A 57,671-nucleotide genomic window follows, 5' to 3' on the forward strand; every position below is an offset into this window, starting at 1 on the left:
TTGGCAACGCTGCAAAAGCTGCAAGAGCAGTTTGCGGCAGAGTTAGCCACACTGCGAGGACGAGTGGATGCACTCGAAGCACGCACCACGACCTTAGAGAAGCAGCAGTTCTCAACCACGACGAAACTGCAAGGGGAAGCAATCTTCTCGATCTCTGGTGCTCAGGGCGATCAAGTCGCTGTTTCCAGCTTTACAGGCACTGGCGCTCCCACAGCGACAACGCCCGAAGTTGCTGACAATACCACCTTCAGCAATCGGGTTCGTCTGAGCCTGTTGACCAGCTTTACCGGAAAAGACACCTTATTAACTCGTTTGCAAGGTCGCAACATTCCGAACTTTGGAGGCGCAACCGTAACCGGCACGAACATGGCACGTCTGTCTTATGAAGGCGGCGGCCCTTCCGGCAACCAGGTTGGAATCGATAAATTGTTCTACCGCTTCCCGATCGGCAATGGTGGACAAATCACGCTCGACGCATTCGGCGGTGAATTCTACAACAACATGCCGAACTTCAACCCCTTGCTGGCAAGCGACGGACAAGGATCGATCTCCCGCTTTGGTCGATTCAACCCGGTCTACCGTGCTGCTGCTGGCGGTACAGGGGTAACGCTCAACTACCCGTTGGGCAACGCGCTCACCGTCTCTCTCGGCTACCTGGCTAGCAACGCCAACAACCCAGGCGATCGATTTGGCTTGTTCAATGGCTCAAATGCTGCGATCGCTCAGTTAGGCTTCAAACCTGCTAGCAATATCGACCTAGGCTTAACCTATGTCCGCTCCTACACCAACTTTGCCGCTGGAGATGCTGGTTCGATCAACGTCTCTCAGGGTGTAGTGGGTGCAACCGGAAGCGCCTTGGCAAATGCTCCGTTTGGCGCGGTGGCAACTAGCGCGAATAACTTCGGCATTCAAGGTGCATTCCGCATCACGCCAAACTTCACGCTGGCGGCTTGGGGTGGATACACTCAAGCTTTCAGAGAAAGCCCACTTCCCTCGGCTACCGGTCGTCGTGCTGAGGCTTGGAACTGGGCAGTTTCTCTGGCATTCCCAGACTTGGGCGGTAAAGGCAACCTCGCAGGTGTCATCTTTGGCGTTCCGCCGAGAGCTTCATCGCTGAACGTTGCTGGTCGCAACGACCGCGATGTATCCTACCACCTGGAAGGATTGTATCGCCTCCGCCTCAATCAGAATCTCTCAATCACACCGGGCATCATCGTGATTCTCAATCCCGAACATAATGACGCGAACCGCACTGTTTATGTCGGTACGATTCGGACGACCTTCACGTTCTAATCGGATTCCAGCTTGAGTAATCACGCGGCGTATTATCGTCCGCAAAGCCCCGCAACTTGCGGGGCTTTTTTATTACATTTAGAAAACCTGCAAAACCCTAGTGTTAAACCGGAGTATACTAGAAAGAGCCTGTTAACCTGATCCCAGAGTGTACCCGTGGAGATTTCCTGTAAGAGTGAGTATGCGCTACTTGCGCTGATTGAGCTATCTGTCGCTTATGACAGCGGCGAACCTCTGCAAATTCGACAGATTTCCGCCCAGCAAAATATTCCTGATCGCTATCTCGAACAACTGCTGGCAACCCTGCGACGCGGCGGAATTGTGCGATCGCAGCGGGGCGCAAAAGGCGGATACCTACTCGCGCGGGAACCGTGGAAAATTACGCTCTTTGAAGTGTTAGCTTGTCTTGAAGGCTTTGATAGCCAACCGATCGACCAGGAAACCGCACTCAAATCCGGCAAAACGCTAGAAGGATCGATCGTGTGCGAGATCTGGCAAGAGGCGAACGATGCGGCAAACGCAGTGTTTCAGAAATACACGCTGAAGGATTTGCGTGAGCGCCGGGATTCTCGCCGCCAGCTCGATTTCATGTATTACATTTGATCTGCTGTTGTCGATCGGATGATTGGATTGTCCCGCTCCTGCTCTCTTCGTTTGTTATCCGAACTTTTCACCCCCCTGTCTTACTTGTCTTATGCGTATTGCTCAGAATATCACTGCTTTAATTGGACACACGCCCCTGGTTCAACTCAATCGCATTCCTCAAGCCGAAGGATGCGTCGCTCGAATTGTGGTAAAACTCGAAGGTATGAATCCCTCTGCCTCGGTCAAGGATCGAATTGGCATCAGCATGATTCAAGCGGCTGAGCGTGAGGGCTTGATCTCACCTGGAAAAACGGTTTTAGTTGAGCCAACCTCTGGAAACACTGGAATTGCTCTAGCGATGGCAGCAGCGGCGAAGGGATATCGGTTAATCCTAACCATGCCAGAAACCATGAGTTCGGAACGTCGATCGATGCTGAGAGCTTACGGAGCCGAATTAGAACTGACTCCGGGAATTGAAGGAATGGCAGGCTGTATTCAGCGAGCGCAGCATATTGTGGATACGACTCCTCATGCGTATATGCTGCAACAGTTTCGTAATCCCGCCAATCCCCAAGTTCACCGAGAAACGACGGCTGCGGAAATTTGGGAAGATACCGAAGGCGAGGTCGATTTCATCGTGGCGGGAATCGGTACGGGCGGAACGATTACGGGCGTTGCAGAAGTGATTAAACAGCGCAAACCGAGCTTCAGGGCGATCGCGGTTGAACCCGCAAACAGTCCGGTTTTATCGGGTGGACGACCGGGGCCGCACAAAATTCAGGGAATTGGAGCCGGATTCGTGCCGCCTGTGTTAAATGTCGAGCTGATCGACGAAGTGATCTCAGTGTCGGATGATGATGCGATCGCCTATAGCCGACGGATGGCGCGGGAAGAAGGCTTGCTGTCTGGGATTTCCAGCGGTGCGGCACTAAAGGCAGCGATCGAGATTGGCAAACGTCCTGAAAATGCAGGCAAGCTGATCGTGATGATTCAACCGAGCTTTGGTGAGCGATATCTCAGTACGGCACTGTTTCAAGATCCAGAGTTAACGATGCCTGCGATGCTAAATGGCTAAAGTTTGGGGACTAGAGAAACTGTATAAAGATAGAAATTGATTGACAAAAAAGCGTTTCTCTAGTCCCTAGCCCCTCACCCCATACGCCTTTTAGAATGAGCGTATGGCAACTCACACCCTCACCCACTACCAAATTCTTGACCTTGATCCGACGGCGACCCAAACCGAGATCAAGCAAGCCTATCGACGGTTGGCGAAAGAGTTTCACCCCGATAGCAATCGCGCTACCGCAAGTCACGAGAAGATTTCTCGAATCAACGCAGCTTACGAGGTGCTGGGCGATCCGCAGAGGCGGCGATCGTATGATCAGCAGCTTCGCTATCTAGAGGCGGGATTGTCTGAAGCAGAGCTACGATCGCGCCGCCAACGCACGGAAGAGGCACAAGCTCAGTACCGTAAGCAGCGAGAAGCGGAGCAAAATGCAGATCAGCAGCTAAAACTCTGGCTAAAACTCCATACGTCCGTCAATCGTCTCTTGAATCAAATCATTCGTCCACTGAAATCGCAGATCAACGAACTCGCTGCTGATCCGTTTGATGATGAATTGATGAAAAATTTTCAGACGTATTTAGAAGAGTGTCAAGAGTTGTTAGCAAAGGCGCAACAAACCTTTCGATCGCTCCCTAACCCTCCCAGCGCCGCAAATGCAGCCGCAAATCTCTATTACTGCCTGAATCAATTAAGCGATGGCATCGACGAGCTAAGTTACTTCACCTATAACTACGATGACCATCATCTTCGCAATGGTCGGGAACTGTTTCGGATCGCAGAAGGACTGCGCCGAGAAGCTCAAGCTGCGGTTCGAGAGATTCCGCGTTAGTCAACTGGAAAGCTGTAAATTTATAAAAATGCTAAGAAAAAATCTAGCTAGGGCAATCTCCTACAGCCTTGAATTGACATCGCTAAATCTTGTTTAGAAATAAGACTGTAGCGTCCCTCGTCGCCGCACATCTAAAGTTGCACAGTGAAACGAACCACCGAAGGCTGGATACTCGTGAAATGGACAGGGAATTGGCTCAAATCCGTATTCTTTCAGCGTCTTCATCATTGAGGTTTGATTCTTCTCGACAATGACTCGTTTCTCATCCAACATCAGCATATTTAAGCTGATCCAATTGCTGGTGAGTGAGACATAACTTGATAGTTGTCCGGGATTGGGTTCAGGTGGGGGTGCAATGATAATGTCCCACGACTTAAACATCGACGGCAGAGTTTTAGGATCAATATAGTTAGGATTGATCAGTAACTTACCCGGAGCCAGAGGCATAAAGGTACTATCAATGTGCATTGGTGTTCGACACTTAGTTTCAATCATGTGAATGTGGTACTGATCGCCTAAGTGTCGCTGCATCCAGGTAATGCCTGCAAGGTTTGTCACATTGCTTTGCTGCACAAAGATATCTTTACCACAGCGAATAAAATCGGCAGCATCAAAGACGGGTTCAGATTCGTTGATCACATACCGCATTGGTTCACCCGATTCGGGAACTGTGTAGGTGTAATCGTAGAGATCATCGAGCAACATCGGTTTAGGCGCAGCAGTCCAGCGTGCTCCCTTTGCAAAGTATTCCTGGAACAACGATCGATACGCATAGCCTTCAAGGAAGCGCGATCGCCATGCCATTGGCGTTTCGATAATTTCGTTGCCGATGACGATAAAGCCGTCTCTAGGGCAGGCAACACAGTGACCGCGTGAAGACCAATAGGGCGTTTTGTAGGTTGCAGAAAAATTGAGAACGTCAGGGCGACGGACGGTAACGCCTTCTGCTTGCAGAATGTGAATGAATTCATCGAGCTGCTTTTGTGCCCGTTTAATCAAAAACCTTGGATAAGGCATCCCGCCAAAAATTTTGAGCAACCTAGCGGATTTTTTTGGAATATTAAAGGTAACAGCGGGATGACTAGGGGGAATCGTTGCACCTTCTAATCGTCCCACAATGACTTCTTCTAGTGGATCCCAGGAATTGTAGGAATTAACGGGACAAGCCGATAGTTGTTGGTGTGAATTGTTCTTGATGCTTTGCGAGGAAGTGGTTTCGGTCATGCTTTTTTCGTTAAGGATTTAGGAACGCACAGTTCTTTCTACTTTCAGAAACTTACCTAAAAAACTTACCTAAAAAACAAGATTTTTTCTACTCGCAAGACAGTATGTATATCTGTCGGTATGTCTGTTGCTAATACCCAACTCCGCTAACGATTCAATCGAGTCGCTCCTCTGTTTTCTCTGTCATTTCATCCACTGTTGAACCCAAATTTTTGTATCAGTCCTGTTTACTGTACCAGGGCGAATTTCTAGATAACGAGCGATCGCTTGCTTGATTGTTTTTGTCCGCATCCTTGGGGCATTAATCCGTACAACGCCCCGGCATACTTAACGCTTTGTGAAAATCGGTAGCGCTAAGAGACAGTTGCGATGAAAAATAGATTTCATTGGCTTGTCAGGGGGTTGAAGCATTTTTATCTGAAACTGGAGAAAGATAATGAGAAAATCATATAAACTTGGGATTTTTGTCTCTGGGTTGTTGATGTTACTCGCTGTGAGCATCAATGCCGTTCATGCAAACACCATACTGCAAGGGACTCCTCAGTCGATCGGGCAGGGAACTGCTCGTTCCTATGTTGCATTAGACAATCGGAGGCGCGTTTCCGAATTAGGTGTAATTCTCTCAGAATCCGCACTGTCTGACTTGCCCACAACCATGACTGAGATTGAATTAGCCCTGCCACGTCAAGCAAGCCGCACGACTCCATTCACTCACATCGGGCTGAACTGGAATCCCCAGGGACATCCGCCAGCACCCATCTATGGCACTCCCCACTTTGATGTGCATTTCTATACCATTTCACAAGCTGCACGTCGGCGCATTACTGCAATCGGGAAGGATGCGGAACGGGCTTACATCAAGCCAGATGCTCGGTTCATTCCAGCGGGCTATGTGATGGCTCCCGACAGTGCTGAACCGGGACAGGGATCGCACTGGATTGATCCTAAATCGGATGAATTTCAGGGTGCGCCGCACGGGTTTAACCACACGTTCATCTATGGCTTCTACAACGGAAAAATGAATTTCTTAGAGCCAATGATTAGCAAAGCGGCATTTGACCAACGTCAATCCTTCCAGAAGACGATCGCTCGTCCTGTTCGCTACTCTACACTTGGAAGATATCCTCGCCAATATAGTATGAGCTACGACTCTCAGGCTCATCAGTTCCGCATTTCGCTTAGTAAGTTCGTTCAGTAAGAAATGATGCAGGGTAATCTACTTGGTTGTGGCACTTTGTTGTTGCACAGCTTGGCTGTAGTGCTGTGCAACAACAGCCAGTTTTTACTCGTCGCGCCCATGCACTTGAGCAGGGGGACTGGTTGCCTCGATCGCGGTAAACGATTCCAAAATTTTGTAGCTATGGCTTGCACCTTTAGGCACGACCCAAGAATTTCCCGGCTCTAGAAGCACCATTTGTCCCTCAAGATGCAACTCGGCTTTACCCTGAATCACATATCCAACTGTTTCATACTCCCGTTGAGTTGCAGGCTTGGCTTCCGCAGGTGGCTCGTTCTCCCACAAGCGCATGGAAAGGCTTTTACCAGAGGCAAGGTATTTCTGTCCCATTTCGCCTGTCGGTGAAAACTGAGCATCGACTTTTTTAACGCTAGTGTCTGTCATAAGGATTCCTCAATGATGCGATCAGCCTAAAATGCATCAGGAAGACCTACCTCTTGCTTTGGGTCGATCGTGCCATAGATGCGGAAATGACATTGCATTTTGCTGATCACTAAAGCTGCCATAGCTGATCACTAAAGCTGCCATAAATGCTGCTTTATTGAGTAATGCTAAGACTCCCAACCTGTTTAGCGGGCGGTGTCATGATGGAAATGGCGTGACCCCAAAACCGGAGGGAAGTTGCAGATGATGAGTCGGGTTCTCGATCGCCATCATACTCAGGTGATTGGTCAAGGTGAACAAACCTTGGTGTTTGCTCATGGATTTGGCACGGATCAGACCGCTTGGCGTAATCAGGTTGCGGCATTTGAACCGTTCTATCGCATCGTTTTGTTTGATCATATCGGTGCGGGTCGATCGGATATGAACGCCTACAGCCCTCGTCGCTATCGGTCTTTGTACAGCTACGCTGAAGATGTGCTGGAACTTTGTGCAGAACTGCGGTTAACCGATGTGATTTTTGTGGGACATTCGGTCAGCGGCATGGTGGGAATGCTGGCGGCATTGCTTGATCCAGCGCGGTTTCGTCAATTGGTGTTGATTAGTGCGTCCCCTCGATATTTGAATGATCCAGCAGACAACTATATTGGGGGATTTGAGCAATTCGATCTCGATGCCCTGTATGCGGCAATGTCAACCAATTACTATGCTTGGGCGAGTGGCTTTGCACCCTTGGCAATGCGGAACCCAGAGCGCCCAGAGCTAGCGATCGAGTTTGCCACATCGCTCTCTGCCATTCGTCCCGATGTTGCACAATCCGTAGCGCGGGTCATTTTTCAGTCGGATCACCGCGCTGAACTTCCCAGGCTCAACGTGCCAACAATAATTCTTCAGGCAAACAACGACATTGCGGTGCCGCCCCAAGTTGGCGAATACATGGCAGAGAAAATTCCTCAAGCTGAACTCATTCACATTGATGCAGAGGGGCATCTTCCACATCTCAGTGCGCCCGCTTTGGTGACAAGAACACTGGCAGAATGTTTTACCGTTTAATCCGATTTGATCGTTCTCCTGAACGACTTCCGACGCTTGCACCTTTGATTTTGGCAATGATGGCGGCTGGATTGGGATTAGAACTGTTGGTGCAAGCGTCTTTTGTTTTGCTTGCTGCCCCGATATGGTTTGCGCTTTGTGTGTTGTTGCCGCGATCGCAGTGGATTGGTTTGCTTGGTTTTGGGGCTTTGTTGAACCCTGAAGTGTTGCCCCAGCAAGCCGTGGCGTTGGGATTAGTGGGGGTGCTGGGGGTGGGGGTGCGACCCTACCTTTTGCGGCAAGAATGGCAATGGGCATCGGAGGCAATGTTGGCATCGCTGATTCAAGATGAAGCGGCGATGACCCCCGAACAGGCGATGACGGGCACACTGTCTCGGCTGAAGGAGCTTGTCGGAGCGACAGGCGCGATCGCGCTGCGTCAATTGGATGAAGTCACGGCTGAGGTGCTGGTGGCATTACCAGATACAGCGTTGCCTGTTCAGTTGACAACGCCGACCTTGTTTGCGGAAGCAATCGCCCAAAACCAATGTCTTTACTACCCGGATTATGCCTCAGTGCCTCAAGCTTCTCCGGCTTTGTTAGCACAGGGGGTGCGAACGATCGCGGTGCTACCGTTGCAGCAGCTTGAAAACGTCAAAGGTGCCATTCTGCTGTTGTGGGATCGGCGCGTTGACCCTTCTGCGTCCTTGAAGCAGTTCCTTGAATCTCTGCGGGGTGGATTGAGTAATCTGCTGAGATTTCAAGACCTAACGCTGCGGTTTGATCAGTTGCAAGCTCGATTTGAAGCGATGCTGGAAACGATTCCTCAAGGAATTGTCTTTATGGATGAAAGCGGCGAACAGGGATGGATCAACCAAACCGCAGCGCGCTATCTGAAGTTAAATCCTGGTGCGGTGGAGCCGAGTGAGATTGCTCAAGCAATGATTGCACTGCGTCTAAATGCCGATAATCAAGCTGAAATTACGGCGCAATCGGCTGGATTGTTTGCCCATCCTGATGCCGAAATTCGCGATTGGCACTGGCTGTTTAGTCAACCGGACGCGATCGTGCTGAGCCTTTCCAGTACGCCGACTCAGGTACACGATGTGCCCGGTCGCTTGTGGGTACTCGACAACATTACAGAGCGCCAGCAGGCAGAACAGGCAATGCAGACGGCACGAGAACTGGCGGAATCTGCAACCCGTGCTAAGAGTGAATTTTTAGCCAATATGAGCCACGAAATCCGCACCCCGCTCAACGGCATTCTGGGATATGCCCAAATTTTAGAAAAAGACCGCACCCTGAATGACCTTCAGAAAAAGGGACTCGTCACGATTCGACAATGCGGAGAGCATTTGCTGACTCTGATTAACGACTTACTCGACTTGTCTAAAATCGAAGCTCAGAGAATGGAGCTTACGCCGACAGATCTGCATTTTCCTGCGTTTTTGGAGGCGATCGCGGATATCTGTCGAGTTCGCGCTGAGCAAAAGAAAATTACATTGACCTATCAAACTTTGTCGCCGCTGCCTGAATTTGTCTGTGCCGATGAAAAGCGGCTGCGCCAAATTTTGCTCAATATTCTAGGCAATGCTGTCAAGTTTACCGAAGTTGGCGGTGTGCGTTTTGAGGTCAGTGTTGTTGAGAATTCAGTTGAAAGTGCAAAAGTTCGCTTTGAGATTCAAGATACCGGAATTGGAATTGCTCCAGAACAGCTAGAAGTGATTTTTTCGCCGTTTCAGCAAGTTGGAGACAACGATCGCAAAACCGAAGGCACCGGATTAGGACTTTCGATTAGTCGGCAACTGGTGAAAATTATGGGTTCAGAAGTGCAGGTTAGAAGCACACCCGGAAAAGGCAGCACGTTCTGGTTTGAGTTAGACTTGCCGAAAATAGAACTTCGATCGCTTGAATCGAATCGGTATCTCTCGAATCAACGCGCCATTGTGGGGTATGCGGGCAGATCTCGCACCGTGCTAGTTGTAGACGATCAGTGGGCAAACCGATCGATTCTGGTGCACCTGTTAGAACCGCTCGGATTTAACCTGATCGAAGCCGAAAACGGTCAAGAAGGGCTGCAAAAAGCGCACCAGTTCAAACCGGATGTCATTTTGCTCGATCTCGTTATGCCCGTAATGGATGGGTTTGAGGCAGTGCGACAAATTCGTCAATCTTCCGAGATCCGCGATACGATCGTGATTGCCACATCTGCCAGTGTTTTTGGCTATAACCAGCAAGCAAGCCAAGCTTCAGGTTGTAATGGTTTTGTTCCTAAGCCCGTTCGAGAAGCAGAACTGCTGACTCAACTTCAAACTCATCTCAATCTAGAGTGGCAGTACGAAGCGGAAACAGAGTCGCTTGTGAAAGTGGCAATCGCGCAAGACCCCGCAAAAACGCTGACTGCCCCCCCTCAGACCGAACTCGACGCGCTCCTCAATCTCGCCAGAATGGGTGATCTCAAAGGAATCCTTGAGCAAGCCACTCATTTAGAACAGCAAAATCCTGAATGGGTTCCGTTTGCAGCGCAGCTTCGGCACCTCGCGCAAGGATTTAAAGAACGGCAAATTCTGGAATTGATTAAACGCTATCAGAAGGGTAGCCATGAACTCTAAAATGACTGAGCAAGGAACAATACTGGTCGTCGATGATACCCCTACCAATTTAGAGGTGTTGTTTGATTTGTTGGGAGACTCCGGTTTTCGGGTGTTAGTTGCTGAGAATGGGGAAAGCGCGCTCGACAAAGCAAACTACGCTCATCCAGATTTGATTCTGCTCGACATTCTCATGCCCGGAATGGATGGGTTTGAAACCTGTCGCCGTCTGAAAGCAAACGCAGATACCAGCACCATTCCGATTATTTTTCTCACCGCGCTAACGGATTCCGTAGACAAGGTTAGGGGGTTTGATTTAGGGGCGGTTGACTTTATCACCAAGCCTTTGCAGTGCGAAGAAGTGTTAGCCCGCGTCAAAACTCAACTGCGATTACAAAATCTCACCAACCAACTTCAACATCAAATTGCCCAAGAGCGCTTAATTGGAGAAATTGCTCAGGGCATTCGTCGATCGCTCAAGCTCGATGAAGTTTTGCAGACGACCGTTGATCAGGTGCGGCAGTTTTTGCACAGCGATCGCGTTGTGATTCTTCGCTTTGAGTCCGATTGGGGTGGACGAATTGTGACCGAATCGGTTGATCCTGCCTGGAAATCTATCCTCTTGACTGATTTTCGCGATTCTTGCTTTAGCGAACATTACGTCGCTTATTATCAACACGGTCAAACCAGCGCGAAGCCCGATATCTATCAAGCAGGCTTAAGTGCTTGTCACATTGAACTTTTAGAACAGGCTCAAGTTCGAGCCAACTTAATAGTTCCAATTCTGCAAAATAACTATTTGTGGGGATTGTTAATCGCGCATCACTGTTCCAGTCCGCGAGAGTGGCAAGCGATCGAGACAACGCTACTTCAGCAACTAGCAACTCAATTAGGCATTGCAATTCAACAATCGGAACTCTATGAGCGCACCCAAAATGAGCTAATTGAGCGGCGACGCGCTGAGCAAATCATCCGAGAGCAAGTGGCACTGCTGAATGTTGCCTCTGATGCGATCTATGCTCGCGACTTACAGAATCACATTCTATTTTGGAATCAATCCGCAGAACAACTCTACGGCTGGTCACAAGCAGAACTACAAACGGCATCTGAATTGTTGAGCAACCTTCAGCCCCAAGAGGTTGAAACTGTGCTTAAAACGGTGTTTGAGCAGGGATCGTGGCAAGGAGAAGTTCAGAAAGCGACCAAGTCAGGCAAAGCAATCATGGTGCTGAGTCGGATGACGCTTGTGCGCGACGAATCAGGTACACCAAAATCGATTTTGACAGTTGATACCGATATTACCGAGAAAAAGCTGCTGGAAGCTCAATTTCTGCGTGCCCAGCGCTTAGAAAGTATTGGAACTCTCGCCAGCGGTGTTGCCCATGATCTCAATAACATTCTCACCCCGATTTTAGCCTCAGCCCAACTGTTGCCGCTGAAGTTTCCTAATCTCGACGATCGCACTCGAAAACTGCTCACAACGGTCGAAGCAAACGCGAAACGCGGGGCTGACTTAGTAAAACAAGTGCTGTCATTTGCACGAGGCACAGAAGGAAGACGCACCCCTGTTCAGGTGGCGCATTTACTGGGAGAGATTGAGCAAATCGCCAACCGCACCTTTCCGAAGTCGATCACCGTTCAGGTTGATCTGCCCCCCTCAATGCTCAACCTCGTTTATGCAGATGCCACCCAACTGCATCAGGTGTTGATGAATCTTTGTATCAATGCTCGTGATGCAATGCCTGATGGTGGGGTACTCACCATTGCTGCTAGCAATGTTTTCATTGATGAATCTCATGCCCGCACCCAACTTGATGCGAAAGTGGGAAACTACGTGATGACTGCAGTTTCGGATACGGGAACAGGAATTCCCCCGGAAGTGATCGATCGCATCTTTGACCCATTTTTCACCACCAAAGAAGTCGGCAAAGGAACTGGCTTAGGACTTTCAACCGTGCTAGGAATTATCAAAAGTCATGCAGGATTCATTGAGATAGATAGCCAGATGGGTCAAGGAACCTGCTTTAGAGTTTACTTACCGACCACTGGAGATAAGGCTATCTCCTCAATGGCTTCTCTAGATTTGCTTCCCGGATCGGGTGAGGTCATTTTAGTCGTGGATGATGAATCGTCGATTCAAGATGTTACTAAAGCGATCTTAGAAGAGCAGAATTATCGTGTGTTAACGGCAAGCAATGGCTTTGAAGCAATCTCGCTCTACGCGAAGCACAAGCAAGAGATTGCAGTGATCTTGATGGATTTAATGATGCCTGCAATGGATGGAGCAACAGCGATTCGCACCTTGAGAAAAATGAATCCTGATGTCAGGGTGATTGCTACGAGTGGTTTGATGTTAAGTAACACCATAGCGGATGTTGCCAGTGTCGGTGTCGATTCATTTCTATTAAAGCCTTATACAGCGGAGGAATTGCTGAAGGTACTCCATAAAATGCTGGATAAAGCTTCTCAGAGATAGGTGTGAAAGACGCGATATGTGGGAAGTGTTCTTCGCATCTTTTGGAGTGTTGATCGTTAAAGGTCTGGGGGTTCCAAAACAGTTGCGATCGTTTGCATCAGTCTTTCTGGCTCGATCGGCTTCGATAAATGCTCGTTGTATCCGACTGATAGCGCTTGTTCGCGATGGTTCTCAGTCGCGTATGCCGTCAGCGCGATCGCTGGAAGATCCTCTGCAAAGGCGCGGATTTGTCGCAGCAAGGTCAATCCGTCCATTCCCTGTATTCCGATATCGCTGATCAGCAGATCAAACGACGATCGCTCAAATTCATCAAGTGCAGCTTGGGGTGAGGGAACTGCGGTCACGATCGCGCCTTCTTGCTGAACGATAAAGGCAAGGAATTGCAGGGTCGAAATATCATCCTCAACAATTAACACCCGAAGCCCCTTCAAGTTTGGCTTTGACGATGCAAGCATAGCGGTTTTCACAGAGTGTGAATCGATCACAAGCGGCAATTGAACAGTAAAGATTGCACCCTGTCCGATGCCTGCACTCTCAGCCCGGATGATGCCGCCATGCGCTTCGACCAACTGACGACAGAGCGATAGTCCCAAACCTAGCCCGCCAAACTGACGGGTAATTGAACTATCCTCCTGACGAAAGCGCTCGAACACAAACGGCAAAAATTCTGGAGCAATCCCTTGTCCGGTATCACTGATTTGGATTTGAGCGGTGCGATCGACCCGCGATAATGTCACTCTAATCTGACCCTCGATCGGCGTGAATTTAATTGCATTCGACAACAGATTCCAGATCACTTGTTGCAGCCGTCCGGCATCGCCCATCACCGGCGCGATCGTTGCATCTAAATCTGTTTTAATTTGAATCGATTTTGCCTCGGCAGCCAGCCGAACGGTTTCGAGTGCGGCGACGATCGCTTCAATCAAGGGAACCGAGGTAAAGTTCAGCGTCAGCTTACCGCGCACAATCCGGGCTAGATCGAGTAAATCATCGACCAGTTGTGCTTGGCGTTTGGCGTTTTCTTCGATCGTTTTGAGCGCTTGTTGAGTGTTGGCTTCTGAAAGTTGCTGTGTTCTCAGGACTTTTGACCAGCCAAGGATGGGAGTCAGCGGCGTTCTCAATTCGTGTGAAAGCGTCGCCAGAAATTCGTCTTTCGTCCGGTTGGCGACTTCTGCGGCATCGCGGGCGACTTGTTCTTGAGCTAAAAGCTGTTCGCGTTCTTTTTCGTAGCGCTTCCGATCGGTAATATCGCGCTGAATGGCGACAAAGTGCGTGATTTCTTGCTGACTATTGCGAATTGGTGTGATGTTCCATTCGACGTAGTATTCGCTGCCGTCTTTGTGATAGTTAATCGCCTCACCGTGAAAGGGTCTGCCTTGAGAAATTTCGCGCCGCAGGGCATCAAGCACTGCTCGGTCTGTGTGCGCTCCTTGCAGCAAACGCGGATTTTTGCCTAACACTTCTTCTGCGGCGTAGCCTGTCATTTCTGTAAAGGCGGGATTCACGTAGACCATCTCAGGTCCGGGGGAATCGAGATGGGCAGTCGTAATGACGATCGAATCCCGCGATTGTTGTACCGCAGACAACAAAAGCTGAATTGCTTCCTCGGCGACTTGCAAATCTCTTAATGCGCTGGTTAGTCGCTCTAAGGATTCTGTCAGCCTGCTTTTCTGCTTGAGGGGCAATTGTTCAGCGTCTTGTTGCAGCTCAGCAACTTGCTTTTGCACGTCCTGAATCTGCTCGATAAACTCATCTCCGTTCACGCGATCCTTATAACTTAATCACTTCAAAATCATTATGATTTGTGCCGCACCGAAAGGCACTCCTACTGGGAGGGATTTAGCAATTCCTTAAGAGTTATGGCGGTTGCAAGGCTAACTGCTTCTACAAGTATTAATCAATCCTGATTCTGTACAGATTGCATCTAACGGTCGATCCCAGGGATCGATCGGCAATTCATCTATCACGGCAACATCAAACAAAACGCCGATCGTCGCTTTGCCTTGCCATTCGGGTTGGCTGAGCATTCGATCGTAAAATCCGCCCCCATAACCCAGACGATACCCCCGCCGATCGCACATTACACAGGGAACTAAGATTAAATCTACTTGCTCAGCCTCAAGCGTTGGACTGTCTGGATCAGGTTCTGGGATACCGAAGTTGCCCGATCGTAGGCTTCCGGGTGTCCAAACGTGCCACAGTAATGCTTTTTCCACACAGCGGGGCAATCCCCACACTTTCGGGATTGTCAGCAGTTCTTGTAAATCTGGCTCTTGACGAACGCTGCAGTACGATAAAACAGTTTTTGCAGAACGCAAGCTATCGCAGGCTTTGAGGTGTTCACAAATCTGTTTGCTTTTCGCTTCCCATTCCTGAAGACAGAGCGATCGACGTTTCTGGAGATAGATTTTACGCAACTCTGATTTATACATTTTTACTGTTCATTGCTAATTCGGCTTTGTCGTAATTTCAGTAGATATGATTGCAGATATACGTCGATCGCGGAACTTCTCTTTATGAACGTGCTTGACCCGACCATTCAGTTTCAGCACCTGCAAACGCAACTACGCGAGCGTTGGCGCAATGTTGTTGAGTTTGACACCAGTGAAGCCGATATTATTGTGATTCCGTCGCTCAGTATTGATCAGCGAGAATTATCTAAGATCGAAGGCTTTTTACACTATGAAGAGCGGCTATTATTTTCGCTGATTCGCCTGCGAAATCCTCGGACTCGGTTAGTGTATGTGACTTCTCAACCGATTCACCCGAGCGTAATCGATTATTATCTCCAACTATTACCGGGAATTCCATTTTCCCATGCTCGCGATCGCTTGCTGTTGCTTTCAACTTATGATTCATCGCTCAAACCCCTCAGCCAAAAAATTCTCGATCGACCGCGATTGCTCGATCGCATCCGGCAAGCGGTCAATCCCGATCGCGCTTACATGATCTGCTATAACTCAACAACTGTTGAACGCGACTTATCGATTCAGTTAAACATTCCCCTATATGCACTTGATCCCGTATTACTAAACTGGGGCACAAAGAGCGGCAGCCGGCAAATTTTTGCAGAAAGTGGAGTGCCACACCCAGACGGCAGCGAACTGGTTTGGACTGCAAAAGATCTCGCTGTAGCAACAGCCGAATTATGGGAGCGCAATCCTGAATTGCAACGCGTTGTGATCAAGTTAAATGAAGGGTTTTCTGGCGAAGGAAACGCACTCTTTGACCTGCGACCTTTGGGAGAATACAAGCCCGGAGTCATCTCGCACGAACAGCGTGTCAGTAAGATTTACGATTGCTTTGCTCATCTCAAATTTGAAGCAAAAACCGAAACTTGGGAGAATTACGGGGGTCGCATTCCGGAGTTGGGCGCGATCGCAGAAGCCTTTATCGAAGGTGAGCATAAACTTTCACCCAGCGTTCAGGGTCGCGTCACTCCAGATGGCGAAGTTGAAATTCTCTCAACTCACGATCAAATTCTTGGTGGACCTAGTGGGCAAATCTATCTAGGTTGTCGGTTCCCAGCCGATGAATCCTACCGAATGCGGATTCAGGATATGAGTCTACAAGTGGGTCGAACCTTAGCGGCAAAAGGCGCACTAGAGCGATTTGGAGTAGATTTTGTTGCGGTTAAGCGCGAGGATCAGTGGGAATTTCATGCGATCGAAATCAACTTGCGAAAGGGCGGAACGACACATCCGTTCATGACGCTGAAATTCCTAACCAATGGTCGCTATGACTTATCAAGCGGCTTGTTTTATAGCCAGCACGGACGACCCAAATACTATATGGCAACCGATAATTTACAGAAACCGCAATACTGTGGGTTATTACCCAATGATTTGATGGATATCATCGCGCACTATGGTTTGCACTTCGATACAAGTACAGAAACGGGAACAGTCTTTCACTTGATGGGATGCTTATCTGAGTTTGGCAAATTGGGATTAACTAGCATTGGCAACTCACCGCAGCAAGCCGAAGATCTGTATCGCCGCGTGGTGAAAGCGATCGACGATGAAACAAAACCTTCGATCGATTTGCAGAACATCTCAGCAATGCGCTGGAATAGCGGCTATTAACAGCATCAAATCGAATGTGCCGGATCTTTTGAGGGACAGGTTTTATCATTGGGAAAAGTACGATCGACCATTCATCATGAAAGACCGCATCAAAGATTTAGCCGTTTCGCTCGCTCCGCGCCTGATTGAAATTCGTCGCCATATCCACAGCCATCCTGAACTGAGTGGACAAGAGCATCAAACTGCTGCCTATGTTGCGGGGGTGCTCTCGTCCTGTGGGCTGCACGTTAAAGAAGCGATCGGTAAAGTCGGAGTTGTGGGAGAACTCGACGGAGGCGACGATCCAAGATTACTGGCAATCCGGACAGATATGGACGCGCTGCCAATTCAAGAGCGGACTGGGCTGGAATTCGCCTCACGTCAGCCTGGAATTATGCACGCTTGCGGTCATGACGTGCATACCACGGTGGGGCTTGGAACCGCGATGGTACTTTCTCAACTTGGGGTGCCGCTTCCGGGTAAAATCCGATTTTTGTTCCAGCCTGCAGAAGAAATCGCCCAGGGCGCTCAGTGGATGGTCGAAGATGGTGTGATGAATGATGTCGATTCAATTCTGTCCGTGCATGTATTTCCCAGCATTCCGGCGGGCAAGATTGGCATTCGATATGGTGCTTTGACCGCAGCAGCGGATGACTTAGAACTCACGATTATGGGTGAATCTGGACATGGCGCACGTCCGCATGAAGCGATCGATGCCATCTGGATCGCGTCTCAAGTCATTACCAGCTTGCAGCAAGCGATTAGTCGGACTCAAAATCCGCTACGTCCTGTGGTGTTAACGATCGGAAAAATCAGCGGTGGACGCGCCCCGAATGTGATTGCTGATCAAGTCACGATGTCGGGAACGGTACGATCGCTGCATCCTGAAACCAGCGAAGTGCTACCGGCCTGGATTGAAAACATTGTCTCGAAGGTTTGCGAGATGTACAGCGCAAAGTATGAAATGAGCTATCGGCGAGGGACACCCTCGGTACAGAATGACGCGAAGCTGACAAGCTTGCTCGAATCGTCGGCGCGGGAAGTTTGGGGAAACGAAAGCGTTCAAATCATCCCCGAACCTTCTCTGGGTGCAGAAGACTTTTCTTGCTATTTGCAGCACGCTCCGGGCAGTATGTTTCGCTTGGGTGTGGGATATCCCGATCGCAAAAACTATCCGCTGCATCATCCGCAGTTTGAAGTGGATGAAACCGCTATCGTCACTGGAGTCGTCACAATGGCGTGTGCAGCTTATCGCTATTGGCAATCTTAAAATTCTTTCTCGTGGGGGAGTCTCGATCGAGCATTTATCTCGCACACTAATTACATTGATTTTAGGAGTGTCTGATGGCTTCTCCCACTCGGTTAACCGGATTAGATTTAGTCGATTGCGCCAGAGCAAATGCAAAACAAGGGATTGAAACAGCCGCAAATCTCTGTGGTTATGGATCGGATTTAGAAGGATTTCGATCGCAGCTAAAACAAGCCTGCGACCATATGCGGATTGAATTTCACGAACTCAGTGACTTAGTTAAAGATCAACCGGTCGCTGTGAGTTTAGAGGGTGTAACTGTAGAGCCGGATTCGCCGGGAGAACTTTAAAAGATAAAACCTCCAATCTCTTGAAGAAATTGGAGGCTTTTGGGGATAGGGACAATCGCGATCGCGCTAGGCAGCAATGACTTGAGTGAGCGGTGTCCAACGGAAATAGCGCTCTCCGCCCACTTCGACCACAACCTTCACACGCGGTTCAATTTTGGGCAGATTTGCCAAATATTCAAGCTCTTGGCTCGATAAAATGTGCCCTTCGATAATCCAGAGCAGCAAGCCCTTCGATTTTGGGGGCAGTTGGGCAATTTGCGTGGTGACGATCGGCGGAACAAACCAGACATTTCCGACTGCTGCCCCAGAGCCAGTGCTTTTCTTACCCAAGTGTGCCGGACGAACACCATGCACTCCGGTCAAATAGGCAGCGACATCGCCCAGTCCTCTTGCGCTAATGCTGAGCGACTTGTAGCCCGATGCGCGAATTCTGCGGCGATACCGACCTTCAAATCCGCCTTCTAGCGGCACATAGGCAGCGATCGCGCCGTGGGTTTCAAGGTCTTTGATCAATTGTCCGCCAGTGGTGAGAAGTGCCATGTCGCCCGAACCTTCCTAAACAACGGTATTTACAAACAATATTAAGAGACGCAAAGCATCCATTGATATTTTAGTGGGTTATTTCCCCTCAAACCTTCAGGAATCTCTATTCCTGTCATAAATTTGTGGGTGGCGGGATGAATTGTGTCGTTCCGATCGTGCTCCAAAAAATTCGATTCTCCACCTTCAGCTGGGTGAAACTTTTCAAAAACTGATTGATTGTATACAGTATTCGATTTATTGTCCGGTGTTAGAATACACAGCTATAAAATAGTGTATACAGTATGCTTTAGCGATAAAATTGCCTTCTACTGGAAAAGCTCATAAATTCAGCTACCGTTCTTCGGCAAAACACGCTCTGGCTGATAACAATCGCTTGCACCATTGCAATTGGTAGCCTTTATTACAATCAGCCGCTATTAGCACTAATCAGCGCTGATTTGCAGATTTCGTCTGCTGAGGTAAGTAGCGTTCCAACTTTGACGCAGATTAGCTATGCAGTTGGCTTACTGTTGTTTGTGCCGTTGGGCGATCGCGTCGATCGACGTAAGTTAATTGTTGGATTAAGCGGTCTAAATGCGATCGCGCCGCCTGACCCTGCAGAATCAGCCAAAGACACCAAAAAAGAGAAAACGCCTGCGATCGCACCGCTCCGCACCGTGATTTTTCAAGTCGGCAAAGCTCAAACTGCACGCGAGAATCTTGTGCCAACGGTCAAAGGGAAAGAAGCTGTGGTTGAGTTTAGCGAATTCAAACTGCAATCTTCAGACGCTCAGGCTAAAGTGGTCGCCAACGCTGAAAAACTAATCCCTGCTGCGCTGCTAAAACAGCCTAATCCCCAGTCTGTCATCTTGTTAAATAGCACTGAAAGTGCCGATGTTGCACTACTTGCAAACTGGAACTGTACGGCTGATTTTGCAGAAGGAGAAAAGCCCGCTGAATTTGATACCTTAGACGCAGAAGTCGCTGGGCTAGTAGATGTTGAGCAGCATCCCTACAATGTGGTGAGTATCTTGCCCGCAGAAGTGAAAAAACCTAGCAAGGATTCAGAAGCATCATAAGATGCTGGCTTCTACCGGTATGCGTACCCGCCTTATTTTCCCTTGCATCTCAAAGAGATTTCCCTATGACTGTCAGTGTACCTGAAAAGGAATCCTTCAGCCTCAGCGCCTTTCTAATTAGTGATGCGCCTGCCCGATTTTTACTCAGTTGGGTAGCTGGATTCGTCGATACGGCTGCATTTATTAGCTTGTTTGGCATCTTTACCGCTCACGTCACCGGAAATATTGCCTTAGCAGGTTCCGCTTTCGCCAGTTCTGACCCTCTCACGACGCTGCTTCGGCTCTCGATGTTGCCGATCTTTATGCTGTCTGTGATGGGGACATCGCTGCTAGGGCGACTGTGCCGCAAGCGCAGATGGGCAGTGTTACCAGTATTACTGAGCGCAGAAGCGATCGCCCTCGCTATCTTCATAATGGTCGGATTGCAATACTCTAGTACCCTGATTATTGATGCTCAAGATGGCTTGATGTTTCCGATCGCGGCGACCGGCGTGATGGCGATGGGGATTCAGAATGCCTTGATGAAAGAAGCAGCTTCTTCGTTTACGGGCTATTTTCCAACCACGGTAATGACCGGAAACTTTACGCAGTTTACGATCGATCTAGTGCAATATTTCAGCGCAAAACTTTCCAAACAGACCGAAGAAGCGAAAGCCGAGGCAGCAGAGGCGATCGTAAAACTGAAGCGCACGTCGCCCCTGCTGGTTGGATTCTTTCTAGGAGGAACCGGAGCAGCCTATTTCGTGCCATCGGCAGAGTTTTGGTGTCTCTCGATGCCCTTGCTGATTGTGAGTATGCTGGCAGTCGCCGCTTACATTCAGGCTGCAAAAACTCAAAATGTTTAACAAAACGAGGAAATGGAACTATGAAACGAATGTTAGTGTCTATGTTTGCCTGCGTGATGCTAGCTGCAAGTTTTGCAATCATGCCTGTTGCTCAAGCGACTCCCATGTTGTCTGCGGATGCGCCTGCTGCAACCGTTGATCCGTACACTGAGCTAAAAGCGAAGATTGTACCTGAACTGGAAAAGATTCTGACTCCAGATCAGCAAACTCAGCTTGAAGAGGCGATCGCCAATGGAACGAGCTTGAAGAAAGCGTTTAAGTCGGTGTCGCTGACTCCAGCGCAGAAAAGTCAAGTGGGCATGATGATGAAGTCAGTTCCCAAAGAATATTTCACATCGCTGACTCCAGCGCAGAAGCGGGAACTGTTTATGCAGAAGAAAGAGTTCTTCATGACCAGCGGTAAGGCGAAAGCAGAAAAAGCGATGAAAGCATCTGCCGCAAAAGTTCCTGACGCAAAAGTTGCAGACACAATTGAATCGGCGGAAAAAGCAGTCGAAAAGAGCGCAGATTGATATGAGTTGAGGGTTTCGCATCGATCGATGTTCGCCCCTAAACTTTTCACTGCAATTTTCCATGGTGTAGAGCTTTAAGGTGTAGAGCTTTAAGGTGTAGAGCTTTAAGGTGTAGAGCTTTAAGGATTGAAAATTGCTTTGATCTCAAAGGGTTGCACACGGGGTTTAGAGGTTTGCTTCGTTGTAAGCGGCTTCTGCCCCCTAAATCCCCCACGAGTGAGGGACTTTGAGGAAGTGGAGTTAACTCTCAATCGTGTGGATGATTTCTTCGAGGACACGACTTAAATTTGACAATTCATAAAGTTAACTAAGGGTGTTGTCTCTACAAGCTAGCCCCTTCAGTCAGAGATGCGATCGCTGCTCGAAGTCCCCTACTCGTGGGGGATTTAGGGGGCTTCCCGCATCTATAATCGCTAGCGGACTCGTATCCGCTTAGTTCTTCTTACCCACAATCTCACGCACCCGATAAATCGGGCGACCTTGCGATTCGTGATACGTCCGCATCGAAATCTCTGCCAAAAGCCCAAAGCTAAACAGATTCAACCCCGCAAGAAACAATACAACCGCAAGAATTAACAAAGGGCGCTGTCCGATATCCTCACCCAACCCCAGCTTCAAAAACACCAAGTAAAGCCCGATCGTGACTCCCGACAGAAGCGACAATAAGCCAAACAGTCCAAAAACGTGCATCGGGCGCGTGAGGAATTTCCGCATAAACGAAACCGTCAGCAAATCCATCACCACGCGGAAGGTGCGATCGAGTCCGTATTTGCTCTTGCCAAACTGCCGCGCATGATGCTTTACCGGGATTTCTGCGATTCTTGCACCTTCGATGAATGCTAATGCAGGTAAAAACCGATGCAGTTCCCCGTACAGGTTCATATCAGCAACGAGTTCCGATCGATACGCCTTTAGCGAGCAGCCATAATCATGCAATCGCACTCCGGTGACGCGCCCGATCAGCCAGTTTGCAATCTTCGACGGCAAGACACGGGTTAGCGAAGCGTCCTGGCGATTTTTGCGCCAACCGCTTACAAGATCGTATCCCTCGTTCAATTTGGCTAACAGATTCGGAATGTCGCTTGGATCGTTCTGCAAATCGCCATCGAGCGTCACAATAACCTTGCCGATCGCCTGTCCAAATCCGGCTGCCATTGCCGGAGTCTGTCCATAATTGCGGCGCAAAATGACTGCTTTTAGATCATCTCGAAGCTGTGCCTGTTGTTTGAGTAGCGCGTCTGAGCCATCGCGAGAACCATCATCCACACAGATAATTTCATAGCTCAGTGCCGCATCTCTTAAACTCGTGGAAATCGCACTAATCAACCTTGGAATACTCTCCACTTCGTTGTAAATCGGAACCACGACCGAAACATCGGGCTGAACCGTGGAACCAAGCGCGATCGACAATTCACTAGAAATTACTGGCTTCATGAAGGCTAAACAATACACAGCCAAGACTCAGCTTAGGACATCTTGATCCTTTGAGGACGATTTTGCTCGAATTAGGTTGCTTTGTCTTAGATTTTTTTGTTTTAGATTTTTTGTTTTAGATTTCTTTGTCTTGTGCGATCGCGCCCACAGTCCCTTTCACGGCTCGAAGGTAATCGCTTGGAGCGAGTAGAATCTGTAGCCCTCGCATTCCCGCAGAAATCGAAACCACATCAAATAATTCAATCAGTTCATCGACATAAACTGGGTAATCTTTTTTGCAAGCGAGAGCCGTTACGCCGCCGCGAATGTATCCGGTGAGCGGTTGAACTTCCTTAAGGGGTGCTGTTTCAACTTTGCGATTGCCTGACAATTTTGCTAATGCCTTGAGATCAAGCTGCATATTACCCCCAATCACCGCAAGGCAAATCCCATTGCGATCGCCCCGTGCCACCAGCGTTTTAAACACCTGTTCGGATGGAAGTCCAATCTTTTCTGCAACCGCTTCCGCTGCTAGATTGTCAGGATCGACCTCGTATTCTCTCAGTTCATAAGCGATGCCCAAATTGTCTAAAACGCGAACCGCATTCGTTTTCATACGTAGTTTAGAGTTGCGAAACAATGAATTTGTAACATTGGCAACACGTCATGGGAAGTCTACAAAAAGACCTTTCGTGTGATCCATCATGGTGGCTCGTAGACGTTTTATTCTTCAAGCTGGAGCAAGTCTTCTCGTAACGGCAGGAGTTCAGGGCTGTCTGCAAACTTCCCAAATCTCGACTCAGAACCAATCCACTCTCAAAGTTAGCAAAACTCTAGCAGACCAAATTCAGGAGCGGGGACACCTCAAGATAGTGACCGAAGACGACTACCCGCCGTTTGAATTTCTGCTTAACGGTAAGCCCACAGGCTTTAATCATGAATTATTAACACGACTACAGCAAGCCGTTCCTTTCGAGATTCAGCAGGAGATTATGCCTTGGCAGGGACTTCTGCCTGGGGTGGAGCAGGGCAAATATGATGTCGCACTTACGGCCGTTGGAATTACCGACGATCGCGCCAAATTTCTCGACTTTACAAGCCCGATTGCAGAATCGACGATCGCTTATATCAAACGCAAAGATGACAACTCGATTCAAGCAATCAAGTCCCTTTCGGGGAAAGTGCTGGGCGTACAGCAGGGCGGCGTATCGATGGCTGCTATCCCTGACTTAGAAGCCACTTTAAAAGAGCAAGGAGGCAGACTCGGAACGGTCAAACAGTACCGGGGGTTTGCAGAAGCGTATCAAGACTTGCTCAACAAAAAATTGGATGCAGTTCTTCACAATATTGTGTCTCTGTCTGTATTAGTCGATGAAAAACCTGCCATTTTTGCGCTGGGAGAGCGAGTCAGCCGCAAATCTTATGCAGCTTGGGCGGTGAAAAAAGGCAACCGGGAGCTATTAGACCTGTTAAACCAATTTTTGCAGCAGCAGCGCGAGCAAGGAGAACTGAAAAAGCTTCAGCAGGACTGGCTCAGAATTACGTTCGAGCATCTCCCCAAAGAACCGCGCTTACCTGGCGATCGTCCCATTCCATCCTGAACTACTTTTTCGTTGTGTTCCGACTCATGAAATTTACTCTACGAAAATTTGCGTTGCGTCACCGTGATATTTTGATGCGATCATTGACGGTTAGCCTGATTCTGTCGATTAGTGGTGGTGCTTGCTATAGCTATCAGTTAGTCCGGAACACGCTGTTAGCAAGCTTAAAGAAAAATGCTTTTTTAGAGCTTGCTCAAGGTCGAGAAAGCCTCGATCGCTGGCTCTCCAATCAAAAAATTCATGTAGAAACCCTAGCCAATACTGATCAGGTGCGATCGCTGGATTGGGCTAAAACAGAACCCTACCTCAAATCAGAAACACTGCGGTTTAGTGATGTCTATGCCATCGCTATTGCTAGACCCGATGGATGGCGCAACGTGATTGGGGGTAAACCTGCAAATATTGCCGATCGCGTCTTTTTTCAAAAAGCAATGACAGGCATCACGAATGTCAGCGATCCGCTGATTAGCCGAGCCAATCAAACTCCCAGTTTGGCGATCGCGGCTCCGATTCGTGAGGGTTTTGACACGAATAGCCCACCGATTGGAGAAATCCATAGCCTGGTCACCTTAGAGCGCATTAATCGGGTCATTAGCAGTTTGGAATACGGCAAAAATAGCTATGCCTTTGCGATCGATTCCCAAGGGCGGGTTGTGGCTCATGCCAATCCAGCCTTTGGTTTTGGGAAGACTCAAGCCCAAGATACCCAATTGCTAGAAATCATTCAGCACATTCCCAAGAACAAACAAGGCATTGAGTTAATCAAAGTCGGAAACCAAACTCAATATCTCGCTCATCTGCCGCTGCAAGAAGCAAACTGGTTTGTAGCATTATTGATTCCAAGAGAGAACATCGAATCTCAGTTGCAGTACCTAGATAGTATTGCTCTAACTGTTGCCGGACTGGCGATCGCGTTATTGGTGATTCTCGGACGAATTCAGTTGATTGAGCAGGGACATCTGAAAAAATCAAATGAACTTCTGGAGAAGCGGGTGACAGAACGGACAGCAGAGCTATCCAGCGCGATCGAACAAATTCAACAATCCCAAATTTGGATGATCCAGAATGAAAAGATGTCTGCGCTGGGAAATTTAGTCGCGGGAGTCGCGCATGAGATCAATAACCCAGTGAATTTCATTCATGGCAATCTTACCTATGTCAATAGGTACGCTGAGGATCTTTTGCATTTAATCCATCTTTATCAGGAACAGTTTCCTGATTCATCAGAGCCGATTCAGCATTATCTACAAGAAATTGATTTTGAGTTTCTAGCCGGGGATTTACCAAAAATGCTGACTTCGATGCGGATGGGAACGGATCGTATCAGGCAGATTGTTCTGTCTCTGCGGAACTTTTCGCGGCTAGATGAAGCAGAGGTCAAACCCGTTGATATCCATGAAGGAATTGATAACACGCTGCTGATTTTGCAACATCGTTTGAAGGCCACTGCCGATCGCACTGCGGTTGAGGTGATCAAAGAGTATGGAGATCTACCTTTAGTCGCCTGTTATGTGAGCCAACTCAATCAGGTCTTTATGAATATTCTGGTGAATGCTCTGGATGCGATGGAAGATCAGCGCAGCGCAAAGTTACCCACAAGCTGCACGATTCGGATTAGGACTCAAACGCTGAATCAAGGAATGGTACAAATTGCGATCGCTGATCAGGGTTTAGGTATGACTCCGGAGGCGCAACAGCGAATTTTTGATCCGTTTTTTACAACAAAGCCCGTGGGCAAAGGCACAGGCATGGGAATGTCGATCAGTTATCAAATCGTGACGGAACGGCATCAGGGTAAATTGTACTGCGTGTCCCAGCTTGGGGAGGGCACAGAATTCTTTGTTGAAATTCCTATACAGTAGCGTCGATCGCTCCATTGCATAGAGCGGTGAGTTCAGTCATTGCCTCTACGTCTCGGTCATGCTTGTTGCCGCTTATCTTCACCCGTGAGGCGGATCGCTCCGCTCTGGGTGCGATAGGATTTAGGGAAACGAAATCGCAGACATTACGCGCTTGAGTCTTCCTGGGAGTTGTGGATATGGGACTGTTTGACCGCATCTGGCGTGCGATTCGCGCCAACCTGAATCATCTAATCTCACAGATGGAAGATCCAGAAAAGATTCTGGAACAGACGGTGATTGATATGCAGGATGACTTGATTCGATTGCGTCAAGCCGTCGCTCAGGCAATCGCCACACAAAAACGCACCGAACGTCAAGCCGCTCAAGCCCGATCGAGCGCAGAAGAATGGTATCGCCGCGCTCAGTTAGCCCTTTCTAAAGGCGATGAACATCTGGCGCGAGAAGCTCTAGCACGACGTAAAAGCTATGTCGAAACAGCTCAGGCGATGGAATCTCAACTGAGCCAGCAGGCTTCGGTGGTAACGCAATTAAAGCAAAATATGCTGAAGCTGGAGAGCAAGATTGCCGAAGCCAAGACGAAAAAGGATATGTATATCGCACGGGCGCGATCGGCAAAAGCGTCTGAGCAACTGAATCAAATGCTGAATAGTGTCGGGACTGGCAGCGCCATAAATGCGTTTGAGCGGATGGAGGAGAAAGTCTTGCAGCTCGAAGCGCGATCGGAAGCGGTGGCAGAACTGGGAAGCGATGATCTCGAAAAGCGGTTTGAGGCGTTGGGGCAAGGCGACGAACTCGATGCAGAACTCGCTGCGATGAAAGAGCAAATCAGCGGAACACTGCCGCCTGCACATCCACCTGTTGATCCGGAGCTTGAGCGATTGCGATCGGAAATTCGCGGTTCATAGCAGGAACCCCCCAACGATTTCAGCCTTTTTATGGCTTAATGAGGGTTAAATTCCTGGAAATCTTATGAAAGATGATTTACTGCGCCGAGAGCAGGCATTCCATGATCAGTGGGCAAGCACGATCGATGTCGGTGGCATTCGGGTATCCGATTATTTTGAAGCCTGCACTGCTCCGGAGAATCGATTTATTTTGAGACAGCTTGGAGATGTCCGAGGAAAATTGCTGCTCGATCTCGGTTGTGGCGCAGGTGAGAATAGCGCCTATTTTGCTCGACTGGGAGCACAGTGTATTGCGGCAGATTATTCGCCTGGCATGGTGGATGTGGCGCTGCAACTGGCAGCCCGAAATGGAGTTCAGGTCGAAGGTCGGGTGGTGAATGCGATGGCGATCGACCTTCCCGATAATACGTTCGATATTGTTTACGCCTCGAATTTACTGCATCACATTCCTGATCCGAAAATTACGCTGCGAGAGATGCACCGCATTCTTAAACCCGGTGGAAAGGCTTGTTTTTGGGATCCGTTGCGGCATAATCCGGTGATTAATGTCTATCGACGCATGGCAACAGAAGTGCGAACCGAAGACGAAACGCCTTTAGATATTGAAATTGTGGATTTTATTCGATCGCTGTATTCCCAAACAAATTACGATACCTTTTGGATTGCAACGCTGTGGATTTTCTTGCAGTTTTATCTAATCGAGCGAGTTAATCCAAACAAAGAGCGCTACTGGAAAAAAATCATTCTGGAGCAAGCGCGATTAGAAAAAACCTATTTGCGGCTTGAGAAGCTCGATCGTGTGTTAAAAAAACTTCCACTCATGAAGCGAATGGCGTGGAATTTGGCAGTGGTCGCAACGAAGTAACGACAAATTCAGATAAGATTGACAATCAGTTTACGGGTGGAGAAGCTCATGAGCGCTCACATGCGTCGATCAATTCTGACTTACAGTTTGCTGAGCGCGATCGCGGTTTTGATGCTGATTCCGCTCGTCTGGTTGGTTAGCACGTCATTCAAGTCGCCGACTGAAGACCTATTTCAATTTCCACCGCAATTTATTCCACAGCAACCGACTCTGGAGAATTTTGTCACCGTTTGGCAGAGCAATCCGTTTGGGCGATATCTGTTTAACAGTACGTTGGTGTCAGCGTTAACGGTTGTATTGAATCTAATATTCTGCTCACTTGCGGCTTATCCATTAGCACGATTAAGTTTTGCAGGTCGAGAAATCATTTTTAGCGCCATCGTCTCGACTATCTTGATTCCATTCCAGATCGTGATGATTCCACTATATGTATTAGCGGTACAGTTAGGATTGCGAAATAGCTATATTGGAATTATCTTTCCGGCGATCGCGTCTGCATTTGGAATCTTCTTGCTGAGACAAGCCTTTCAAGGAGTCCCGAAAGAACTCGAAGAAGCAGCGCGGATGGATGGCTGCTCAGAGCTTGGAATCTGGTGGTATGTGATGCTTCCGTCGATTCGTCCTGCACTGGTAACGCTAGCAATTTTCGTGTTTATCGGGTCATGGAGCGATTTCCTTTGGCCTCTTTTAGTGCTCGATCGACCTGAATTATTCACCTTACCGCTCGGTGTCGCCAATTTAGCGGGAACCTTTACGCTCGATTGGCGCTTGATTGCGGCGGGATCAGTGATCTCGATCGTGCCAATTTTGCTGTTTTTCCTCGTAATGCAGCGCTACATCGTCCCGACCGAAGCCGGAAGCGGTGTAAAAGGATGATAGTTCTAACCGAAACAGTTTGATATATTAGTAAAACACTAGCCCTAATTTGCCTGTGAAACTTGATAACGCTGCCCCTTTTGATGCCAAAACTGCTGCTAAGCAACCCTTTCTAACCGTTATGCGTGAACTTGCCACGACCTATCAAGCTTTTTGCGCCTACGACGAAGCCCACATCCGCGAAACTGGCTTAACATCGCCGCAATTCGATGTGATTTGCACGCTCGGTAATACCTCTGGCATGTTCATGAATCAGCTTGCAGAGAAAACGCTGGTCACGAAAGGAACACTAACGGGAATCATCGATCGCCTAGAGCAGAAAAACTTAGTCCGTCGAGAAGTTCCCCCAGAAAATCGTCGCTGTTTTCTCATCGTTCTGACACCCGAAGGGGAAGCGCTATTTGAGAAAATCTTTCCGGTTCATATCGCCCATCTCAAAGAGCGGTTCGATCGCCTCACTCCCGACGAATTAAACGCAATCAAAACCGCATTACAGCGCTTGAAATCGGTTTTTGCCGATTAATACGATCGCACTTTCTGAAATTCATATGCCCCCAGCAACGCGCCCCAAATCGGTCGTTGAGTTTCTGGATCAATCCCCTTGTCGTAGCTCAAGAAGCGATCGCGCATTGCCTCAAATCCCAGCGCAACTTGAATCGTATTGCCCCCAAGCGAGAACACACATTGCGTATCGGGCGGCGGTGAAGCGATGAAGTGAAGTCCTTGATCGGTCGAATTGACGGCAACCTGTAGCGTACAGCTCGGAAGTAGTTCGATCGCATCCTCGGTCAAACGATCGAGCAATTCCGGTTGTTGTCCGGCTCCCCGGACAGAACTCGGATCTTTGAACTGGTAATACTGCACCTTCAGCCCTCGATCGTCCTCTTGCAATCGCAATAATCGTTGTCGATAAGGCTGGTCTAATTTCAACACATTCGATTGCTCAGCAAAAATCGCCAAGCTATCTTCAAACAAGTGAACGGGACGCTGCCACAGGCGCAGATGTACAAACCAAGCCGGACTTTCTCTTGCCTGATCTTGGTTATCAAATTCTCCTGCTAGGTATGCCGCCAGAGTTTGAAGCACTTTGATGACTCGATCGCGCTCTATAAAAGTTTCAGATATCTAGTTTCAGATATCTTTCAATTGAAAAACTATTCAAGTGAACTCATTTCTAAAATTTTTGTGATTTCTACGGGACTGACGGGGCTCGAACCCGCAACTTCCGCCGTGACAGGGCGGTGCTCTAACCAATTGAACTACAGTCCCAGATTTGCTTTCGCGCTGTTTCTTCAGCACGATCTCTATAATGCAGGGTTTTACCAAATTTGTCAAATAAATCACGAAGATTTTTTCCAAAGAAGAAGTTTGATCCCCACACAATCTTCTGACCAATCCTGAATTCCCTTGTTATCACTGAAGTAGGAAGATTGGCAGGTGCTAGGCGGAGCTATGAAACAAGGGAAAGGTGGGTTGCATCCAGCAGTTAAAGTTGCACTCTGTTCGACGGCTTTGACAGCGATCGTAGGAACTATTTTGCTTAAGGTGTTTCCGATCGAGATTTCGATCTCCTCTGGAACCCCGAACACGGTTCCGGTGATCAAGACTGCAAATTCACCCCCTGCCGACTCTGTGACCCCGCCTAAAGTCGAAAAGCCTGATCCTACTGCCCTCGCTGCAAGACAGGGCAATTTGCGGATTCGGAATCAATCCGACCACGCTGTTCGGGTTGCGCTTCTAGCCCGTCAGCCGAAAGAACCAAGCGCGAAGTCTAGCGACCCCCAAAAAGGATTCGCGCTTCCGGCGCATTGGGATTTCGCGCCCCAAGAAGGCAGTGAGTCGGGATTGCTAGTCGCGTTACCGAGCCGATCGATCCAACTCAAACGCGGCGACGTGCTGGTTGCCTTCGCTCAGGATGGCTCACAGCGCTATTGGGGGCCGTTTGTGGTGGGAGAGACAGATCAACCGGATTGGAACGCTCAAGCAGGCGAATGGGAGCTAGCCTTGGATAATTAGACGCGGTACAGGCTCATCACTTCCGACAAGGGCAACCGGGACTGAGCCGCGATCGCTAAGTCTGAAATATGACCCCGATCTAAATGCTCCGATGCTGCACAGCCGATCATTGCGGCATTATCCGTACAAAATTTCATCGGTGGAAACATCACTTTGATGTTGTACGGCGCTGCTGCGGCTTGAAGTTGCTCTCGTAACCCGCGATTTGCCGCCACACCGCCCCCAACCGCGATCGTATTTAGTCCATAATCTCGTGCACAAGCGATCGCCCGTTTCGTTAACGCACGAACGACTGTGGCTTGAAAACTTGCGGCGAGATCTGCGATCGGCAAGGGTTCCCCAGTTGCTTCAAGCCGCTGAGTTAACCGCAACACTGCCGTTTTCAACCCGCTAAAACTCGAATCATAGGGATGAAATCCTCCTTCCGGTCGCGAAATCTGGCCTTCAGGAAGCGCGAATGCTTTTGGATCACCCTCAGCGGCTAGACGATCAATGATCGGGCCTCCCGGATACTCTAGCTTTAATAATCGAGCTACTTTATCAAAGGCTTCTCCAGCCGCATCATCACGGGTTTGACCTAGCACCTCATACCGGCCGCAATCTTTGACGTAAATTAAGCTGGTATGCCCCCCAGATACTAGCAAGCAAAGAAACGGCGGCTCCAAGTCGGGATCGCTCAAATACGAGGCGTAAATATGTCCCTCCAAGTGATGCACCCCGATAAACGGCTTGTCATGCACGATCGACAAAGTTTTCGCCGCCGTCAATCCGACCAAAAGCGCCCCGACTAATCCAGGGGTGCAAGTCCCCGCAATTCCGTCAATTTCCGACCAATCAAGACCCGATTCTGTCAAGCACTGGTCGATCGCTTGATTCACGATTTCGACGTGCTGGCGCGAGGCGACTTCGGGCACAACGCCGCCGTATTGCTGATGAATTGCGATCTGTGACGAAACAACGCTACTCAAAATGTGACGATTTTTTACGATCGCCACCGCAGTTTCGTCACAACTTGTTTCAATTGCTAAGACCGTTGCCATTTGCTGGTAGGTTTTGGGAGTAGGTGACTGTTTACAGTCGCTCAACGAGAATGAGCTAGGCTGGTTTTCTAGTTTAGCGCTCCACTCATCTTGTGCAAAAAATCAACTTTTTGACACAATCCTCCTTTGTAATCCGTCAATAAAGGGAAACAATTCCATGCAACGATTGTTTGCTCTAGTGCTTGCCATTTTCCTTGGGTTTGGCTTTGTCAACGTCCAGCCCGCCCACGCTTATAATCTGACTCCTTGCAGCGAAAACGAAGTGTTTGCCCAACGAATCCAAGATTCGCAAAACGCAACCGCTCGTCGTCGCCTAGAGCTTTACGCAGAACATGGCTTGCTCTGCGGTAAAGACGATGGACTGCCCCACTTGATCACCGATGGCAACCTCAAGCACGTCGGAGAATTCACGCTTCCGGGTCTGCTCTTTCTGTACATCGCAGGCTGGATCGGCTACTCTGGTCGGTCTTACCTGAATGCCGCAAAGAAAGCAGGCAATCCTGAAGAAAAAGAAATCATCATCGATGTGCCTTTGGCAATTAGCTGCGTTTTGCCTGCATTGCTGTGGCCGCTTCTCTCGATCCAGGAACTCCTTGCGGGTACCCTGATCGAGCGTGACGATCGCATTCCTGTAGGTGCTGACTCGCTGCTGCTGAATCGGACTGACAAGCGGAAAATGCCCTCACAGGCACGCTAATTTCTGCGCCTCGCGGTGAAAGCAAATTTTGCACTATCCGCCGCGAGTGCGATCGAAACAGGTCGTCAACTATCCACTTCTGTTTGGAGATTATCTATGGCAAGATATCTTTCCTTGAATGCTCTGTTAGGGGTTGTAACCCTCAGTGTTCTCCTAACCGCATTTATCTTGATTAACTGGGTTGCACCGGACTTGCTGTTCTTGTTCCAGTAAGCCCCAAGTCACTTGAAATGGGCAGTTAGCTCGTTGCTAGAGCAAGTACCTTGTACTCTAGTAGGTGTAGCCAACTGCCCATTCTTGTGTGATGAATCCTGAAGCCGAAATCCGGCGACTGCTCGACGTGATGCCTGCATCCGGTCGGATGTTCGCCAAAATTATGAGTAAACCCGACCAGAGAGTTGTGATCGACGCTCCCGCACCGCTTCCGTGGACGAGCGATCGACCGATCTACATTAATTTCGATCTCTGGAGTCGACTGGCGCGATCGCAGCGAGATTTGTTAATTCTACGAACCGTGAATTGGAGCCTTGGGATTCGATGGTTCCAACCTTCCCCGATGTTAGGCTTAACTGTATTAGGCGCGATCGGGCTGGGAATCGAATTGGCTCAGCAGGATTTTGTCGGAGTTGCCGCTGCCAGTGGACTAAGTGCGATCGCTCTATTTCAAATCTGGCGCGACAGTAAAAGCTCTCGCGTTGAGCTTGATGCAGATGAGAAAGCAATCAAAATTGCTCAGCGACGCGGATATACAGAAACAGAGGCAGCACAAGCGTTATGTAGCGCGATCGAGTCGGTGGCGCAAAATGAAGGGCGGATGCTGAACTTTGTGGAATTACTTCGATGTCAAGCCTTGAGAGCGATCGGTGGACTCTCTCCGGTTGGCATTCCAGATGAACTGCGGCGCGAGTAGATTGCGTGAGCGTTTTACCCAGTTGCCGGGAAATCTATCAATACAAACTCACGCGATTTCTTTTAATCAGGCATTTGCTCTGATTTTGGGTTTTCCGCATACGATGAGTTTGTTGCAGAGATAGCGGACAACTGCGCCGTTCATGACCCACGATCGCACTCGATGTGTCCCTTTATGGCTGAAATGGCAACCCAAACTTCCCCGACTCGGAGTGTCGATGTCAAATTTGATGTCGAACTGCGAAAAGTCACCAAGGTGTACAACGGCGAACCCGCAGTGCGCGGAATCGATTTGAGCATTCGACGCGGTGAGTTTTTTAGCATTTTGGGGCCTTCTGGTTGCGGCAAAACTACAACCCTGCGAATGATTGCGGGATTTGAACAGCCTTCAGCCGGAGATATCTTAATTCGCGATCGCTCGATGCTGAATGTTCCCCCGTACAAGCGTCCTGCAAATACAGTGTTCCAGAGCTATGCACTATTCGGACACATGACCGTCTGGGAGAACATTGCATTCGGGTTAAAGATTCAGCGATGTTCGCGATCGGAGATTCAAGATCGAGTCCGAGACGCGCTCAAATTAGTCAAGCTCGAATCGCTTGCAAATCGATTTCCAGCCCAGCTTTCTGGCGGACAACAGCAACGGGTTGCCGTAGCGCGGGCATTAATCAATCGTCCTGCCGTATTGCTGCTCGATGAACCGCTCGGAGCCTTGGATCTGAAACTACGCAAGGAGATGCAGATCGAACTCTCAACCTTACACCGAGAGCTAGGCATTACTTTTGTGATGGTAACGCACGACCAAGAAGAAGCGCTTTCCTTGTCCGATCGCATTGCCATCATGAATCTGGGCAAAGTCGAGCAGGTTGGTACACCAGAGCAGGTTTACGATCGACCTCAAACCGCTTTCGTTGCAAACTTCATTGGCGATACCAATCTATTGCGCGGCAAAATCGAAGGCGCACATCCTCAAACACTCTGGATCAGAACCGAAACTGGGATCAAGCTCACGGTGCAGCAGAGCGCCAATCGGCTTACATCGGGATGGGTGATGGTGAGTGTACGCCCTGAAAAAATTCAGATTGCTTTAGCTCCGGTGGGCGATACAGCGAATTGTTTTGCAGGTCGATTACAGGATGTGATGTACTTGGGAACGCATGTCCATTGTTTTGTGCAGCTAAAGTCGGGCGATCGTATCATTGTTCGCCAGCCTACGTCATTCAGCCTTCCGAGCGCTGATGCTCCCATCTATGTGCATTGGGATGCCGCCGACAGTTTAGCGTTATCCGAATCGTAGGAGGCGCAAATGTCGTATTCTCGCCGTCGATTTTTGAAAACTGCCGCAGCAGGATTCTCTGGGGTTGCACTGTCTAGCTGCGGTTGGACGCTGGCAAAGGTGCAGACCGATCGAGTAATGGCGACTGCCTCTGATGAGCTACACATCTACACTTGGGCAAACTACATCGATCAGGAATTGATTGATGCCTTTCGTGCCAAAACGGGAATCAAAGTCACCTTCGATGTGTTTGACTCTAATGAGATGATGCTGGCAACGTTCCAGGCGGGAAAAGCGGGAATTTACAGCGTGATTTATCCTTCTGACTACAAAGTGACGGAGATGATTCGGCTCGGCTATCTTGCTGAGTTGGATCATCTCCGGTTAGAGAGCCTAAACAATCTATTACCTCGATTCCAGAGAACCACACATGATCCGGGAAATCGCTACAGTGTTCCAATGAGTTGGGGAACTACGGGCTTACTCTACAACAGCGAGAAGATTACCAACTCTCCAACCGATTGGAACTATCTTTGGGAGAACAAAGACAAGCTAAAGCGGCGAATTACTTTGATCAATGATGTGCGAGAAGTTTTGGGTGCAACTCTACGATCGCTCGCTTATTCCTACAATTCCAAGAATCCAGCAGAACTGCAAAAAGCCTACGATCGTCTTCAAGAACTAAAGCCTGCGATCGCAACATTCACAACAAATGGCTGGCGCGATCAATTGATTGCAGGTGACTTGTCGATCGCAATGGCCTATTCATCGGATGCCCTGCTTGCGATTAGTCAAGAACCCAAGCTGAGATATGTAATTCCTGCCAGTGGCACTTCGATCTGGAGCGATACGATGGTGATTCCGAAAACGGCTCCAAATCCTGATGCAGCTTATGCTTGGATTGAGTTTATGTTAAGACCCGAAGTAGCCGCGAAGGTGACAGAACGATTGTCTTTTGCGACCACAAACCAAGCTGCGATCGCAAAATTACCGGAAGCACTTCGATCTAATCCAGGTATGTTTCCGTCAACCGAGATTATTGATAAATCAGAGTCAATCTTGCCAATGGAGCGGACGGTTTTGGAGGCATACGATCGCTATTGGACAAAGTTAACCAGCAGTTAGTCATTTGCTGTAGGGTTGTTCGAGCTGAAGTAATATGTGAACAGCTAGTCAATCTACTGTTCTAAATCCTAGAATTAGACCGAAACAATCGATCCTAATACCCGGAGCCGGAATATTATGCTGACGGGTGGAATCCAGATAGAGCAAAGTCAAACTACGAAAAGCACAATGTTTCTTTTGAGGAAGCTGCTACCGTGATGGAAGATGAACTACGCCCTGAGTACGACTTTTCTCAACTGGAAGGGGGTGTAGGAGGTAAGTATGTTGAGCGTTATCGAGCAGGGACAAATTTAGTTCTTCTTGATCCTGAGGTCGCTCAAGCATTCCCGACTAAAGATGCTGTAAGTGAAGCGTTGCGGTTATTCATGCAAGTTGCTCAGCGTCAGCCAGCTAACAATAATCCCGCTGCATCCGACTGTCCAGAAATGGTTATTCAAGTTCGAGAAGATGGTAGCGGCGGGTGATCAGGCGTATCAGCAAGTTAGGTTCCGGGGCGCGATCGCAGTTTCTCATCCATAAATGATCGATCGCCCAAAATCTTTAATTTTGGCCCGTACTTGCCAAACTCGACGACGCTGATCGACGCAGCAGGGGCATCAATACGATCGCGGTATCGTCCTAAATCAATTCCTAGCAATCCACAAAGCATGATCCGTATCGTTGCTTTATGTGAGACGACTAGCACATTGCCATCTGAGTATTTTGCTTCAATTTCAGCAATCACCAATTCAGAGCGACTGGCGATTTGAACGGCGGTTTCTCCTCCTGGTGGAGCATTCCAAGCAGGTTCCGTCATCCAGTGAATATAGGTTTCTTGATCATGTTCTTTGACATAATCCTGAGTTTTTCCTTCCCATTCGCCGTATTCAATCTCTCGTAATCCATCTCGCAATTGCATTTCTAATCCAACAGCTTCACAGAGCGGTTTTGCCGTTGCGATCGTGCGTTTCATCGGGCTGACATACGCAGCGTTCCAATCGAGTTTGGAGTAAGCTTTGCCGAAGGCGATCGCCATCTGTAAGCCTTCGTCGGTGAGATCAGGATCAAGTGAGCCACAGAAGCCCCCGGTTTGACTGTAGGTGGTTTCTCCATGACGCAGAAAATAAAGCGTTAAAGCCATAGGAATCGAAGAAGTTTAGGAGAGCGTTGAACTTTCTCAGGTTGCAACAATTGAACAGAACTTACATCAGTGATTTGGGGCAATGAATTGAACAAGGCTCTCCCGGCGGACAGACTTTGAGCGGCGGAACGTTCCAAATGGTTTGGGTGTATTCGTGAATAGCGCGATCGGATGAGAATTTACCCATCCGCGCTGTGTTCAAGATCGACATCCGTACCCAGTGGTCTTGATTACGAAACGCTTCGCCCACTCGCTCTTGAGCTTCGACATACGATCGGTAGTCTGCCAGAAGCATAAAGGGATCTGGTGACCATAGTGAGTCAATGAGCGGCTTGAACAATGTAGAATCGCCCTTCGAGAAAAAGCCCGACGCAATTTGATCGATCGCCTGCTTCAATTCCGGGTTCTCGTTGTAATACTTCATCGGTTGATAGCCTTCTGCTTTGAGAACTGCTACTTCTGAGGCGGTTAGCCCGAATAGGAAGAAATTTTCTGCACCGACTTCTTCCCGGATTTCGATGTTTGCGCCGTCGAGCGTTCCGATCGTCAGTGCCCCATTCATCGAGAATTTCATATTTCCGGTTCCCGATGCTTCTTTTCCGGCGGTTGAAATCTGCTCAGACAAATCGGCAGCCGGATAGACTCGTTGAGCGAATTTGACGTTGTAGTCCTTGAGGAAAACGACTTTGATTCGTCCTCGCACGTCTGGATCGGTGTTGATTACATCCGCGATCGAGTTAATTAATTTAATAATCAACTTCGCCATCTTGTAGCCGGGTGCAGCTTTACCGCCAAAAATAAAGGTGCGTGGAGTCACTTCTAGATCAGGATTTGCTTTGATGCGATTATATAAAGTAATAATGTGCAATACATTCAAATGCTGACGCTTGTATTCATGGAAACGCTTCGATTGAATGTCAAAAATTGAGTTTACATCGACTTCAATCTCATTCTCACGCTGAATATAGTTTGCAAGATCCTGCTTAATCGCTTGCTTAATTTGCTTCCATTCATCGCGGAACTGCGGATCATCAACAAACTGTTCTAGCTTGCGGAGTTCGTTGAGATTCTTAATCCAGTTTTCACCGATTTTACTGGTAATCAGGTGTGAGAGCCTGGGATTGCTCAGCACCATAAATCGTCTGGGCGTAACTCCATTCGTTTTATTGTTAAACCGCTCCGGATACATCTCAGCAAAGTCGCGCAGCACATCTTGCTTGAGAAGCTGAGTATGCAATTCAGCCACCCCATTGATCGAATAACTGCCAACGGTTGCCAAATTCGCCATTCGCACATATCGCTCCCCCGATTCATCAATCAAAGACATCCGCCGAATGCGATCGAGATCATTCGGGAATTTCTGCCGTACTTCATCTAAGAATCGCGCGTTGATGTCATAAATAATTTCTAGATGTCGCGGCAGCAATGACCCAAACAGACCGATCGACCAGCGCTCCAAGGCTTCAGGCAACAGCGTATGATTCGTGTAGGCAAACGTATTGCGGGTAACGTGCCAAGCAACATCCCACTCCAAGCCATGCACATCAATCAACAATCGCATTAATTCAGCAACCGCGATCGCTGGATGCGTGTCGTTCAATTGAAACGTGAAGTATTCGTGCAGCGTTTCGATCGGCATTCTTCTTTGTTCATGATGAGTCCGGATCACATCTTGCAGCGAACAAGACACGAAAAAGAACTGCTGCTCTAACCGCAATTGTTTTCCTTGGACTTGCTCATCGTTTGGATAAAGCACCTTTGACAAGTTCTCGGAAGCCATTTTGCTGCCCACTGCACCGTAGTAGTTCCCGGAGTTAAACGCTGCGAAGTCAAAAGACTCGACCGCTTGGGCTGACCAGAGCCGTAAGGTGTTTGCAGTGTCCGTTTTGTAGCCGAGAATCGGTGTATCGTAGGGAACTCCCTTTAAGACACGATTGGGAATCCATCTGACACGGTTGCGCCCCTGCTCATCGGTGTAGCGCTCAGTCCATCCACCGAGTTGAATTTCGACTGCCCATTCTGGTCGCGCTAGTTCCCAGGGATTGCCGTTTTTCAGCCATTTGTCGGTAATTTCAACTTGCCAGCCGTCGCGGATATCCTGATCAAAAATGCCAAACTCATAGCGAATTCCGTAGCCGATCGCGGGAATTTCTAATGTCGCCATCGAATCGAGATAACACGCCGCTAATCGTCCCAAACCGCCATTGCCTAATCCCGGTTCTTCTTCTTGCGCCAGCAGTTCATCAAAATTCAATCCCAACTCTTGCGTTGCTTGCCGCATTTGATCATAGATATCTAAGTTGATCAAATTGTTGCCCAGATGCGGCCCCAACAAGAATTCTGCCGAGAGATAGCACACTTGGCGCGGCTGTACTTTTGTGTAGGTTTGCGTGGTGATTAGCCAGCTTCGGAGTAAGCGATCGCGTACCGTATAGGCTAACGCCATGTAGTAATCATTCAGCGCCGCGATTTCTGGAAACTTCCCTTGGACATAAAACAAGTTATTCAGAACTGATCGTTTGAGCGTGTCCACATCGAGTCCGGTGCGATCGTCGCGAAGTAGCTCGTCTGTGGTTGGAAGTTGAATCTCTTCGGCTTGCATAAGTTTGGCGCGGTAATAGAACGCTCGGATAAAAAATTAGTTTTACAAGAAATGACAGACTGCCGATACGGTAGCAAAAAAAGCTATTGTTCAAACCATAAATCATCCTTAAGTCGGAGCAGTTAGGTAAGCCGCCCAATTCACAATCAACCCCAGTTCAGAATCAGTCCCAATTCACAATCAGCAAAGGTTTGAACTTAGAGATTTATTCCACGGTTGCGAAAGTAGTGGACAATGAACTTGCCAGCTAAAACTTTGACGTGAGAAAAGAGAGCTACTGGAATGACCCTTAACACCGTGACAACACAGCCGTTTTCCGATCAAAAGCCTGGAACTTCTGGCTTGCGGAAACTCGTAACGGTCTTTCAACAACCCCACTATCTTGAAAATTTCGTTCAGGCGATCTTCGATAGCATTGGTGATTTTGCCGGACAAACACTGGTCTTGGGGGGCGATGGTCGCTTTTATAACCGTCAAGCGATTCAAATTATCTTAAAAATGGCAGCTGCGAATGGATTTGGAAGAGTGAAAGTCGGTCAGGGCGGAATTCTTTCAACGCCTGCGACTTCTGCTGTAATCCGCAAATACAATGCGTTCGGCGGCATCATTCTCTCAGCCAGCCACAATCCCGGCGGAGCGGATGGCGATTTTGGAATTAAGTACAACATTGGAAATGGCGGCCCTGCTCCAGAGAAAGTTACTGAAGCAATTTACGATCGCAGTAAAACCATCACCGAATACAAAATTTTCGACGCTCCGGATGTCAATTTAGACATTCTTGGAACCACTCAACTGGAAAAGATGACCGTTGAAGTGATTGATTCAGTGATTGATTATGCAGCACTGATGGAATCGCTGTTTGATTTCGATCGTATCCGCCAATTATTCACAGGCGGCAAGTTTCGGATGTGCATGGATTCGCTTCATGCGGTGACAGGATCTTATGCTCACGCGATTTTCGAGCAGCGTTTGGGCGCACCCAAAGGAACCGTGCAAAATGGTATACCGCTCGAAGATTTTGGCGGCGGACATCCTGACCCGAACTTGGTGTACGCGCATGATTTGGTCGAAGTGATGTTCGGAGAGAATGCACCGGATTTCGGGGCGGCTTCGGACGGAGATGGCGATCGCAATATGATTTTGGGTCGTCGCTTTTTTGTCACACCGAGCGATAGTTTGGCGGTTCTAGCGGCAAATGCCACCTTAGTTCCGGGATATCGGAACGGAATCGCAGGAATTGCTCGATCGATGCCCACTTCGCAAGCGCCCGATCGCGTGGCGGAAAAACTCGGAGTCGATTGCTATGAAACGCCGACCGGATGGAAGTTTTTCGGGAATTTGCTCGATGCGGGGAAAGTTACACTCTGTGGCGAAGAAAGTTTTGGCACCGGATCGAATCACATTCGCGAAAAAGACGGATTGTGGGCGGTATTGTTCTGGTTAAATATTTTGGCAGTGAAGCAGCAATCGGTTGAAGAATTGATGCGTGAACACTGGCGGACTTATGGACGAAACTACTATTCTCGTCATGATTATGAAGCGATCGACAGCGATCGGGCGAACACATTAATTACTCAACTGCGAGACAAATTGCCAACGCTAAAAGGTCAGAAATTTGGTAGTTATGAAGTCGCTTACAGTGATGACTTTAGTTATACTGACCCGATCGATGGCAGTGTGAGTCAGAAACAAGGGGTTCGGATTGGCTTTACCGATGGTTCGCGGATTGTGTTCCGACTGTCGGGAACGGGAACTCAGGGCGCAACCTTGCGACTGTATGTAGAGCGGTATGAGGCTGATCCAGCAAAACACAATGCTGATCCACAAGATGCACTCTCGGACTTGATTCAGATTGCGGATTCGGTGGCTCAGATTAAGTCGTTGACTGGAATGGACAAACCGACGGTGATTACTTGAGGGTTAGTCGATTACCCGATGGAGCTTCGCCCCCTAAATCCCCCATGAATGGGGGACTTTGAAGATCAGAGAATTTCTTCAGTTTGGGGAATTTCTCCTTTCTCTTGGTCCCCCACTTGTGGGGGATTTAGGGGGCTAAAAATAACCCAAACGCAGCGGCAAAACCCTAATGTCGCCCAAACGCAATTCTTCTCTACCCGATATGACTCGTCGCATTCTCGCCCCCCTTGCAAGCCTGCTTCTCACGCTCACAACTGCGATCGCACCTGCACAAAGCCTTACAGTTCCGATTGCCACCTCCGAAGCTCGAATTCGTCAGCGACAGGAACAATTAAACCTCATCACACCCGCAGCTTACGATTTGACGCGCTACCCAGTCGTAGACGCAAACGAAACTCACTGGCGCAAACTCCTCTGGGCAACGGCAGTGATTGAGCCGCAAGATACTTACATCCGAGAGACGATCGCCCAAATTCTCACCCTCACGCCACAAAATCTCACACCTGCTCAAGCCCGTACCGTCGAAATGGCGCTACAGGTCGGGACACAGCTTTATCTCAGCAAGCCGACTCCGAACTTACAGCAAAAATTCATTCAAACGATCGCCCAAAGTTCCAATCCCCGATGGGTTGCGATGTCTCTGTCTGCACTGGCAAAATCAGGCACGAGTGTAACAGAGCAACAACAGTTAATTAACTTCATTGCACAACGCTTTCCACGCTGGTCTGAGAATGTAAGCCTTTACACAACAATTACAGAACTCACAACACCGACGCGCACCCCACCGATTAGAGATTTACTCGCCTGGACGATCGTTCCGAATCAACAGCAGCTTTATGTTTTTTGTAATCGCGATCGTTCTCAATTGTGTTCCGCTTTTCTCAAAGATCAGCGAGGGCGATTTGTGCGGGAAAATGGGCGACTGTGGACGATGCCATTGTTAACGCGATCGCTGCATAATCTCTCCTGGAATTTCTCACGCGGCTACACTCCGCAAGGTATTTACCGCATCGAAGGAACGATTCCACAACCTGATACAGATTTCTTTCGTGCCTATGGCTTTTATTCCTTAGTCCAGCTATTTGCGCCGCTTGAACCCGGAGTCAAAGAATTCATTCCCGGACGCAAAGGAACACTAGCTGGAAAGCTGGATGGATATAACGCATTACTGCCTCCAAGCTGGCGCAGCTATTTTCCAATTCAAGCAAGTTACTGGGCGGGAATGGCTGGACGCAACTTGTTTAGAATTCACGGAAGCGGAGAAAATCCAAGCTTCTTTACCAACAATCAGCGCTACCCGCAAAGTCGCGGCTGGAATCCTGCGATCGGCTGTCTTTCTGCACTGGAACTCTACGACAGCAACGGACGACTGCGATCGGCTCATATGCCCGGATTGTTAAATAAGCTCGGAGCAAAACCAACCGGATATCTAATTGTTGTAGAATCACCCAACACCACTGCTGCGATTTCTGCTCAGATTGAAGCCCTTTCCCGTTGAGCTTATGCGTATCTTTAATGCTTTAACATTAGTTCGACGAAATTCTTCGCTTCGTTTCGGTCGTCTTCTGCCCCCTAAATCCCCCATGAATGGGGGACTTCAAGCCCGTTCTACTTCAAAATCCCCCATTCATGGGGGACTTAGGGGGCTACCCAGATTCAACACCGTAGCGAATCCTTTCTGTACTACTCTCCTCTCCCTTGCTGTCATCGCTGGAACGGCTCAAGTCTCAGTCGCTCAATCTGCCGCAGACTATCGCCAACGAGGAATTCAGTACCGCAATCAAGAACAATTCGAGAGCGCGATCGCAGCCTTTGAAAAAGCCGTTGAACTCGATCCCAAAAACCTTGCAGGTCGGATTGGTCTAGGTTGGACATTGCACTTGGCGAATCGTCGCCCAGAAGCAATTGGTATGCTACAAAGTGCGATTCTCTACAATCCATTCAACATTGAGACCTTTAATGCGCTGGGGATTGCCTATCTGGTAAATGGCGATCTTTCTCAGGCTGTAGCGACACACACTTGGGCAACCATGCTCAATCCAAACAATGAAATCCCTTACTACAATCTGAGCTTATCTTATGAGAGATTAGCAATGTATGATTGGTCGATCGAATGTGCGAAACGCGCTGCTGAACTAGAACCAAACAATCCGCACCCTTGGATTGCACTCGCTATTGCTTATCAAGGTCAGGGCGATAAAGTCTCTGCTCAACAGATTTTTCAGCAAGCGATTACTGTTGATCCGAGATATGGCGATCGTAGCTCTCTCACCTATCTTGCCAGAGCAGGCTTTAGCTCAGAGCAAATCAAAACTGCCCAGCAACTTCTTGCAGCCAAGTAACTATGCAATTTACCTACCACACACCACAACACACCGATGAGATCAAGCAATTAGGCAAGATTCTAACCCAATGTTTTAATGCTCTTCCATCTGATGAAGCTGCTTACCTCAATCGGATCGGCATCGAGAACACTCGAATCTTACGCATCAATGACCAAATTGGGGGTGGATTGGGCTTACTGCATCTAGGACAGTGGTACAACGGTGCAAACATTCCAATGGTGGGCGTGGCTGCCGTTGGTATTGCACCGGAATATCGCGGCAAAGGAACAGCGATCGCGCTCCTGCAATCCGTTCTGCAAGAACTCCATACCAAAGAAACGCCAATCTCAGTCTTATTCTCGGCGGCTCAACCTTTGTATCGTAAAGCGGGTTACGAACAGGCGGGAACGCTTTGTCATTGGGAAGTTTCAACGGCGAGTATTCAGAGCAAACAACATACATTAGAGGTGCGATCGCTTAGCTTAGACTCTGAGATGTTTGCTGAACTGTACAATCAGCAAGCTTGCTTGAATCAAGGATTTCTCGATCGCAATACTGTGATGTGGGAAATGATCAAGCATTCTGAGTCCCCGATGTATGCTTATCAGTTTGAGAACGAAGGGTATATCATTTTTCAACAGCAACAGGATTGCTTGATCATCAGAGATTGGGTGTTATTAACCCCTGCGGCTGTCAAACAGTTCTGGACATTCCTAGCAAATCATCTATCCCAGATCGATCGCGTTGAATGGAAGAGTGCCTCAGTTGATGCTTTGAGCTTATGTTTACCGGATCAAACTGCCAAAGTTAAATGGATAAAGCCCTGGATGCTCCGAATTGTTCATCTACAAAGAGCGCTAGAATTACGAAACTATCCAGACATCAACGCTGAACTTCATTTAGACATTCAAGATGCGATGTTGCCCAACAATCAAGGTAAGTTCATTCTGAGCGTGGAGAATGGTCGTGGTACTGTAACATCCGGTGGACGCGGAGAACTACAGCTTGAGATCCGATCGCTTTCACCCCTCTACACTGGACTATTCACCGCAGAACAATTAGCACTCGCATCACTCCTCACTGGAACACCCGAAGCCATTCAAACTGCGACTCAAATCTTTGCCAGCCCTACCCCGTGGATGCCAGATTTCTTTTAGCGTTTCCGCAGAATGGTAGGATTAACCACGTAGTTTGTCTTTGCTGCCGTTATGTCTTCTGCGATCGAGCTTCGTGTCACCGATACCCACCATGATTTAGTGATCCAGCGTCCGGCTGGAGGTGTCTCGCTGCAAGGTCGAATTCGCATTCCCGGAGACAAATCGATTTCGCATCGTGCCTTGATGTTGGGAGCATTGGCGCAAGGAGAAACTATCATTCGAGGCTTGTTGTTAGGCGAAGATCCGCGCAGTACAGCCGAATGTTTTCGCGCAATGGGAGCGGAAATTTCGGAGTTGAACACCGAAGAAGTCCGGGTGAAAGGGATCGGATTGGGCAATCTGATTGAACCCGTAGATGTTCTGAATGCGGGTAATTCTGGGACAACTTTACGATTAATGCTCGGAATTCTGGCATCTCATCCCGATCGCTTCTTCACTGTCACCGGAGATAGTTCACTACGATCGCGCCCGATGTCCCGCGTGGTCAAACCCCTTCAGCAAATGGGCGCACAAATTTGGGGACGCAAACAAAATTCGCTTGCACCGTTAGCAATTCAGGGACAAGCCTTAAAACCGATTCACTATCATTCGCCGATCGCGTCTGCTCAGGTGAAATCCTGCATTCTTTTAGCAGGACTCATGACTGACGGACAAACCACAGTGACAGAGCCAGCTTTATCGCGGGATCACAGTGAGCGAATGTTACGGGCATTTGGAGCCGATCTGACAGTTGATCCTGAAACAAATAGTGTGACTGTGACCGGACAGGCAAAGCTTACCGGACAAACTGTGATTGTTCCGGGTGATATTAGTTCGGCTGCATTTTGGCTGGTCGCGGGTGCGATCGTGCCCGGCTCTGATTTGACGATCGAGAATGTGGGCATCAATCCCACCCGCACCGGAGTTCTGGAAGTTCTTGAGCGCATGGGAGCAGATATTACGATCGAAAATTCCCGCGAAGTCGCAGGCGAACCTGTAGCAGATCTGCGGGTGCGTCACAGCAAATTGAAAGCTTGTGAAATCTCTGGCGATGTGATTCCGAGATTGATTGATGAAATTCCCATTCTTGCGGTCGCTGCGGTGTTTGCTGAAGGAACCACGATCGTTAAAGATGCTGAAGAACTGCGGGTAAAAGAAAGCGATCGCATCACCGTCATGGCAACTCAACTGAATCAAATGGGTGCATCGGTTCGCGAACTTCCCGACGGCATGGAAATCACCGGAGGAACCGCGCTGAAAGGAACCGAAGTCGATAGCTATACCGATCACCGAATTGCGATGAGTTTAGCGATCGCGGCTTTGAATGCTGCTGGTACAACCACGATTCACCGAGCAGAAGCGGCGGCGATTTCTTATCCTGACTTCACGGCAACGCTGCAACGAGCGATCGCACGATGAATTTTGAAATTATTGGCGAAATTGATGACATTGAAACCATTGCAAACGGAAAAGGAATTCGAGACCTTGCTCGACTGCGGAAACAGTAGGGCAAGGCGAAGTGGCGAAAATTAAAAGGAACAGCGATGATTAGGTTAGAGAGCGGAGATGTTCGTCTAGCTGAGCTACATTGGTATGAAGCGCATGGAATTGGACGCAAGGAAATAAAACGTAAACGCTACTTGGATTAGAACCATGCAAGAAGAAACACCAAAATTTGCAATTTGCATTAAAAACGAAGGTTATCCAGCCTCTTTAGAGCTTCATAAGCTGTATCGCATTGTTCCGGACGCGAGTGCGACCAGAGACGATGATATTCGGATTATTGACGAGAGCGGAGAAGACTATTTGTATCCTGCAAGCTATTTTTTAGAGATTGATTTGCCAAGCACAACAAAAGATATCCTTCTGAAGATGGTCTAAGAAACGGTAATTTTTTGCAATCGGCTTGCAATTTCAATCGTTGTTTGATTATCGTCTGAGTAGCGCAACCTTGGTGAACCTCATGTCTACTCAACGGCATCAACACGCGATCGTGATCGGTGGCAGTATGGCTGGACTGCTTGCGGCTCGTGTTTTATCGGAACAGTTTGAGCGGGTGACGATCGTCGATCGCGATCAGCTTCCTCTCAGCGCAGAACCGCGTCGGGGTGTTCCACAATCCGTTCAGCCTCATGTGCTATTTTCCAAAGGCTACCAAATTCTAGAAGAATTGTTTCCGGGCATTGGAGAAACACTTGCGGCTCGTGGTGCAGTTGAATTTGATTGGGGCAAGGATTTTCTGTACTTTCAAAAAGGCAACTGGACACCCACAACAGAGACACCGATCGGGCTAAAATCTTACACTTGTACTCGCCCACTGCTTGAAAGTACAGTTCGACAACGAGTCAGCAGTCTTCCGAATGTTGAGCTTTTACAAAATCAGCGAGTGATTGGATTGTGGGGCAATGCGACTTCGATTCAGGGCATCAAACTGCAACAAGGAAGTCTATCGGCTCAGCTAGTGGTAGATGCGAGTGGTCGGAGTACCCACTTGCCGGAGTGGTTGCAAGATCTGGGTTTGGCTCCGCCGCCGATGACCGTCGTTGATCCTGGATTGGGCTATGCAACTCGTCGTTACCGCATTCCCGCTGAGGCTCTACCGGATGCAAAGATTGTCTTGATTAGTCAAGAAGCTCCAGATCAACCGCGTTTGGGATACTTAGCACAGGTAGAAGCGGATCAATGGATTGCAACTTTGGGTGGTTATGGGCGGGACTATCCACCTCTCAACGATCAAGGCTTTGTGAAATTTGCTCAAACTTTGTCTGACTCTGCGTTTTACCAAGCGATCGTTCATGCAGAGCCGCTTTCTGAAATTCAGGCACATCGAGCTACGGTCAATCGACTGTATCACTACGAGAACACTAAACTACCGGATGGTTTAATCGCGCTTGGAGATGCTGTGTGTGCGCTCTGTCCGATTTATGGTCAAGGAATGACAGTTAGTGCGATGTCGTCGCTGGTATTGCGTCGCTGGCTTCAGCGATCGCGAAACTCAACGTTCAAAGGCATGAGTTTTCAGAAGCAGCTCGCCCGGAGTAATGCGTTTCCTTGGTCAATTGCGACGGGTTCCGATTCTAAGTTCTCGACGACGAAGGGCGCGATTCCTCCAAGTTGGGCAGGAGAATTGTTTCAAGCTTATGCCGATCGACTTGCTGTTCGCGCTCAAAACGATGTTGACCTGCACCTACAATTTCTGCAAATCGGGCATATGTTAAAGTCTCCCGGTCTGTTGTTTCATCCTCAATTGATACTGAAAGCATTATTGTCGGTTTAGATGCAGCTTAGAAGAATAAGCTTCTCCGGTATGAACCATAATGGTAATAATCTGAAAGTTGATCGCGCTTGCTTCTCCTGGTTTTGCTCCAGTTCCCGCATTTACCGGATAAGCTGGAAAACAAGCCCCGCTTAAACTCAAGCGAATTGCACTCCCTTTCGGAATGCAAATACAGGTGGGCTGCAATGGGATTTGACATAGGGAAAGTTCAGGACGATCGCTGCTCAAATATCCTTGTGTAAAGTTCATTACACTACCATTCGGTTTGACTTCAGACAATACAGCACATAGATCAAAGCTGAGTGAATTAGAACTTGCATAAATCTCAACAATACTCTCACCGATTAAATGCAAATCAGCTTCTAAGGGTGCAGTTGTGTAGGTGAGGACATCACTGCGAGCATCAATGCTAGAACGATCGAACGATCCACAAGGATAAGCCACATGACCGCCCAAAGCCGGAACAGGTCGCCACGGATCATGCACGATCACATCGATCGCAGCTTCGGAAACTTGATTCTTTAACTGTCCGTCGCGATCGTCCATTCCCGCCAATCCAGTGCTACTTAGATGCAATGTGGTTCGATTGCTCCTGGGAAATTTAGAGAACGATCGCCACTTATTGCTCCCCATTTCAAACAATTGCACAGGTGAATCGTTTAGCTCTTTATCTTTGAGCCAATGATCAAACCAGCGAATCTGAGCGCGATCGCAAAAACTCACGGCATTCGCGCCATAGTCGATCGCGCCAACTTTGCGGCCCCAAGGTAGATGTGCCCACACTCCAACAATCAAATGCGCTTGCTTCGAGGATAGATACGATCGCAAGGTTCCCCGCATGTAAGTATCAAACCAACCTCCGATGTAGAGCATTGGAATATCAATTGCGCTCACATCAACGGTTAATTTCTGCCAATAAGAATCAGTTGGCTCAGAACGATCGAGCCAAGTTTGATAGTAAGCATCATAGTGAGCAAACTTCTGAATTAACTCTGGACGGGCGGGAATACGATCGCTCAACGGCAGATTTTTTGCGGCTCTAGATAGTTCTAAAAATGCGGATTCATCTCCCTTGAGTCGCGCTGTTTCTGCTGCCAGTTGAATTGCCCAACCTAAGTTCGCAAACAGACAAAATGCGCCATTCTCATATGCCCAGTCGTGATACACATCTGGAGCTAACATTGCTGGACAAATAGCTTTCAGTGCTTCCGGGCGGTTTACTGCGGCATAGAGTTGTGTCATTCCCTGATAAGAGAAGCCGTACATTCCAACCTTGCCGTTACTGCGGGGCAAACTTGCCGCCCAATTTACCGTCTCGAAACCGTCCTCAATTTCGTTCTCAAACAGCTTAAATTCGCCTTCTGACGTGCCTCTCCCCCGCACATCTTGAATCACTACAATATACCCTTGGGAGGCGTACCAAACGGGATGTGCATAAACGACCGTAGATGCGATCGCTCGCCCATACGGCTGCCGCATTAACAACACCGGAAACGTTCCTTCTGCATCTGGATAGTACACATCAGCATCAAGGCGGACGCGAACACTTTGTGAAGCGGAGCTACCGCGCGTGTACATCGAAACGGATTGCTTCGGCAAAACCTTCATCAATCGAACCTGTTGATTACTCTATCCATACGATAAGTGGGGAACAGGTGAACGCCGCAACACCGCTAGATCTTCTTCATCCAGTTGAGCAGGTGTGCCGCTGCGAATTAGTTCTGCAAAATCTTCGTTCGGAATCATGATACACAAGGCGTACAGTCGCTCAGATCCCGTATTGCAAACTTCGTGAATTCCGGTCGGAGGCACAAGCAAACTATCGCCCGCTCGAATTGGCACTTCTTTCCCGTCACAAATCGCGATCCCTTCGCCTTTAAGCACAAAGAACATCTCGACCGCCAGTTGATGACGGTTCGGTGGCGTTTTTCCACCCACATCAAAGATCTCAACACAAAGCGTTAGAGAAAAATTCGCGATCGCCGGATCAAACACGATCGCGAGACGATTGGTATCGTTTGGACTGATCCGATACGCCTGATACTCGGTCGGGGATTTGACGACTGGAATAACACAAGACTCTTCCATCGAATCATCCTCAGCGTGAAGGTTATTTGTAATTTATAGTTCGCAATCCGTAATTTCTGTTTATTTATTACGGATTACGAACTATAAATCGCTACTGCACTTGAGGAAGGTTGCCATTGCTAAACCAGACGGTACTCTGAGTTCCATCGGTACTTGTCCAGCGAATATCAGAGAAACCATCGCCGTTGTAGTCGCCGATCGTCGGTTGAAATCCGGCCGACTGAGTGGCGATCGGCGATATCTTTAGCGCTGTTCCAGAGAGCCACACCTGATTAACTCCGCTGCTGGGATTGCGAACGAGAAAATCAGTCTTGCCATTGCCATCAAAATCAGCCGTCTTGATGACAAAATCGCGACTGCGACCGGGAAGCGAAAACTGGAACGACAGTGGCTGCAAGTCGGTTGACCAGACCCAGAGCTGATTTTGTCCAGTCAGGCGATCGCGCCAAAATACATCACTGCGCCCGTCACCATTAAAATCAATAATTTCTGCGCTCGAAGTGGGAGACTTGGAGCGAGTGCTTTCGACTTTAATGGCTAAAGTTTCCAGATCAATCGTGGCAACGGCGTTCTCTCCAGTTAGAGAATTGCGCAGAAACAAATCGGTTTGCTGATCGTTGTTAAAATCTGCGATCGCGATTTCCCAACCTGCACCAATCTCACCGCTGGATTGCTTAACGCGCTGAGTGCCATTCATCAGCCAAATGTTGTAGTCTCCGGTGGTGGAGTTGTACCAGAAGAAATCGCTTTTGCCGTTGGCATCAAAATCTCCGATCGTTTCTGTCCAATTGCCTTGTAAGGTTTCGAGACAGGATTTGGCTTGAATCGAAGTGCCATTGATCAGCCAAACTTCGGTGTCTCCGGTTTTTGTGTTGCGCCAAACTAAATCTGTTTTGCGATCGCCGTTAAAATCGCCGAACTTCGAGGGTTGCCAATCCCTGGACTTGCCAGAGAGAGAGCTTGAACCGAGCGATCGTAGCCCATCAATCAATGTAATTTGTGAGACACCCGTATTCGGATTGAAACTAAAGATATCCGTGCGACCATCAGCATTAAAATCAGGAATTTTTAGAGGATTTAAAGTATTAGGAATCGCCATACTGCATTCTCTTATAGGAAACTGCGACACCTCAATATGTCTGCATTCTAAAATTTCTGCAACAAGAGAGTGGTTTCATAGACATATAGCACTATGGCGATTAACCTGTCGATACCGAGGTTAGGCTATCTTAATCCCGTTCAAAAGCTGGATCGAATGACTCACGAATCCGAAACATTGCTTTACGTTATACAGCGTTGCTTGCAGGCAGAACTCTGGAGAGGTGGTAGCGGTGCAGTCTTCGAGCAAGATGCAGTCATATCCGAGAAAATTCGCATCTTGTAGAGTTGCCATCACACACTGATCCGCATTTACACCAGCGAAAAACAGCGTCGTTTTCCCCGAATTTCGCAGAATACTATCCAGAGGAGTATCCCAAAATCCGCTCATGCGATATTTGTCAATTTTGATGTCCGCGTCGATCTGTTTGAGTTCATCGACGATCGCGGCTGCCCAACTATCCTTTTCCAGCACCGGAGCCTGATTGTTCGGCAGGGGATCACCGAGTCCGACTCCAGTTCCAGTAGGGTTGTACACATGACGAGTCGCGGGACTAATGTTGAGCAAATCCGGGCGATTTCCCCAATTGATCCAAACGATCGACATCCCAACTTGGCGCAAAATTGGAAGCAATTGTTGAATCGGCACAATGGGCGATCGAGCCGGAGTGACATCGACTCCAATATGTGAGAGCCAGCCATCCGGGTGACAAAAATCGTTCTGCATATCAACGATCAACAATGCGGATTTTGTCAGATCAAGCCGTAGTGTTTTCGTTGCGGTTTGAAGTGTAATCGGCTGGGGTGGAAGTGGAGGTCGCGTCAGATCGGCGATCGATTCATCGACATACCAGGCATTCGGAGGGACACCAAGCGGGTGCAGGGATGGGTTCATAAGGTGGGGAACTCTGATTACAAATCGTTCTTCTATAGGTACTACAACAGTTTTATATCAAGCTGTTTATCAGAGCACGAATTTAAAGAGCAACATCATTTGCTGTAGGTTCGATTGGCTGAATTTTCTGATACAACTATTCTTAATTCTTGGGCTTGTTCGATTAAATCAAAACTCTAATTCTGTGGATTTAGCAATGCGTTTTTCTACATTAACAGCCTGCACGATCGGGTTAATTTCTGCCTCAAATTCGGTGCAAAAAACAGTGGCTCAAGATGTCGTTGTGCCAGAAGCAATTACCCCGATCGCAACTCAGCCTTCAGTCGCCTCTTCTCAAGCGGTTCCCTCTGCCGTTGTTGAAGCCCCTCGCCCGACTCCAGAATTTTCTCGTAAATCGAGCCAGGTCGCTCAGTCGATTGTGCCCCCTCAAGCCCAACCGCCGCGATCTCAGCAAACGCCGCCTCGATCGCCTAGTCCGGCATCCCCAACGCCACCGGATGTCGTGCTGACTGCAACCGATGTGCAAATTGTCGGTGCCTCTGCCGAACTCCAGCAACTTGTCCGCGCTCAGATCCAAACGCAGCCTGGAGGCAACGTCAGCACCGCCCAACTTCAGCGCGACATCGCCACGATCCTAGAAACGGGCTTGTTTAGTACCGCTACCTTTACCACTCGCACCAATCCCAACGGATTAAGCGTCGTCTTTCAGGTGCAACCCGCGATCGTTCGGGCTCTAAATCTGGTGAATGCTCAGGCGCTGACTCCGACGATCGCCAATCAATTCTTTCAGGCTCAGTTTGGCGCACCCGTTAGTCCAACCGCCATCAATGAAAGCATTCGTCAAGTTAATACTTGGTATCGCCAAAACGGATTTAGCTTGGCGCGAGTGATTGGTGTGGTGCCCAATCGTGAAGGGGTGTTGACCGTAGAAGTGGCAGAAGGTACAGTCTCAAACATTCAAATTCGCTTTACCGACGAACAAGGCAGACCGACCAACGACAAAGGCGAACCGATTCGCGGCAGAACCAGAGAAAGCTTTTTGCAAACTCAAATTCAACTAAAGCCGGGGCAAATTTTCCAAGAGTCCGCTGCCCGTCAAGACCTGCAACGCATTTTACAAACGGGATTGTTTACCAACGGGCGCATTTCTCTTGAAGGCGATGCCCGTCGCACAACGGTTGTCTATAACCTCACCGAAGCCCGTAGCCGCGCCCTAAACGTTAGTGGTGGAATTAACGACGACTTAGGCGTATTTGGCAGTTTCAGCTACAACGACAACAACTTTAACGGAGTCGGACAGCAACTCGGCGGCAATGTCTCGGTTGGAACTCGTGATGTTCAGTTTGATGGGCGATTTGTCAGTCCCTATCGTGAGACTGAGCCGGACAAATTAGGCTACAGCGTCAGTGGTTTTCGGCGACGCGGAATTTCGCGGGTGTTTGACGACGACACCAGCCGATTAGCGAACGGCGATCGCGTCCGGGAAGGTCGCTTCGGTGGAACCGTGGCGGTGAATCGTCCGATCGGGGAGGGTTGGAACGGAACCTTAGGGGTGAACTATACGCGGGTGAGTTTGCGGGATCAGGGTGGAAATGTGGTGAGGCGCGATCGCAATGGTGCGCCGCTGTCATTTAGTGGCACGGGAATTGATGATGTGACGACGGTGAATTTTACGGCGGTGCGCGATCAGCGAAATAATCCCGTCGATCCGTCAAGCGGCTCGATCTTATCGCTGACGACCGAGCAATCGATCCCGATCGGGCGGGGCAGCATTCTTTCCAATCGTCTGCAAGCGAACTATTCGCAGTATATTCCGGTGAATTTCTTTAATCTGGAGAAAACGCAGAACCAGCCGGAAGTGTTGGCGTTTAATGTGCAGGCGGGAACGACGATCGGGGATCTGCCGCCGTACAATGCGTTTTCGCTGGGAGGTGCAAATTCGGTGCGGGGATATGATATTTCCAAACTAGGGATTGGTCGCAGTTTCGTGTTGGCTTCTGCGGAATACCGTTTTCCGATTTACAGCATCATCGGCGGGGCGGTCTTTGCGGATTTTGGGTCGGATTTGGGGTCAGCGAATTCGGTGTTAGGAGCGCCAGGGGAAGTGCGGGGATTGCCGGGAACGGGATTTGGATTCGGGGTTGGGCTTCGGCTGAAGTCGCCTTTGGGGACAATTCGAGCGGGGTATGGAATTAATAACCAGGGTGAAAGCCGACTTCAGTTTGGGTTTGGGGAGAAGTTTTAAGAGGCTTAGGGTTGGCGAAAGTTTTGCTTCGGGTTGATCGGCTGATTGCCCCCTAAATCCTCCACGAGTGGGGGACTTTGAGAAAATTGAGATTTGCCACATTTGTTGGGTGGTTGAATGAGGTACGAACCTGAAGCAAACCTTAAGTTGCGGACTTCCACGTTCCATGAAAGCCGATCGGGATCACTTCGGGTAAGCCTAATCGACACACAGGCTGATCGTTTAAACGATCGCTATCGAAAACCCAAACTTCACTCTGATCGCGATTGCCATCGTAAACAACGGTGATAATCCAACCTTGATTGGCATCGATCGCGTCCGGTGCGTAAATCGGCTCCATCGGGTAGCAATTCTCACCGCAATCTGCTTCAACCAATGCTCCGGTTTTTTGATCAAATCGAGCGATCACGCCCAAGATTTCTTTCGCTGCATCGGCATTCCGACGATGCAGCGAAAGATAGGTCTGTTGCCAGGATTGCCCAACCTCTACGGGTTTGACAACTGGAAATTCACAATGTCGATCGAGCAATTCCTGCTGCTCCAACACCTTTCCAGTGAGTGGATTAACTCGAATTTGCCAGAGTGTCGATCGTGCTGATGTCTGAGTTTTTCCGGTTGCCACTTGTCTGAAATATTCGTTTGTGTTGAAGTCAGCGTAACGAATCACATCAACCACAGCGTTTCCATCACGATCGACGCAAGCATTGCCAAAGTGCCATTGATACCAGGGATCGGTTTCGCCTTGGCTAATCAGTTTTAGAGTTTGACGATCGAACACCAAGACCTGAGTTCCTTTCTCTGGTTTCCAGTCAAACGAGTCGCTAAAACTCTTCAGCCGAGTTAACAACAGCAACGGATTTACTCGCACAGGCGGAATGAAGAACAAGAGATACTGTCCTGCCATGACAAAATCATGAATCAGCGGAACTCCATCTAATTTGTGACTGTCCTGTTGTTGTAGCTTGCCGTTGGCATCTATGCGGTACAGATTGAGAATCGTATCTTTCCCGAAGCTGACTCCGAAATTATAAAAATCGCCTGTCTGCGGATCGCGTTTTGGATGTGCGGAAAATGGCAGCGAATCGGATAAGCCTCCCAAATTATCAAGGCTGCGGGTTTGGAGGGTTTCGAGATCGAGCGCATAAGGATGTCCGCCTTCCCAAAGTGCGAGGAGTCGATCGTTCAACGCTAACACCGAAGTATTCGCCGCATTCTTCAATCCTTTAGTGAAGCGATCGATCAGTCCTCCGGGTGGCAACATTCCATATCCGGTGTACATCAACCGTCCAGCGCGTTCTTCGTCGAGAAATTCTGGCGTTTCAACATAGCGATACACACCTGTTGCGCCTGTTTGATCAAAATGCACTCTCAAGATTGCACCATCGCCATCAAACCAATGTCCAACGCGAGTGTTACCCCGCTCTAATCGAGCTGGGCCATTGCGATACAAAGAACCGCGTAATCCTGCGGGAATTGCACCAGAAAGGAGCGGAAGTGTTGTTGGCGCAAATCCTTTTGCTGTATGTAAGACTGATTGATTCCAGGTGTACGATGCCTCTGGCGCAGGAAAACCTGTTCGTGTTGCAGCTACCATAATTCTCTCAATTTAACGATCTTCTGTCTTTGAGTTCGACAGAATGTCGTGTGTCCCTAATACAATCGTACAGCCTTGTTCTTTGGCAGAATCAAGTTCTAGAACTGTATGCAAATCACTCCGATGTCGGGACTGTCTGATACAATGAACGGCGTTGTCAACTAGATGTACATCCTTTGAGCCAATCGATCGATGATCTACCCAAGGTAGACGATTTTCTACAAGAACTTGCCACGATTCAGCAAACAGGGTCGAAGCGGATCGCGATTTTGGGATCGCGTCACGTTCCGATTACGCATCAAACCTTGATCGAACTGATGACCTATGCCCTAGTGCTAGAAGGGAATCGGATTATCACTTCCGGTTCTACGGGAACCAATTTCGCCGCGATTCGGGGAGCGCTACGGGCTGATCCATCGATGCTGACGGTGATTTTGCCGCAAGGACTCGATCGCCAGCCGCGCGAATCGCGTGAGCAGCTTGAAACGGTGATGCACCTGGTTGAATGCCCAGAGAATAATTCTTTATCATTGGGTGAAGCGAGTGCGCTGTGTAACCAGGAAATTATTTCGCGCTGTCAGCAATTGATTTCGTTTGCGTTCCACGACAGCCATACCTTGCTGCAAACCTGCCGCGATGCCGAAGATCAGCGTAAAGTTGTGACCCTGTTCTATTTTGATTAACTTATGCTGTTTGGACTCTCTGTTCCAAGTCTGCTGTTGATTGCGATCGCCGTTGCGGTCGTGTGGATTTACTTACCGTTTTTGGTCGTGGCATACGGACGAGTGCAAATCGGCTACAGCAAAGAGATCATGGCGGCTCCTCGCGCTGCGTTTGACAAGCTTCCAGACTATGCAAAACGCGCAACCTGGGCCCACCAAAACGCCCTCGAAGCCTTCCCGATTTTTGCTGCGGCTGCACTGATGGCGTATGTCACCAATCAGACTTCTGAAATCGCAGGATGGGCGGCGATCGTGTGGATTACTGCACGATTTTTGTTTCCGGTTTTTTATATTTTGAACATTCCAACTTTGCGATCGCTGATGTTCGGAATTGGTTCGATTTGCAGCTTTACGCTAATCGGATTAAGCTTGATCAGCACGCTTTAATTATTGCTTATGGCTTCTACTTTTTCGTTTGATATTGTTAGCGACTTCGATCGCCAAGAATTGGTCAACGCGATCGATACGACCAAGCGCGATGTCCAGAGTCGCTACGATCTCAAAGACACGAAAACGGAGATCGAACTCGGTGCGGATACGATCACAATTAATACCGATAGTGAATTTACGCTGGATGCGGTGCATACTCTAATGCAGCAGCGAGCAGCAAAGCGCAATTTATCGCTGAAAATTTTTGATTACGGTAAGATTGAGTCCGCGAGTGGAAATCGCGTTCGGCAAGAAATTAAGCTGAAAAAAGGAATTAGCCAGGACATCGCAAAGCAAATTACCA

53 protein-coding genes, 1 tRNA gene and 2 pseudogenes (1 of these 56 running past the window's edge) are annotated in these 57,671 nt (G+C 48.8%); 39 read left to right on the forward strand and 17 right to left on the reverse strand.

Annotation, left to right across the window (positions count from 1 at the left end):
• From H6F51_11245 to H6F51_11260, 4 genes are all read left to right on the forward strand, one after another.
• The coding region (locus H6F51_11245; GenBank protein MBD1823053.1) for an iron uptake porin at positions 1-1,293 on the forward strand (1,293 nt) is incomplete at its 5' end.
• A gap of 156 nt (positions 1,294-1,449) precedes the next feature.
• Positions 1,450-1,896, forward strand: coding sequence for an Rrf2 family transcriptional regulator (locus H6F51_11250; protein ID MBD1823054.1), 447 nt, complete (start codon positions 1,450-1,452; stop codon positions 1,894-1,896).
• 91 nt (positions 1,897-1,987) lie between these two features.
• Complete coding sequence (gene cysK, locus H6F51_11255; GenBank protein MBD1823055.1) at positions 1,988-2,953, forward strand: cysteine synthase A; 966 nt, start codon at positions 1,988-1,990, stop codon at positions 2,951-2,953.
• 103 nt (positions 2,954-3,056) lie between these two features.
• The gene (locus H6F51_11260) at positions 3,057-3,773 is read left to right on the forward strand and encodes a J domain-containing protein (GenBank protein ID MBD1823056.1); all 717 of its coding nucleotides are present in this window, start codon (positions 3,057-3,059) and stop codon (positions 3,771-3,773) included.
• A gap of 93 nt (positions 3,774-3,866) precedes the next feature.
• Here the strand turns inward: H6F51_11260 and H6F51_11265 are convergent, their stop codons facing one another.
• The gene (locus H6F51_11265) at positions 3,867-4,997 is read right to left on the reverse strand and encodes an amidinotransferase (GenBank protein MBD1823057.1); all 1,131 of its coding nucleotides are present in this window, start codon (positions 4,995-4,997) and stop codon (positions 3,867-3,869) included.
• A 436-nt stretch (positions 4,998-5,433) separates the two neighbouring features.
• Here H6F51_11265 and H6F51_11270 point away from each other — a divergent pair, with 436 nt between their 5' ends.
• Positions 5,434-6,195 carry a DUF5602 domain-containing protein gene (locus tag H6F51_11270; protein MBD1823058.1) on the forward strand — a complete coding sequence of 254 codons (762 nt, stop codon included), beginning with the start codon at positions 5,434-5,436 and terminating at the stop codon, positions 6,193-6,195.
• A gap of 84 nt (positions 6,196-6,279) precedes the next feature.
• On the opposite strand, the gene H6F51_11275 is transcribed toward H6F51_11270, so the two are convergent.
• Positions 6,280-6,618, reverse strand: a complete 339-nt coding sequence (locus H6F51_11275; GenBank protein MBD1823059.1) for a cupin domain-containing protein — start codon at positions 6,616-6,618, stop codon at positions 6,280-6,282.
• A 243-nt stretch (positions 6,619-6,861) separates the two neighbouring features.
• Between H6F51_11275 and H6F51_11280 the strand changes: the two genes are divergently transcribed.
• From H6F51_11280 to H6F51_11290, 3 genes are read left to right on the forward strand one after another with little or no spacing between them, the layout of a single operon-like run.
• On the forward strand, positions 6,862-7,668 hold the full coding sequence (locus H6F51_11280; GenBank protein MBD1823060.1) for an alpha/beta hydrolase: 807 nt from the start codon (positions 6,862-6,864) through the stop codon (positions 7,666-7,668).
• Positions 7,653-10,259, forward strand: a complete 2,607-nt coding sequence (locus H6F51_11285; GenBank protein ID MBD1823061.1) for a response regulator — start codon at positions 7,653-7,655, stop codon at positions 10,257-10,259. The genes H6F51_11280 and H6F51_11285 overlap by 16 nt, the downstream gene beginning before the upstream one ends.
• Positions 10,249-12,714, forward strand: a complete 2,466-nt coding sequence (locus H6F51_11290; protein MBD1823062.1) for a response regulator — start codon at positions 10,249-10,251, stop codon at positions 12,712-12,714. The genes H6F51_11285 and H6F51_11290 overlap by 11 nt, the downstream gene beginning before the upstream one ends.
• Positions 12,715-12,770: 56 nt before the next feature.
• On the opposite strand, the gene H6F51_11295 is transcribed toward H6F51_11290, so the two are convergent.
• Together H6F51_11295 and H6F51_11300 are read right to left on the reverse strand one after the other, a co-directional pair.
• Positions 12,771-14,477 (reverse strand): response regulator, encoded by a 1,707-nt coding sequence (locus H6F51_11295; protein ID MBD1823063.1) that lies wholly within the window; start codon positions 14,475-14,477, stop codon positions 12,771-12,773.
• A gap of 111 nt (positions 14,478-14,588) precedes the next feature.
• Positions 14,589-15,146, reverse strand: a complete 558-nt coding sequence (locus tag H6F51_11300) for a 5-formyltetrahydrofolate cyclo-ligase (protein MBD1823064.1) — start codon at positions 15,144-15,146, stop codon at positions 14,589-14,591.
• 84 nt (positions 15,147-15,230) lie between these two features.
• Between H6F51_11300 and H6F51_11305 the strand changes: the two genes are divergently transcribed.
• The 3 genes from H6F51_11305 to H6F51_11315 all read left to right on the forward strand — a co-directional run bounded on the left by H6F51_11305 (position 15,231) and on the right by H6F51_11315 (position 18,377).
• Positions 15,231-16,799, forward strand: coding sequence for a carboxylate-amine ligase (locus tag H6F51_11305; protein ID MBD1823065.1), 1,569 nt, complete (start codon positions 15,231-15,233; stop codon positions 16,797-16,799).
• Between the two features lie 76 nt (positions 16,800-16,875).
• Complete coding sequence (locus H6F51_11310) at positions 16,876-18,048, forward strand: amidohydrolase (protein MBD1823066.1); 1,173 nt, start codon at positions 16,876-16,878, stop codon at positions 18,046-18,048.
• Between the two features lie 74 nt (positions 18,049-18,122).
• Positions 18,123-18,377 carry a hypothetical protein gene (locus H6F51_11315; GenBank protein MBD1823067.1) on the forward strand — a complete coding sequence of 85 codons (255 nt, stop codon included), beginning with the start codon at positions 18,123-18,125 and terminating at the stop codon, positions 18,375-18,377.
• A 66-nt stretch (positions 18,378-18,443) separates the two neighbouring features.
• Here the strand turns inward: H6F51_11315 and ndhN are convergent, their stop codons facing one another.
• Entirely contained in the window at positions 18,444-18,917 is a 474-nt protein-coding gene (gene ndhN / locus H6F51_11320) for an NAD(P)H-quinone oxidoreductase subunit N (GenBank protein MBD1823068.1), read from the reverse strand.
• Positions 18,918-19,396: 479 nt separating this feature from the next.
• Between ndhN and H6F51_11325 the strand changes: the two genes are divergently transcribed.
• From H6F51_11325 to H6F51_11335, 3 genes are all read left to right on the forward strand, one after another.
• The gene (locus tag H6F51_11325) at positions 19,397-19,978 is read left to right on the forward strand and encodes a hypothetical protein (protein MBD1823069.1); all 582 of its coding nucleotides are present in this window, start codon (positions 19,397-19,399) and stop codon (positions 19,976-19,978) included.
• Between the two features lie 65 nt (positions 19,979-20,043).
• Positions 20,044-20,823, forward strand: coding sequence for a DUF1275 domain-containing protein (locus tag H6F51_11330; GenBank protein ID MBD1823070.1), 780 nt, complete (start codon positions 20,044-20,046; stop codon positions 20,821-20,823).
• A 20-nt stretch (positions 20,824-20,843) separates the two neighbouring features.
• Complete coding sequence (locus H6F51_11335; GenBank protein ID MBD1823071.1) at positions 20,844-21,335, forward strand: hypothetical protein; 492 nt, start codon at positions 20,844-20,846, stop codon at positions 21,333-21,335.
• Between the two features lie 432 nt (positions 21,336-21,767).
• On the opposite strand, the gene H6F51_11340 is transcribed toward H6F51_11335, so the two are convergent.
• Entirely contained in the window at positions 21,768-22,769 is a 1,002-nt protein-coding gene (locus H6F51_11340) for a glycosyltransferase family 2 protein (GenBank protein ID MBD1823072.1), read from the reverse strand.
• 115 nt (positions 22,770-22,884) lie between these two features.
• On the reverse strand, positions 22,885-23,364 hold the full coding sequence (gene ybaK, locus H6F51_11345; GenBank protein MBD1823073.1) for a Cys-tRNA(Pro) deacylase: 480 nt from the start codon (positions 23,362-23,364) through the stop codon (positions 22,885-22,887).
• Positions 23,365-23,452: 88 nt separating this feature from the next.
• On the opposite strand from ybaK, the gene H6F51_11350 reads away from it, so the two are divergent.
• From H6F51_11350 to H6F51_11375, 6 genes are all read left to right on the forward strand, one after another.
• Complete coding sequence (locus tag H6F51_11350) at positions 23,453-24,349, forward strand: transporter substrate-binding domain-containing protein (protein ID MBD1823074.1); 897 nt, start codon at positions 23,453-23,455, stop codon at positions 24,347-24,349.
• Between the two features lie 710 nt (positions 24,350-25,059).
• Positions 25,060-26,211, forward strand: a complete 1,152-nt coding sequence (locus H6F51_11355) for a hypothetical protein (GenBank protein ID MBD1823075.1) — start codon at positions 25,060-25,062, stop codon at positions 26,209-26,211.
• Positions 26,212-26,387: 176 nt separating this feature from the next.
• A complete protein-coding gene (locus tag H6F51_11360; protein ID MBD1823076.1) occupies positions 26,388-27,116 on the forward strand; it encodes a PspA/IM30 family protein in 729 nt (242 codons plus the stop codon).
• Between the two features lie 64 nt (positions 27,117-27,180).
• Positions 27,181-27,981 carry a class I SAM-dependent methyltransferase gene (locus tag H6F51_11365; GenBank protein MBD1823077.1) on the forward strand — a complete coding sequence of 267 codons (801 nt, stop codon included), beginning with the start codon at positions 27,181-27,183 and terminating at the stop codon, positions 27,979-27,981.
• A 48-nt stretch (positions 27,982-28,029) separates the two neighbouring features.
• Entirely contained in the window at positions 28,030-28,857 is an 828-nt protein-coding gene (locus H6F51_11370; GenBank protein ID MBD1823078.1) for a carbohydrate ABC transporter permease, read from the forward strand.
• 121 nt (positions 28,858-28,978) lie between these two features.
• A complete protein-coding gene (locus tag H6F51_11375) occupies positions 28,979-29,380 on the forward strand; it encodes a MarR family transcriptional regulator (protein MBD1823079.1) in 402 nt (133 codons plus the stop codon).
• On the opposite strand, the gene H6F51_11380 is transcribed toward H6F51_11375, so the two are convergent.
• Together H6F51_11380 and H6F51_11385 are read right to left on the reverse strand one after the other, a co-directional pair.
• Positions 29,377-29,967 carry a chromophore lyase CpcT/CpeT gene (locus H6F51_11380; protein ID MBD1823080.1) on the reverse strand — a complete coding sequence of 197 codons (591 nt, stop codon included), beginning with the start codon at positions 29,965-29,967 and terminating at the stop codon, positions 29,377-29,379. The genes H6F51_11375 and H6F51_11380 overlap by 4 nt on opposite strands.
• Before the next feature lie 85 nt (positions 29,968-30,052).
• Positions 30,053-30,126, reverse strand: a tRNA-Asp gene (locus tag H6F51_11385).
• A gap of 183 nt (positions 30,127-30,309) precedes the next feature.
• Here H6F51_11385 and H6F51_11390 point away from each other — a divergent pair.
• Entirely contained in the window at positions 30,310-30,873 is a 564-nt protein-coding gene (locus tag H6F51_11390; protein ID MBD1823081.1) for a hypothetical protein, read from the forward strand.
• Here the strand turns inward: H6F51_11390 and tsaD are convergent.
• On the reverse strand, positions 30,870-31,913 hold the full coding sequence (gene tsaD, locus H6F51_11395) for a tRNA (adenosine(37)-N6)-threonylcarbamoyltransferase complex transferase subunit TsaD (GenBank protein MBD1823082.1): 1,044 nt from the start codon (positions 31,911-31,913) through the stop codon (positions 30,870-30,872). The genes H6F51_11390 and tsaD overlap by 4 nt on opposite strands.
• 157 nt (positions 31,914-32,070) lie before the next feature.
• On the opposite strand from tsaD, the gene H6F51_11400 reads away from it, so the two are divergent.
• The 6 genes and pseudogenes from H6F51_11400 to H6F51_11425 all read left to right on the forward strand — a co-directional run bounded on the left by H6F51_11400 (position 32,071) and on the right by H6F51_11425 (position 36,384).
• Entirely contained in the window at positions 32,071-32,610 is a 540-nt protein-coding gene (locus H6F51_11400; protein MBD1823083.1) for a Photosystem I reaction center subunit III, read from the forward strand.
• Between the two features lie 304 nt (positions 32,611-32,914).
• The gene (locus tag H6F51_11405) at positions 32,915-33,520 is read left to right on the forward strand and encodes a DUF3318 domain-containing protein (GenBank protein MBD1823084.1); all 606 of its coding nucleotides are present in this window, start codon (positions 32,915-32,917) and stop codon (positions 33,518-33,520) included.
• Positions 33,521-33,703: 183 nt separating this feature from the next.
• On the forward strand, positions 33,704-34,816 hold the full coding sequence (locus H6F51_11410) for an ABC transporter ATP-binding protein (protein ID MBD1823085.1): 1,113 nt from the start codon (positions 33,704-33,706) through the stop codon (positions 34,814-34,816).
• A gap of 9 nt (positions 34,817-34,825) precedes the next feature.
• Positions 34,826-35,920, forward strand: a complete 1,095-nt coding sequence (locus tag H6F51_11415) for a spermidine/putrescine ABC transporter substrate-binding protein (GenBank protein MBD1823086.1) — start codon at positions 34,826-34,828, stop codon at positions 35,918-35,920.
• Positions 35,921-36,048: 128 nt separating this feature from the next.
• Positions 36,049-36,117 (forward strand): annotated as a pseudogene (locus H6F51_11420) (BrnT family toxin).
• Positions 36,118-36,384: a hypothetical protein gene (locus H6F51_11425; protein MBD1823087.1), complete on the forward strand. Its 267-nt coding sequence runs from the start codon at positions 36,118-36,120 to the stop codon at positions 36,382-36,384.
• Between the two features lie 17 nt (positions 36,385-36,401).
• Here the strand turns inward: H6F51_11425 and H6F51_11430 are convergent, their stop codons facing one another.
• Both H6F51_11430 and H6F51_11435 read right to left on the reverse strand, forming a co-directional pair.
• On the reverse strand, positions 36,402-37,040 hold the full coding sequence (locus H6F51_11430; protein ID MBD1823088.1) for a histidine phosphatase family protein: 639 nt from the start codon (positions 37,038-37,040) through the stop codon (positions 36,402-36,404).
• Positions 37,041-37,101: 61 nt separating this feature from the next.
• Entirely contained in the window at positions 37,102-39,642 is a 2,541-nt protein-coding gene (locus H6F51_11435) for a glycogen/starch/alpha-glucan phosphorylase (GenBank protein ID MBD1823089.1), read from the reverse strand.
• Positions 39,643-39,924: 282 nt separating this feature from the next.
• On the opposite strand from H6F51_11435, the gene H6F51_11440 reads away from it, so the two are divergent.
• The 8 genes and pseudogenes from H6F51_11440 (at position 39,925) to H6F51_11475 (ending at position 48,296) form a co-directional block, all read left to right on the forward strand.
• On the forward strand, positions 39,925-41,559 hold the full coding sequence (locus tag H6F51_11440; protein ID MBD1823090.1) for an alpha-D-glucose phosphate-specific phosphoglucomutase: 1,635 nt from the start codon (positions 39,925-39,927) through the stop codon (positions 41,557-41,559).
• 202 nt (positions 41,560-41,761) lie between these two features.
• The gene (locus H6F51_11445) at positions 41,762-43,057 is read left to right on the forward strand and encodes a hypothetical protein (protein MBD1823091.1); all 1,296 of its coding nucleotides are present in this window, start codon (positions 41,762-41,764) and stop codon (positions 43,055-43,057) included.
• A gap of 85 nt (positions 43,058-43,142) precedes the next feature.
• Positions 43,143-43,901: a tetratricopeptide repeat protein gene (locus H6F51_11450; GenBank protein MBD1823092.1), complete on the forward strand. Its 759-nt coding sequence runs from the start codon at positions 43,143-43,145 to the stop codon at positions 43,899-43,901.
• Positions 43,902-43,903: 2 nt separating this feature from the next.
• A complete protein-coding gene (locus H6F51_11455) occupies positions 43,904-45,040 on the forward strand; it encodes a GNAT family N-acetyltransferase (protein MBD1823093.1) in 1,137 nt (378 codons plus the stop codon).
• A gap of 51 nt (positions 45,041-45,091) precedes the next feature.
• Complete coding sequence (gene aroA, locus H6F51_11460; GenBank protein ID MBD1823094.1) at positions 45,092-46,438, forward strand: 3-phosphoshikimate 1-carboxyvinyltransferase; 1,347 nt, start codon at positions 45,092-45,094, stop codon at positions 46,436-46,438.
• A pseudogene (locus H6F51_11465) lies at positions 46,435-46,668 on the forward strand (hypothetical protein). Before aroA ends, H6F51_11465 begins: the two are co-directional and overlap by 4 nt.
• A 4-nt stretch (positions 46,669-46,672) precedes the next feature.
• Complete coding sequence (locus H6F51_11470) at positions 46,673-46,900, forward strand: hypothetical protein (GenBank protein ID MBD1823095.1); 228 nt, start codon at positions 46,673-46,675, stop codon at positions 46,898-46,900.
• Between the two features lie 82 nt (positions 46,901-46,982).
• Positions 46,983-48,296 (forward strand): monooxygenase, encoded by a 1,314-nt coding sequence (locus H6F51_11475; GenBank protein MBD1823096.1) that lies wholly within the window; start codon positions 46,983-46,985, stop codon positions 48,294-48,296.
• Here the strand turns inward: H6F51_11475 and H6F51_11480 are convergent.
• The 4 genes from H6F51_11480 to H6F51_11495 all read right to left on the reverse strand — a co-directional run bounded on the left by H6F51_11480 (position 48,282) and on the right by H6F51_11495 (position 52,377).
• Positions 48,282-49,904 (reverse strand): CocE/NonD family hydrolase, encoded by a 1,623-nt coding sequence (locus tag H6F51_11480; protein MBD1823097.1) that lies wholly within the window; start codon positions 49,902-49,904, stop codon positions 48,282-48,284. The genes H6F51_11475 and H6F51_11480 overlap by 15 nt on opposite strands.
• 21 nt (positions 49,905-49,925) lie before the next feature.
• On the reverse strand, positions 49,926-50,384 hold the full coding sequence (locus H6F51_11485; GenBank protein MBD1823098.1) for a cupin domain-containing protein: 459 nt from the start codon (positions 50,382-50,384) through the stop codon (positions 49,926-49,928).
• 91 nt (positions 50,385-50,475) lie between these two features.
• Positions 50,476-51,483, reverse strand: coding sequence for a VCBS repeat-containing protein (locus H6F51_11490; protein ID MBD1823099.1), 1,008 nt, complete (start codon positions 51,481-51,483; stop codon positions 50,476-50,478).
• 120 nt (positions 51,484-51,603) lie between these two features.
• Complete coding sequence (locus H6F51_11495; protein MBD1823100.1) at positions 51,604-52,377, reverse strand: cysteine hydrolase; 774 nt, start codon at positions 52,375-52,377, stop codon at positions 51,604-51,606.
• A gap of 196 nt (positions 52,378-52,573) precedes the next feature.
• Between H6F51_11495 and H6F51_11500 the strand changes: the two genes are divergently transcribed.
• On the forward strand, positions 52,574-54,622 hold the full coding sequence (locus H6F51_11500) for a BamA/TamA family outer membrane protein (protein ID MBD1823101.1): 2,049 nt from the start codon (positions 52,574-52,576) through the stop codon (positions 54,620-54,622).
• 142 nt (positions 54,623-54,764) lie between these two features.
• On the opposite strand, the gene H6F51_11505 is transcribed toward H6F51_11500, so the two are convergent.
• On the reverse strand, positions 54,765-56,216 hold the full coding sequence (locus H6F51_11505) for a carotenoid oxygenase family protein (GenBank protein ID MBD1823102.1): 1,452 nt from the start codon (positions 56,214-56,216) through the stop codon (positions 54,765-54,767).
• Between the two features lie 176 nt (positions 56,217-56,392).
• Here H6F51_11505 and H6F51_11510 point away from each other — a divergent pair, with 176 nt between their 5' ends.
• The 3 genes in view from H6F51_11510 to H6F51_11520 are tightly spaced (at most 9 nt apart) and all read left to right on the forward strand, a layout consistent with a single transcriptional unit that may run on beyond the window.
• Complete coding sequence (locus H6F51_11510) at positions 56,393-56,899, forward strand: DNA recombination-mediator protein A (protein ID MBD1823103.1); 507 nt, start codon at positions 56,393-56,395, stop codon at positions 56,897-56,899.
• A gap of 3 nt (positions 56,900-56,902) precedes the next feature.
• Positions 56,903-57,325: an MAPEG family protein gene (locus tag H6F51_11515; protein ID MBD1823104.1), complete on the forward strand. Its 423-nt coding sequence runs from the start codon at positions 56,903-56,905 to the stop codon at positions 57,323-57,325.
• A 9-nt stretch (positions 57,326-57,334) separates the two neighbouring features.
• On the forward strand, positions 57,335-57,671 hold the 5' portion of the coding sequence (locus tag H6F51_11520; GenBank protein ID MBD1823105.1) for a YajQ family cyclic di-GMP-binding protein. Its footprint extends 155 nt past the window's final position; 337 of the gene's 492 nt are visible here — the first part of the coding sequence; it begins with the start codon at positions 57,335-57,337; its stop codon lies off the right edge, out of view.

Source organism: Cyanobacteria bacterium FACHB-DQ100, assembly GCA_014695195.1.
GTDB lineage: Bacteria > Cyanobacteriota > Cyanobacteriia > Leptolyngbyales > Leptolyngbyaceae > Leptolyngbya.

What these genes read in the sequence shown, in the direction of transcription:
- H6F51_11515 (MBD1823104.1), top strand. Translation starts at nt 56,903, where the DNA reads ATGCTGTTTGGACTCTCTGTTCCAAGTCTGCTGTTGATTGCGATCGCC.
- cysK (MBD1823055.1), top strand. Translation starts at nt 1,988, where the DNA reads ATGCGTATTGCTCAGAATATCACTGCTTTAATTGGACACACGCCCCTG.
- H6F51_11390 (MBD1823081.1), top strand. Translation starts at nt 30,310, where the DNA reads ATGAAACAAGGGAAAGGTGGGTTGCATCCAGCAGTTAAAGTTGCACTC.
- H6F51_11310 (MBD1823066.1), top strand. Translation starts at nt 16,876, where the DNA reads ATGAAAGACCGCATCAAAGATTTAGCCGTTTCGCTCGCTCCGCGCCTG.
- ybaK (MBD1823073.1), bottom strand. Translation starts at nt 23,364, where the DNA reads ATGAAAACGAATGCGGTTCGCGTTTTAGACAATTTGGGCATCGCTTAT.
- H6F51_11410 (MBD1823085.1), top strand. Translation starts at nt 33,704, where the DNA reads ATGGCAACCCAAACTTCCCCGACTCGGAGTGTCGATGTCAAATTTGAT.
- H6F51_11505 (MBD1823102.1), bottom strand. Translation starts at nt 56,216, where the DNA reads ATGGTAGCTGCAACACGAACAGGTTTTCCTGCGCCAGAGGCATCGTAC.
- H6F51_11290 (MBD1823062.1), top strand. Translation starts at nt 10,249, where the DNA reads ATGAACTCTAAAATGACTGAGCAAGGAACAATACTGGTCGTCGATGAT.
- H6F51_11315 (MBD1823067.1), top strand. Translation starts at nt 18,123, where the DNA reads ATGGCTTCTCCCACTCGGTTAACCGGATTAGATTTAGTCGATTGCGCC.
- ndhN (MBD1823068.1), bottom strand. Translation starts at nt 18,917, where the DNA reads ATGGCACTTCTCACCACTGGCGGACAATTGATCAAAGACCTTGAAACC.
- tsaD (MBD1823082.1), bottom strand. Translation starts at nt 31,913, where the DNA reads ATGGCAACGGTCTTAGCAATTGAAACAAGTTGTGACGAAACTGCGGTG.
- H6F51_11335 (MBD1823071.1), top strand. Translation starts at nt 20,844, where the DNA reads ATGAAACGAATGTTAGTGTCTATGTTTGCCTGCGTGATGCTAGCTGCA.
- H6F51_11405 (MBD1823084.1), top strand. Translation starts at nt 32,915, where the DNA reads ATGAATCCTGAAGCCGAAATCCGGCGACTGCTCGACGTGATGCCTGCA.
- H6F51_11450 (MBD1823092.1), top strand. Translation starts at nt 43,143, where the DNA reads ATGAATGGGGGACTTCAAGCCCGTTCTACTTCAAAATCCCCCATTCAT.
- H6F51_11435 (MBD1823089.1), bottom strand. Translation starts at nt 39,642, where the DNA reads ATGCAAGCCGAAGAGATTCAACTTCCAACCACAGACGAGCTACTTCGC.
- H6F51_11340 (MBD1823072.1), bottom strand. Translation starts at nt 22,769, where the DNA reads ATGAAGCCAGTAATTTCTAGTGAATTGTCGATCGCGCTTGGTTCCACG.
- H6F51_11475 (MBD1823096.1), top strand. Translation starts at nt 46,983, where the DNA reads ATGTCTACTCAACGGCATCAACACGCGATCGTGATCGGTGGCAGTATG.
- H6F51_11500 (MBD1823101.1), top strand. Translation starts at nt 52,574, where the DNA reads ATGCGTTTTTCTACATTAACAGCCTGCACGATCGGGTTAATTTCTGCC.
- H6F51_11440 (MBD1823090.1), top strand. Translation starts at nt 39,925, where the DNA reads ATGACCCTTAACACCGTGACAACACAGCCGTTTTCCGATCAAAAGCCT.
- H6F51_11415 (MBD1823086.1), top strand. Translation starts at nt 34,826, where the DNA reads ATGTCGTATTCTCGCCGTCGATTTTTGAAAACTGCCGCAGCAGGATTC.
- H6F51_11270 (MBD1823058.1), top strand. Translation starts at nt 5,434, where the DNA reads ATGAGAAAATCATATAAACTTGGGATTTTTGTCTCTGGGTTGTTGATG.
- H6F51_11260 (MBD1823056.1), top strand. Translation starts at nt 3,057, where the DNA reads ATGGCAACTCACACCCTCACCCACTACCAAATTCTTGACCTTGATCCG.
- aroA (MBD1823094.1), top strand. Translation starts at nt 45,092, where the DNA reads ATGTCTTCTGCGATCGAGCTTCGTGTCACCGATACCCACCATGATTTA.
- H6F51_11485 (MBD1823098.1), bottom strand. Translation starts at nt 50,384, where the DNA reads ATGGAAGAGTCTTGTGTTATTCCAGTCGTCAAATCCCCGACCGAGTAT.
- H6F51_11365 (MBD1823077.1), top strand. Translation starts at nt 27,181, where the DNA reads ATGAAAGATGATTTACTGCGCCGAGAGCAGGCATTCCATGATCAGTGG.
- H6F51_11425 (MBD1823087.1), top strand. Translation starts at nt 36,118, where the DNA reads ATGGAAGATGAACTACGCCCTGAGTACGACTTTTCTCAACTGGAAGGG.
- H6F51_11470 (MBD1823095.1), top strand. Translation starts at nt 46,673, where the DNA reads ATGCAAGAAGAAACACCAAAATTTGCAATTTGCATTAAAAACGAAGGT.
- H6F51_11455 (MBD1823093.1), top strand. Translation starts at nt 43,904, where the DNA reads ATGCAATTTACCTACCACACACCACAACACACCGATGAGATCAAGCAA.
- H6F51_11265 (MBD1823057.1), bottom strand. Translation starts at nt 4,997, where the DNA reads ATGACCGAAACCACTTCCTCGCAAAGCATCAAGAACAATTCACACCAA.
- H6F51_11300 (MBD1823064.1), bottom strand. Translation starts at nt 15,146, where the DNA reads ATGTATAAATCAGAGTTGCGTAAAATCTATCTCCAGAAACGTCGATCG.
- H6F51_11370 (MBD1823078.1), top strand. Translation starts at nt 28,030, where the DNA reads ATGAGCGCTCACATGCGTCGATCAATTCTGACTTACAGTTTGCTGAGC.
- H6F51_11305 (MBD1823065.1), top strand. Translation starts at nt 15,231, where the DNA reads ATGAACGTGCTTGACCCGACCATTCAGTTTCAGCACCTGCAAACGCAA.
- H6F51_11375 (MBD1823079.1), top strand. Translation starts at nt 28,979, where the DNA reads ATGCGTGAACTTGCCACGACCTATCAAGCTTTTTGCGCCTACGACGAA.
- H6F51_11480 (MBD1823097.1), bottom strand. Translation starts at nt 49,904, where the DNA reads ATGAAGGTTTTGCCGAAGCAATCCGTTTCGATGTACACGCGCGGTAGC.
- H6F51_11490 (MBD1823099.1), bottom strand. Translation starts at nt 51,483, where the DNA reads ATGGCGATTCCTAATACTTTAAATCCTCTAAAAATTCCTGATTTTAAT.
- H6F51_11280 (MBD1823060.1), top strand. Translation starts at nt 6,862, where the DNA reads ATGATGAGTCGGGTTCTCGATCGCCATCATACTCAGGTGATTGGTCAA.
- H6F51_11275 (MBD1823059.1), bottom strand. Translation starts at nt 6,618, where the DNA reads ATGACAGACACTAGCGTTAAAAAAGTCGATGCTCAGTTTTCACCGACA.
- H6F51_11350 (MBD1823074.1), top strand. Translation starts at nt 23,453, where the DNA reads ATGGTGGCTCGTAGACGTTTTATTCTTCAAGCTGGAGCAAGTCTTCTC.
- H6F51_11430 (MBD1823088.1), bottom strand. Translation starts at nt 37,040, where the DNA reads ATGGCTTTAACGCTTTATTTTCTGCGTCATGGAGAAACCACCTACAGT.
- H6F51_11445 (MBD1823091.1), top strand. Translation starts at nt 41,762, where the DNA reads ATGACTCGTCGCATTCTCGCCCCCCTTGCAAGCCTGCTTCTCACGCTC.
- H6F51_11285 (MBD1823061.1), top strand. Translation starts at nt 7,653, where the DNA reads ATGTTTTACCGTTTAATCCGATTTGATCGTTCTCCTGAACGACTTCCG.
- H6F51_11360 (MBD1823076.1), top strand. Translation starts at nt 26,388, where the DNA reads ATGGGACTGTTTGACCGCATCTGGCGTGCGATTCGCGCCAACCTGAAT.
- H6F51_11495 (MBD1823100.1), bottom strand. Translation starts at nt 52,377, where the DNA reads ATGAACCCATCCCTGCACCCGCTTGGTGTCCCTCCGAATGCCTGGTAT.
- H6F51_11330 (MBD1823070.1), top strand. Translation starts at nt 20,044, where the DNA reads ATGACTGTCAGTGTACCTGAAAAGGAATCCTTCAGCCTCAGCGCCTTT.
- H6F51_11400 (MBD1823083.1), top strand. Translation starts at nt 32,071, where the DNA reads ATGCAACGATTGTTTGCTCTAGTGCTTGCCATTTTCCTTGGGTTTGGC.